The sequence below is a fragment of the Microbispora sp. H11081 genome (assembly GCF_012999535.1).
In the GTDB taxonomy this organism is placed as follows: domain Bacteria; phylum Actinomycetota; class Actinomycetes; order Streptosporangiales; family Streptosporangiaceae; genus Microbispora.
Genome location: NZ_JABBWV010000015.1, coordinates 112,142 through 168,695, shown reverse-complemented (window position 1 = coordinate 168,695; position 56,554 = coordinate 112,142). Strand labels below are relative to the sequence as shown.

Annotated in this window: 56 protein-coding genes (2 of these 56 cut by a window edge); 16 read left to right on the top strand and 40 right to left on the bottom strand. The window is 70.8% G+C overall.

Annotated features, from left to right (window positions below; all coding sequences use genetic code 11):
- A protein-coding gene (locus HHX31_RS28730) for a MarR family transcriptional regulator (RefSeq protein ID WP_311932283.1) crosses the window boundary here: on the top strand, positions 1-322 show its 3' portion. It extends 143 nt beyond the left edge of the window; only the last 322 of its 465 coding nucleotides appear in the window; its start codon lies beyond the left edge, outside the window; the stop codon is at positions 320-322.
- Positions 323-356: 34 nt separating this feature from the next.
- Here the strand turns inward: HHX31_RS28730 and HHX31_RS35840 are convergent, their stop codons facing one another.
- The 11 genes from HHX31_RS35840 to HHX31_RS28675 all read right to left on the bottom strand — a co-directional run bounded on the left by HHX31_RS35840 (position 357) and on the right by HHX31_RS28675 (position 12,263).
- On the bottom strand, positions 357-1,175 hold the full coding sequence (locus HHX31_RS35840) for a VOC family protein (RefSeq protein WP_169952027.1): 819 nt from the start codon (positions 1,173-1,175) through the stop codon (positions 357-359).
- A 24-nt stretch (positions 1,176-1,199) separates the two neighbouring features.
- Positions 1,200-2,486 (bottom strand): thymidine phosphorylase, encoded by a 1,287-nt coding sequence (locus tag HHX31_RS28720; RefSeq protein WP_169952025.1) that lies wholly within the window; start codon positions 2,484-2,486, stop codon positions 1,200-1,202.
- Between the two features lie 10 nt (positions 2,487-2,496).
- A complete protein-coding gene (locus tag HHX31_RS28715; RefSeq protein ID WP_169952023.1) occupies positions 2,497-2,886 on the bottom strand; it encodes a cytidine deaminase in 390 nt (129 codons plus the stop codon).
- Entirely contained in the window at positions 2,883-4,154 is a 1,272-nt protein-coding gene (locus tag HHX31_RS28710) for an ABC transporter permease (RefSeq protein WP_169952021.1), read from the bottom strand. Before HHX31_RS28710 ends, HHX31_RS28715 begins: the two co-directional genes overlap by 4 nt.
- Before the next feature lie 28 nt (positions 4,155-4,182).
- Positions 4,183-5,313 (bottom strand): ABC transporter permease, encoded by a 1,131-nt coding sequence (locus HHX31_RS28705; protein WP_169952019.1) that lies wholly within the window; start codon positions 5,311-5,313, stop codon positions 4,183-4,185.
- Positions 5,310-6,845 carry an ABC transporter ATP-binding protein gene (locus HHX31_RS28700; RefSeq protein ID WP_169952056.1) on the bottom strand — a complete coding sequence of 512 codons (1,536 nt, stop codon included), beginning with the start codon at positions 6,843-6,845 and terminating at the stop codon, positions 5,310-5,312. Before HHX31_RS28700 ends, HHX31_RS28705 begins: the two co-directional genes overlap by 4 nt.
- Before the next feature lie 102 nt (positions 6,846-6,947).
- Entirely contained in the window at positions 6,948-7,979 is a 1,032-nt protein-coding gene (locus HHX31_RS28695; RefSeq protein ID WP_169952017.1) for a BMP family protein, read from the bottom strand.
- A 207-nt stretch (positions 7,980-8,186) separates the two neighbouring features.
- Positions 8,187-9,215 (bottom strand): BMP family protein, encoded by a 1,029-nt coding sequence (locus tag HHX31_RS28690; protein WP_169952015.1) that lies wholly within the window; start codon positions 9,213-9,215, stop codon positions 8,187-8,189.
- 133 nt (positions 9,216-9,348) lie between these two features.
- A complete protein-coding gene (locus HHX31_RS28685; RefSeq protein ID WP_169952013.1) occupies positions 9,349-10,590 on the bottom strand; it encodes an amidohydrolase in 1,242 nt (413 codons plus the stop codon).
- A 234-nt stretch (positions 10,591-10,824) separates the two neighbouring features.
- Complete coding sequence (locus HHX31_RS28680) at positions 10,825-11,997, bottom strand: glutamate--cysteine ligase (RefSeq protein WP_169952011.1); 1,173 nt, start codon at positions 11,995-11,997, stop codon at positions 10,825-10,827.
- 65 nt (positions 11,998-12,062) lie between these two features.
- Positions 12,063-12,263, bottom strand: coding sequence for an SCO4848 family membrane protein (locus tag HHX31_RS28675; protein ID WP_211590447.1), 201 nt, complete (start codon positions 12,261-12,263; stop codon positions 12,063-12,065).
- A gap of 127 nt (positions 12,264-12,390) precedes the next feature.
- On the opposite strand from HHX31_RS28675, the gene HHX31_RS28670 reads away from it, so the two are divergent.
- Positions 12,391-13,629, top strand: a complete 1,239-nt coding sequence (locus tag HHX31_RS28670) for a D-alanyl-D-alanine carboxypeptidase (RefSeq protein WP_311932282.1) — start codon at positions 12,391-12,393, stop codon at positions 13,627-13,629.
- Here the strand turns inward: HHX31_RS28670 and HHX31_RS28665 are convergent.
- Entirely contained in the window at positions 13,626-14,486 is an 861-nt protein-coding gene (locus tag HHX31_RS28665) for an SDR family oxidoreductase (RefSeq protein WP_169952005.1), read from the bottom strand. The two genes, HHX31_RS28670 and HHX31_RS28665, sit on opposite strands and share 4 nt — an antisense overlap.
- A 121-nt stretch (positions 14,487-14,607) precedes the next feature.
- Between HHX31_RS28665 and HHX31_RS28660 the strand changes: the two genes are divergently transcribed.
- The gene (locus HHX31_RS28660) at positions 14,608-15,213 is read left to right on the top strand and encodes a TetR/AcrR family transcriptional regulator (RefSeq protein ID WP_169952003.1); all 606 of its coding nucleotides are present in this window, start codon (positions 14,608-14,610) and stop codon (positions 15,211-15,213) included.
- A 15-nt stretch (positions 15,214-15,228) separates the two neighbouring features.
- On the opposite strand, the gene HHX31_RS28655 is transcribed toward HHX31_RS28660, so the two are convergent.
- The 3 genes from HHX31_RS28655 to HHX31_RS28645 form a co-directional block, all read right to left on the bottom strand.
- Positions 15,229-16,191 (bottom strand): YihY/virulence factor BrkB family protein, encoded by a 963-nt coding sequence (locus HHX31_RS28655; RefSeq protein WP_249346846.1) that lies wholly within the window; start codon positions 16,189-16,191, stop codon positions 15,229-15,231.
- A 72-nt stretch (positions 16,192-16,263) separates the two neighbouring features.
- Positions 16,264-17,277 (bottom strand): tryptophan--tRNA ligase, encoded by a 1,014-nt coding sequence (gene trpS / locus HHX31_RS28650; RefSeq protein ID WP_169952001.1) that lies wholly within the window; start codon positions 17,275-17,277, stop codon positions 16,264-16,266.
- 58 nt (positions 17,278-17,335) lie between these two features.
- Positions 17,336-18,646 carry a hemolysin family protein gene (locus HHX31_RS28645; protein ID WP_169951999.1) on the bottom strand — a complete coding sequence of 437 codons (1,311 nt, stop codon included), beginning with the start codon at positions 18,644-18,646 and terminating at the stop codon, positions 17,336-17,338.
- 162 nt (positions 18,647-18,808) lie between these two features.
- Between HHX31_RS28645 and galE the strand changes: the two genes are divergently transcribed.
- Positions 18,809-19,762 carry a UDP-glucose 4-epimerase GalE gene (galE, locus tag HHX31_RS28640; protein ID WP_169951997.1) on the top strand — a complete coding sequence of 318 codons (954 nt, stop codon included), beginning with the start codon at positions 18,809-18,811 and terminating at the stop codon, positions 19,760-19,762.
- Positions 19,763-19,814: 52 nt separating this feature from the next.
- On the opposite strand, the gene HHX31_RS28635 is transcribed toward galE, so the two are convergent.
- Both HHX31_RS28635 and HHX31_RS28630 read right to left on the bottom strand, forming a co-directional pair.
- On the bottom strand, positions 19,815-20,630 hold the full coding sequence (locus HHX31_RS28635; protein WP_169951995.1) for a CARDB domain-containing protein: 816 nt from the start codon (positions 20,628-20,630) through the stop codon (positions 19,815-19,817).
- A 142-nt stretch (positions 20,631-20,772) separates the two neighbouring features.
- Entirely contained in the window at positions 20,773-22,212 is a 1,440-nt protein-coding gene (locus HHX31_RS28630; protein WP_169951993.1) for an MDR family MFS transporter, read from the bottom strand.
- Positions 22,213-22,267: 55 nt separating this feature from the next.
- Here HHX31_RS28630 and HHX31_RS28625 point away from each other — a divergent pair, with 55 nt between their 5' ends.
- On the top strand, positions 22,268-22,807 hold the full coding sequence (locus HHX31_RS28625; protein ID WP_169951991.1) for a PadR family transcriptional regulator: 540 nt from the start codon (positions 22,268-22,270) through the stop codon (positions 22,805-22,807).
- Positions 22,808-22,831: 24 nt separating this feature from the next.
- On the opposite strand, the gene HHX31_RS28620 is transcribed toward HHX31_RS28625, so the two are convergent.
- From HHX31_RS28620 to HHX31_RS28605, 4 genes are all read right to left on the bottom strand, one after another.
- Positions 22,832-24,931 (bottom strand): serine/threonine-protein kinase, encoded by a 2,100-nt coding sequence (locus tag HHX31_RS28620; protein ID WP_169951989.1) that lies wholly within the window; start codon positions 24,929-24,931, stop codon positions 22,832-22,834.
- 188 nt (positions 24,932-25,119) lie between these two features.
- Positions 25,120-26,337 (bottom strand): NADP-dependent isocitrate dehydrogenase, encoded by a 1,218-nt coding sequence (locus tag HHX31_RS28615; protein WP_169951987.1) that lies wholly within the window; start codon positions 26,335-26,337, stop codon positions 25,120-25,122.
- Between the two features lie 107 nt (positions 26,338-26,444).
- A complete protein-coding gene (locus HHX31_RS28610; RefSeq protein WP_169951986.1) occupies positions 26,445-26,729 on the bottom strand; it encodes a DUF3017 domain-containing protein in 285 nt (94 codons plus the stop codon).
- Positions 26,730-26,798: 69 nt separating this feature from the next.
- Positions 26,799-27,920, bottom strand: coding sequence for a citrate/2-methylcitrate synthase (locus HHX31_RS28605; protein WP_169951984.1), 1,122 nt, complete (start codon positions 27,918-27,920; stop codon positions 26,799-26,801).
- Between the two features lie 181 nt (positions 27,921-28,101).
- Between HHX31_RS28605 and HHX31_RS28600 the strand changes: the two genes are divergently transcribed.
- Entirely contained in the window at positions 28,102-28,764 is a 663-nt protein-coding gene (locus HHX31_RS28600; protein ID WP_169951982.1) for an FHA domain-containing protein, read from the top strand.
- A 168-nt stretch (positions 28,765-28,932) separates the two neighbouring features.
- On the opposite strand, the gene HHX31_RS28595 is transcribed toward HHX31_RS28600, so the two are convergent.
- From HHX31_RS28595 to HHX31_RS28580, 4 genes are read right to left on the bottom strand one after another with little or no spacing between them, the layout of a single operon-like run.
- Positions 28,933-29,394, bottom strand: a complete 462-nt coding sequence (locus HHX31_RS28595; RefSeq protein WP_169951980.1) for a hypothetical protein — start codon at positions 29,392-29,394, stop codon at positions 28,933-28,935.
- Positions 29,387-29,968: a hypothetical protein gene (locus HHX31_RS28590; RefSeq protein ID WP_169951978.1), complete on the bottom strand. Its 582-nt coding sequence runs from the start codon at positions 29,966-29,968 to the stop codon at positions 29,387-29,389. The genes HHX31_RS28595 and HHX31_RS28590 overlap by 8 nt, the downstream gene beginning before the upstream one ends.
- Positions 29,965-30,795: a hypothetical protein gene (locus HHX31_RS28585; protein WP_169951976.1), complete on the bottom strand. Its 831-nt coding sequence runs from the start codon at positions 30,793-30,795 to the stop codon at positions 29,965-29,967. Before HHX31_RS28585 ends, HHX31_RS28590 begins: the two co-directional genes overlap by 4 nt.
- Before the next feature lie 17 nt (positions 30,796-30,812).
- Positions 30,813-32,150, bottom strand: a complete 1,338-nt coding sequence (locus tag HHX31_RS28580; protein WP_169951974.1) for a PE-PGRS family protein — start codon at positions 32,148-32,150, stop codon at positions 30,813-30,815.
- 57 nt (positions 32,151-32,207) lie between these two features.
- On the opposite strand from HHX31_RS28580, the gene HHX31_RS28575 reads away from it, so the two are divergent.
- Positions 32,208-32,462: a hypothetical protein gene (locus HHX31_RS28575; RefSeq protein WP_169951972.1), complete on the top strand. Its 255-nt coding sequence runs from the start codon at positions 32,208-32,210 to the stop codon at positions 32,460-32,462.
- Positions 32,463-32,547: 85 nt separating this feature from the next.
- Positions 32,548-33,264, top strand: coding sequence for a hypothetical protein (locus tag HHX31_RS28570; protein ID WP_169951970.1), 717 nt, complete (start codon positions 32,548-32,550; stop codon positions 33,262-33,264).
- 29 nt (positions 33,265-33,293) lie between these two features.
- On the opposite strand, the gene HHX31_RS28565 is transcribed toward HHX31_RS28570, so the two are convergent.
- The 5 genes from HHX31_RS28565 to purN form a co-directional block, all read right to left on the bottom strand.
- Complete coding sequence (locus tag HHX31_RS28565; protein ID WP_311932281.1) at positions 33,294-35,135, bottom strand: phosphatidylglycerol lysyltransferase domain-containing protein; 1,842 nt, start codon at positions 35,133-35,135, stop codon at positions 33,294-33,296.
- Between the two features lie 221 nt (positions 35,136-35,356).
- Positions 35,357-36,202 carry a bifunctional methylenetetrahydrofolate dehydrogenase/methenyltetrahydrofolate cyclohydrolase gene (locus HHX31_RS28560; protein ID WP_169951966.1) on the bottom strand — a complete coding sequence of 282 codons (846 nt, stop codon included), beginning with the start codon at positions 36,200-36,202 and terminating at the stop codon, positions 35,357-35,359.
- A gap of 25 nt (positions 36,203-36,227) precedes the next feature.
- Entirely contained in the window at positions 36,228-36,395 is a 168-nt protein-coding gene (locus tag HHX31_RS28555; RefSeq protein WP_169951964.1) for a hypothetical protein, read from the bottom strand.
- A gap of 127 nt (positions 36,396-36,522) precedes the next feature.
- The gene (gene purH, locus HHX31_RS28550) at positions 36,523-38,064 is read right to left on the bottom strand and encodes a bifunctional phosphoribosylaminoimidazolecarboxamide formyltransferase/IMP cyclohydrolase (protein WP_169951962.1); all 1,542 of its coding nucleotides are present in this window, start codon (positions 38,062-38,064) and stop codon (positions 36,523-36,525) included.
- Positions 38,061-38,717: a phosphoribosylglycinamide formyltransferase gene (purN, locus tag HHX31_RS28545; RefSeq protein ID WP_169952052.1), complete on the bottom strand. Its 657-nt coding sequence runs from the start codon at positions 38,715-38,717 to the stop codon at positions 38,061-38,063. The genes purH and purN overlap by 4 nt, the downstream gene beginning before the upstream one ends.
- A 166-nt stretch (positions 38,718-38,883) precedes the next feature.
- Between purN and HHX31_RS28540 the strand changes: the two genes are divergently transcribed.
- The 3 genes from HHX31_RS28540 (at position 38,884) to HHX31_RS28530 (ending at position 40,878) form a co-directional block, all read left to right on the top strand.
- A complete protein-coding gene (locus tag HHX31_RS28540) occupies positions 38,884-39,288 on the top strand; it encodes a hypothetical protein (protein ID WP_169951959.1) in 405 nt (134 codons plus the stop codon).
- Between the two features lie 133 nt (positions 39,289-39,421).
- Entirely contained in the window at positions 39,422-40,438 is a 1,017-nt protein-coding gene (locus HHX31_RS28535; RefSeq protein ID WP_169951957.1) for an NADP-dependent oxidoreductase, read from the top strand.
- A 35-nt stretch (positions 40,439-40,473) separates the two neighbouring features.
- Positions 40,474-40,878 (top strand): MerR family transcriptional regulator, encoded by a 405-nt coding sequence (locus tag HHX31_RS28530; RefSeq protein WP_169951956.1) that lies wholly within the window; start codon positions 40,474-40,476, stop codon positions 40,876-40,878.
- A 55-nt stretch (positions 40,879-40,933) separates the two neighbouring features.
- On the opposite strand, the gene HHX31_RS28525 is transcribed toward HHX31_RS28530, so the two are convergent.
- The 5 genes from HHX31_RS28525 to HHX31_RS28505 all read right to left on the bottom strand — a co-directional run bounded on the left by HHX31_RS28525 (position 40,934) and on the right by HHX31_RS28505 (position 45,997).
- Positions 40,934-42,550 carry a DUF6350 family protein gene (locus HHX31_RS28525; protein WP_169951954.1) on the bottom strand — a complete coding sequence of 539 codons (1,617 nt, stop codon included), beginning with the start codon at positions 42,548-42,550 and terminating at the stop codon, positions 40,934-40,936.
- Positions 42,551-42,863: 313 nt separating this feature from the next.
- Positions 42,864-43,736 (bottom strand): succinate--CoA ligase subunit alpha, encoded by an 873-nt coding sequence (gene sucD / locus HHX31_RS28520; protein ID WP_169951952.1) that lies wholly within the window; start codon positions 43,734-43,736, stop codon positions 42,864-42,866.
- Positions 43,736-44,917: an ADP-forming succinate--CoA ligase subunit beta gene (sucC, locus tag HHX31_RS28515; RefSeq protein ID WP_169951950.1), complete on the bottom strand. Its 1,182-nt coding sequence runs from the start codon at positions 44,915-44,917 to the stop codon at positions 43,736-43,738. The genes sucD and sucC overlap by 1 nt, the downstream gene beginning before the upstream one ends.
- A gap of 158 nt (positions 44,918-45,075) precedes the next feature.
- Entirely contained in the window at positions 45,076-45,477 is a 402-nt protein-coding gene (locus HHX31_RS28510; RefSeq protein WP_169951948.1) for a cobalamin B12-binding domain-containing protein, read from the bottom strand.
- Between the two features lie 76 nt (positions 45,478-45,553).
- On the bottom strand, positions 45,554-45,997 hold the full coding sequence (locus HHX31_RS28505) for a MarR family winged helix-turn-helix transcriptional regulator (RefSeq protein ID WP_169951946.1): 444 nt from the start codon (positions 45,995-45,997) through the stop codon (positions 45,554-45,556).
- Between the two features lie 173 nt (positions 45,998-46,170).
- On the opposite strand from HHX31_RS28505, the gene HHX31_RS28500 reads away from it, so the two are divergent.
- The gene (locus HHX31_RS28500; RefSeq protein WP_169951943.1) at positions 46,171-47,088 is read left to right on the top strand and encodes a hypothetical protein; all 918 of its coding nucleotides are present in this window, start codon (positions 46,171-46,173) and stop codon (positions 47,086-47,088) included.
- 197 nt (positions 47,089-47,285) lie between these two features.
- On the opposite strand, the gene pcrA is transcribed toward HHX31_RS28500, so the two are convergent.
- On the bottom strand, positions 47,286-49,559 hold the full coding sequence (pcrA, locus tag HHX31_RS28495; RefSeq protein WP_169951941.1) for a DNA helicase PcrA: 2,274 nt from the start codon (positions 49,557-49,559) through the stop codon (positions 47,286-47,288).
- Between the two features lie 49 nt (positions 49,560-49,608).
- Between pcrA and HHX31_RS28490 the strand changes: the two genes are divergently transcribed.
- From HHX31_RS28490 to HHX31_RS28475, 4 genes are all read left to right on the top strand, one after another.
- Positions 49,609-50,343, top strand: a complete 735-nt coding sequence (locus tag HHX31_RS28490; protein ID WP_169951939.1) for a PIG-L deacetylase family protein — start codon at positions 49,609-49,611, stop codon at positions 50,341-50,343.
- Positions 50,344-50,565: 222 nt separating this feature from the next.
- A complete protein-coding gene (locus tag HHX31_RS28485) occupies positions 50,566-51,054 on the top strand; it encodes a hypothetical protein (protein ID WP_169951937.1) in 489 nt (162 codons plus the stop codon).
- A 9-nt stretch (positions 51,055-51,063) separates the two neighbouring features.
- Entirely contained in the window at positions 51,064-52,221 is a 1,158-nt protein-coding gene (locus HHX31_RS28480; protein WP_169951936.1) for a sensor histidine kinase, read from the top strand.
- A complete protein-coding gene (locus HHX31_RS28475) occupies positions 52,218-52,976 on the top strand; it encodes a response regulator transcription factor (protein WP_169951934.1) in 759 nt (252 codons plus the stop codon). Before HHX31_RS28480 ends, HHX31_RS28475 begins: the two co-directional genes overlap by 4 nt.
- On the opposite strand, the gene HHX31_RS28470 is transcribed toward HHX31_RS28475, so the two are convergent.
- The 4 genes from HHX31_RS28470 to HHX31_RS28455 all read right to left on the bottom strand — a co-directional run.
- The gene (locus HHX31_RS28470) at positions 52,940-53,761 is read right to left on the bottom strand and encodes a type II CAAX prenyl endopeptidase Rce1 family protein (protein ID WP_169951932.1); all 822 of its coding nucleotides are present in this window, start codon (positions 53,759-53,761) and stop codon (positions 52,940-52,942) included. The two genes, HHX31_RS28475 and HHX31_RS28470, sit on opposite strands and share 37 nt — an antisense overlap.
- Before the next feature lie 86 nt (positions 53,762-53,847).
- The gene (locus HHX31_RS28465; protein ID WP_169951930.1) at positions 53,848-54,537 is read right to left on the bottom strand and encodes a neutral zinc metallopeptidase; all 690 of its coding nucleotides are present in this window, start codon (positions 54,535-54,537) and stop codon (positions 53,848-53,850) included.
- Between the two features lie 51 nt (positions 54,538-54,588).
- Positions 54,589-56,049, bottom strand: a complete 1,461-nt coding sequence (locus HHX31_RS28460; RefSeq protein WP_169951929.1) for a glutamate-cysteine ligase family protein — start codon at positions 56,047-56,049, stop codon at positions 54,589-54,591.
- A gap of 43 nt (positions 56,050-56,092) precedes the next feature.
- Positions 56,093-56,554: the 3' portion of a response regulator transcription factor gene (locus HHX31_RS28455; RefSeq protein ID WP_169951928.1), read on the bottom strand. It continues 177 nt past the right edge of the window; 462 of the gene's 639 nt are visible here — the last part of the coding sequence; its start codon lies off the right edge, out of view; it ends in the stop codon at positions 56,093-56,095.

Sequence of the window (56,554 nt, the reverse complement as noted above, 5' to 3'; positions counted from 1 at the left end):
GCGCCTGACGGACGCACAGCCGGCCTGCGCGGAGCCGGAGGCGGCCCAGTTCCGCGTTCAGGAACTCGCCGGCCAGGTCCACCTCAGCCAGAGCGCGCTGTCGCGCCTCATCGCACGGCTGGAGCGCGAGGGGCTTGTCACCCGTGAGATGTGCAAGGCGGACAGGCGCGGCGTGTTCGTCCACGTCACCGAGGAAGGCCGGCGGAGGCACGCGGAGGCGATCGCCACCCACCGGGCCGTCCTGTCCGCGCACCTGTCCCCGCACCTCGTGAACGCCGGCCGCGTGCCTCCCGGCCCGGACGACGCCCCGCGCCCTCGCTGACCCAAAAGACAGACACCGGCGCGTCCCCGCGTGGTCAGAAGGGGCGGAGAGGGACGCCGTCGGGATCGACGAGCAGGCCGTCCGCCTCGACCCGCGCCCCGGCGGCCACCAGCCGCGCGGCCTCCTCCTGCGGGTCCTCCACGGCTACCGCGACGTGCCGGAAGCCGTGCCGGCACGGATCGGGGGTCCACGGGCTCGCGGTCGTCGGAGCGGTGAAGGTGAACACCTCCAGGACCGCCTCCCCGGCCAGCAGATAGGTGATCAGGAAGCCGCGCGGGTCCTGGTCCTGCGTTATCTGGCCGATCACCTCGTAGCCCAGCGTGTCCCGGTAGAAGGCCAGCGCGGCGCCGAGATCGGCGGACGTGACCGCCACGTGGTCGAAGACCGGCGGCGCCGTACGCGGCCTGGCCAGCGCGGCCAGCCGTTCCCGCTCGGCCGGCCCCGGCGAGGCGACCCGGTGATACCGCAGATAGCCGGAGGTGATCTCCAGGTGGGCGCCGTCAGGGTCCTGGAAGAACGCGATGCGCACGCCGCCGACCGCGTCGAGCGGCGGCAGTGTGAAGGGCGCCCCGGCGTCGCGCACGCGCTCCGCCCGCAGGTCGACGTCTCCCACCTTGAAGCCGATGTGCCGGATGCCGCGCTGGAGGTCGTCGTTCACCCAGCCGCCGAGGTCGCCGTCGCCCGTCTCGACCAGTTTGAGCAGCGCGGGCCCCGCGGCCAGCCAGGCGACGCCCTGCCCCCGGGACGGGCCGTCCACGGGGGTGAGATCCAGCACGTCGCGGTAGAAGTCGAGCGAGCGCGCCAGGTCGGCGACGCCGATCTCGACCTGCCGGATGCCTCGGTGCTCGGGCACGGTTCTCCCTGCGGGACGGGTGTCTCAGGCCGTCAGGCGGTCGATGACCAGCGGCAGCAGGTCCACGCCGCCGTCCGCGCCGATCTCGTACGCCCCGTCGAGTGCCTGGAGCGCCCGGTCGAACCGGCCGGCCGCGTCGGCGTAGAGGGTCAGCAGCGGCGCGCCCTCGCGTACGGCGTCGCCCGGCTTGGCGTGCAGGACGACGCCCGCGCCCGCCGAGACCGGGTCCTCCTTGCGGGCCCGCCCCGCGCCGAGCCGCCATGCCGCCAGGCCGACCTTGAGCGCGTCGAGCGTGCGCAGCGTGCCGGAGGCGGGAGCGGTGACCACGGCGGACTCGGCGGCCTTCGGCAGCGGCGCGTCCGGGTCGCCGCCCTGCGCGATGATCATGCGCCGCCAGGCGTCCATCGCCGAGCCGTCCTTGAGCGCCTCCTCGGGGTCCCTGGCGTCCTGCACCCCGGCGGCCTCCAGCATCTCCCGCGCCAGCCGTACGGTGAGCTCGACCACGTCGGCGGGGCCGCCTCCGGCTAGCACTTCAACGGCCTCCTCCACCTCCAGCGCGTTGCCCACCTTGAGGCCCAGCGGCCGGTCCATGGCGGTCAGCAGGGCCACCGTGCGCACCCCGGCGTCGGTGCCGAGCTCGACCATCGCCTGAGCCAGCTCGCGCGCGTCGTCCACGTTCTTCATGAACGCGCCCGAGCCCGCCTTCACGTCGAGCACGAGCGACCCCGTGCCCTCGGCGATCTTCTTCGACATGATCGAGGAGGCGATCAGCGGGATCGACTCGACAGTGCCGGTGACGTCGCGCAGCGCGTAGAGCTTCTTGTCGGCAGGGGCGAGGCCCGCGCCCGCCGCGCACACGACGGCCCCGGCCGAGCGGATCACGCCGAGCATCTCGTCGTTCGACAGCGACGCCCGCCAGCCGGGGATCGACTCCAGCTTGTCCAGCGTGCCGCCGGTGTGCCCGAGGCCCCGCCCGGACAGCTGCGGCACGTACGCCCCGCAGGCGGCGACGAGCGGGGCGAGCGGCAGGGTGATCTTGTCGCCGACCCCTCCGGTGGAGTGCTTGTCGGCGGTGGGCCGGTCGAGGGCGGACCAGTCCATCCGCTCCCCCGACCTGATCATGGCCTGGGTCCAGTCCGCGATCTCCCTGCGGTTCATGCCGTTGAGCAGGATCGCCATCAGCAGCGCCGACATCTGCTCGTCGGCCACCTCGCCCCGCGTGTACGCGTCGATCACCCAGTCGATCTGGGCGGTCGGCAGCTCACCGCGGTCACGCTTGGCGATGATGACCTCGATCGCGTCGAACCCCACACTTCCCCCTCTATCGCGACAGGTCGTCGGGCCCGAAGGCGAATGGCAGGAAGTCCGCCATCCGCATCGGCCCCTCGGGCGTCTCCACCAGCAACTCGGCGCCGCCGTGCTCGAACAGCAACTGGCGGCAGCGCCCGCACGGCATCAGCAGTTCGCCGTGGCCGTCCACACACGTGAAGGCGACCAGCCGGCCGCCGCCGCCCGCGTGCAGCGCGGAGACGAGCCCGCACTCGGCGCACAGCCCGACGCCGTACGACGCGTTCTCCACGTTGCAGCCGGTCACGATCCTGCCGTCGTCGACGAGCGCCGCCGCCCCCACGGGAAACTTGGAGTACGGCGCGTACGCGTGGGCCATGGCCTCGCGGGCCGCGACCCGCAGCGCCTCCCAGTCGATGCTCATTTCGCCTGCCCCCTTCGGTACGGGACGCCGTCCGCCGCCGGCATGCGCAGCCGCTGTGAGGCCAGTGACAGCACCAGCAGCGTGGTCAGGTGGGGGGTGAACGAGGTGAACTGCTCAGGAACGGTGTCCGTCAGGGCGAACACCACGAACACCGCGACCGCCACGATCCCGGTGATCAGGGCCGCGACCCCGCGCCGCTGCCGTACGAGTTGGTAGACCGCCACGGCGGCGAGCAGCAGCGCGACGACGAGCAGCAGCGCGTGCACCGAGATTCCGCCCTGGCGGAGCTGGAGGGCGTCGGTGTAGCCGAACAGCGCCGCGCCTCCGGCGAGCCCGCCGGGACGCCAGTTGCCGAAGATCATGGCGGCCAGGCCGATGTAGCCGCGGCCGCCCGTCTGCCCGTCCCGGTAGATTCCCGCCGCCACGATCGACAGGAACGCGCCGCCGAGGCCGGCGAGCACGCCGGAGACGATCACGGCGGCCCACTTGTACAGGTAGACGTTGACGCCCAGCGACTCCGCCGCGACCGGACGCTCGCCGCACGCCCGCAGCCGCAGGCCGAACGGCGTGCGCCACAGGATGTAGACCGACAGCGGGACCAGCAGGATCGCCAGGATCGTGAACAACGACACACCCTGGGTGATGCCCCGCAGCACACCCACGAAGTCCGACAGCACGAACCAGTGCTTGGCCTCGACCGTACGCAGCGGGTCGTCGAGGAAGCCCAGGCTCACCGTGCCCATCTTGGGCAGCGGCGGCGAGTTCTTCGTCCCGCCGCCCGGCATGCCGTCGAAGACGAGCTGGGACAGATATTGGGTGAAGCCCAGGCCGACGATGTTGATCGCCACACCGGAGATGATGTGGTCGACGCCGAAGGTCACGGTGGCGACGGCGTGGATCGCCGCGCCCAGCGCCCCGCCGATGGCGCCGGCGAGCACGCCCGCCCAGGGGTTGTGGAACTGGATGGCGCCCCAGGCGCCGAACCAGGTGCCGAGCACCATCATGCCTTCGAGGCCGATGTTGACGACGCCGGCCCGCTCCGACCACAGGCCGCCGAGACCGGCGAGCCCGATCGGCACGGCGAGGCCGAGCGCGGCGCTGACCGTGCCCGCCGAGGTGATGTCGTTCGCGCCGGTCACCAGCCGCGCGATCGACAGCAGCACCAGCAGCCCGGCCATGCCGAGCAGGAGGACCGGCGCCGACAGCCGGAAGCGCCGCGCCGGGGGCGTTTCGACCGGGCGGTCGACCGGGAGGTCCGTCGCCGTCATGCCGTCTCCTCGATTCCGTCCGGGCGCCTCATACCGCCGCCTCCGCCTTCGGCGGCTCCGCAGGGGCGGCCAGCTCCCTGCTGACCCGGCGCTGCTCGGCCACGATCCGGTAGCGGTGGACCAGCTCGTACGCGATGATCACCGAGAGCACGATGACCCCCTGCATGATCTGGACGATCTCCTTGGAGATGTCGAGCAGCTGGAGCTGGTTGGACGAGTTCTCCAGGAAGCTCCACAGCAGCGCGCCGACCGCCATGCCGACCGGGTTGTTGCGGCCGAGCAGGGCGATCGCGATGCCGGTGAAGCCGAGGCCGGCCGGGAAGTTGTTGCTGTACTTGTAGGAGGCGCCGAGCAGTTCCGGCATGCCGATCAGACCGGCGACGGCTCCCGACATGACCATCGTGACGACGATCATCTTCTTGACGCTGACGCCGCTCGCCACCGCCGCGGTCTCGGACTTGCCGGTCGCCCGCAGTTCGAAGCCGAACCGGGTGCGGTTGAGCACCAGCCAGTACGCGATCCCGAGCAGGACCGCGACCACGATGAACCCGTTGACCAGCACCGGCGTGCCGGCGATGAGCGGGATGCCCGGCATGTGCGCGTCGTCGGGGATCGGCCGGGTGCCGAGGTCGTTGCCGGTCAGCACGCCGAAGTGCTCGCTGACCAGCCACGCCCCGAGGCCCGTCGCGATGGCGTTCAGCATGATGGTCGAGATGACCTCGCTCACGCCCCGGTAGACCCGGAGCAGGCCCGCGATCGCGGCCCACAGCGCGCCGACGACCACCGCGGAGACCACCACGAGGACGATGTTGAGCACGCCGGGGACCACGGCGGCGCCGCCGACGGCGGCGGCGACCACGGCTGCGAGGCGATACTGGCCGTCCACGCCGATGTTGAAGAGGTTCATCCGGAAGCCGACGGCGACCGCGAGCGCGGAGATGTAGTACATGACCCCGGTGTTGAGGATCATGGCCATCGACCGCGGCTGGGTGCCGTAGTCCGCGAGGGTGGTGAACGCCTCGATCGGATCCTTGCCCGCGACGAGCAGGACCCCCGAGGTGATGAGCACCGCGAAGACGACCGCGATGACCGGCGCGGCGACGCCGAGCCAGCCGCCGAGGCGCACCCGGCCGAGCAGCCGGTCGACGAACCCGTTCATACGCCCTCCCCGGCGCCGGTCATCGCCGAGCCCAGTTGCTCGGGGGTCGCGTTCGCGGGATCGACGTCGGCGACGATCCTGCCGCGCAGGATGACCTTGAGCGTGTCGGACAGCCCGATCAGCTCGTCCAGGTCCGCCGAGATCAGCAGCACGGCCAGCCCGGCGGCGCGCGCGGTGCGCAGGTGGTCCCAGATCGCCGCCTGCGCGCCGATGTCCACGCCGCGGGTGGGGTGGCTGGCGATGAGCAGCACGGGATCGCCGCTCATCTCCCGCCCGACGATGAGCTTCTGCTGGTTGCCGCCGGACAGCGTGGCCGCGTCCACGTCGATGCCGGGGGTGCGCACGTCGTACTCCTCGACGATGCGCCGGGTGTCGGCCCGCGCGCCTGAGCGGTCGATCCATGGGCCCTTGACGTTGGGCCTGCGGGTCTGGTGGCCGAGGATGCGGTTCTCCCAGAGCGGTGACTCCAGCAGCAGGCCGTGCCTGTGCCGGTCCTCGGGGATGTAGCCGATGCCGCCCGCGCGCCGTTTCAGGGTCGACCAGTGGGAGATGTCGGCGCCGCCGAGGGTGAGCGCGCCCACCTCGCAGGGGCGCATGCCCATGATCGCCTCGACCAGTTCGGCCTGGCCGTTGCCCTCGACGCCCGCGATGCCGAGCACCTCGCCCTTGTGGATGTCGAAGCTCACGTTCTCGACCACCGGCCGCCCGTCGCCGGTGCGCACGGTCAGGTCCCGTACGGACAGGGCGACGACGTCGGTGACGGTCGACTCGCGGGTCTCGGGGCTGGGCAGTTCGCTGCCGACCATGAGTTCGGCGAGCTTGCGGGAGGTCACGTCCTTGGGGCCCACGGTCGCCACGGTGGTGCCGCGCCGGATGACGGTGATCTCGTCGGCGACCCGCAGCACCTCGTCCAGCTTGTGGGAGATGAACAGGATGGTCAGCCCCTCGCGGACCAGGCCGCGCAGGTTGTCGAACAGTTCCTCGACCTCGTGGGGCACGAGCACGGCGGTCGGCTCGTCCAGGATCAGGATGCGGGCGCCCCGGTAGAGCACCTTCAGGATCTCCACCCGCTGGCGGTCGCCGACCCCGAGGTCCTCGACCGGCACGTCGGGCCGCACGCCCAGGCCGTACGCGTCGGAGATCTCCTTGATCTTCTTCCGCGCGGCGGCGAAGTCGAGGGCGAGGCCGCCGCGGCGCGGCTCGCTGCCGAGGACCACGTTCTCCAGCACCGTCAGGTTGTCGGCCAGCATGAAGTGCTGGTGGACCATGCCGATGCCGGCGGCGATGGCGTCGGCCGGGGTGCGGAAGCCCACAGGCGTCCCCTCGACGCGGATCTCACCCTCGTCTGGACGCTGCATCCCGTACAGGATCTTCATCAGGGTGGACTTCCCCGCGCCGTTCTCACCGACGATGGCGTGGATGTGCCCTCGGGAGACGCGGAGGTGGATGTCGCTGTTGGCGACGACGCCCGGGAATCTCTTGGTGATTCCCGTGAGCTCTACTGCGGGTTCCGTAACGGTCGCGGCGGTAATGTCGGCCTCCTCCTCGCGGAGTGCCCGGTATCGGTCGAGTGGTAGTGAGAGTAGAGCAAAGGGCCCGGGGCGGGTGCCCCCGGGCCCCTCGATTTACCCAGGTCAGGACGTCGGGACCGTGATCTCGCCGTTGATGATCTTCTGCTTGTACTCGTCGATCTTCGACTTGATGTCGTCGACCTTGCCGCCGGTCGTGGAGTAGTCCACACCGCCCGCCTTGAGGTCGTAGATCGCCGGACCGGCCTTCACCGCGCCGGTGGAGTAGCTCTGCAGGAAGTCGAAGACCGCCACGTCGACCTTCTTGATCATCGAGGTGATGATCACGTCCTTGAAGTCGGCGTACGCCGGGAGCGCCGCCTGGTCGGAGTCGACGCCGATGGCCGTCGCCTTCGCGGCCTTGGCGGCCTCGAAGACGCCCGCGCCGGAACCGCCGGCCGCCTGGTAGACCACGTCCGCGCCTGCGTCGTACATGCCCTGCGCGGCCGTCTTGCCCTTGGCCGGGTCACCGAAGCCGCTGAAGTCCGGCGGCTGGGTGAGGTACTTGCTCTGGAGCTTGATGTCCGGCTTGACGGCCTTGGCACCGGCCTCGAAGCCCGCCTCGAACTTGTGGATCAGCGGCACGTCGACGCCGCCCACGAAGCCGACGTTGCCCTTCTCCGACTTGAGCGCCGCCGCGACGCCCACCAGGAACGAGCCCTGCTCCTCGGCGAACATCAGGTTGGTGATGTTGTCGCCCTTCGCGGCGTCGTCGTCCACGATGGCGAACTTGACGTCGGGAAACTCCGCGGCGACCTTCGCCACCGGAGCGGAGTAGGCGAAGCCCACCGCGATGACCGGGTTGTAGCCGCCGGAGGCGAGCAGGCGCAGCCGCTCCTCCTTCTGGGCGTCGGTCTCGCCCGCGGTCGCCTCGAGTTCCTTCTTCTCGACCTTGAGCTCCGACACGGCCTTGTCCAGGCCGGCCGCGGCCGCGTCGTTGAAGGATCCGTCGCCACGGCCGCCGATGTCGTACGCCAGGCCCACCTTGGCCTGAGCGGCGGCGGGCGCGGAGGACGCGCCGGCCGAGGCCTCGGTCGTGGTGGAGGCGTCGTCGCCACCGCCGCACGCGGCGGCGGCCATGAGCAAGGCGCCTCCCATGGTGGCGGCGGCCAGTCTGCTAATTCGATTGTGGAGCAAGGTCGTGACTCCCCTTCCGTTCCCCGCCCGTCAGACTCTCGTCGCACGCACGCAGGAACGCACGGCAACCCTGCACGGAAGATAGTTGTTTGACCTGCATAGACCAAACCCGCACCGCAGTCCGCAACATGTCCGTTATTGAGACCACGCCACACCGTGACCGGCGCGTCAGCCTGGGGAAACTTTGAACCGGCCGTGGATGATCTCCTGCTTGAGCTGCTCCAGGCGGGGCTGGATGCCCTTGATGTGACCGCCGGTGAGGCTGTAGTCGACGCCTCCGAGCTTCAGGTCGTACGTCACCGGGCCGCTGGTGACGGTGCCGTCCTCGACGTCGGCGAGGTAGTCGTAGACCGCGACGTCGAGGCGTTTGACCATCGAGGTCAAGATCGCGCCGCGCACCGCCGGGTCGGCGCTCAAGGCGTGGTCGTGACCGGAGCCGATCGCCCACACCCCGGCCTCCTTGGCCGCGCGGAACACGCCCGCCCCCGAGGCCGCGTCCACCTGGTAGATCACGTCGGAGCCCGCGCGGCACATGCGCCGTGCGGCCCCGTGCGCCCTCTCCGGGTTCTCGGCTCCGCCGAGATCGTGATGGCCGCCGACATAGGCGATCCTGATCCGCGCCCGCCGGTTCACATGCTTCACGCCCTGGACGTAGCCGGCCTCCAGCCTCCTGGCCGGGGCGGAGCGCTCGCCCCCGACGAAGCCGACGTCGCCGGTGCGCGATGTCATCGCCGCCGCCGCGCCCATCAGGAACGAGCCCTGCTCCTCGGCGAACAGCAGGTTCGTGACGTTGGGGCCCGACACGGCAGGATCGTCCAGGATGGCGAAACGCGTATGGGGGAAGCGCGGGGCGACGAGCCTCAGCGCCGGAGCGTACGACTCGCCGACGGCGATGACGGGGTCGTAGCCCGCCTTGGCGAGCGCCCGCACCCGTTCCACCTTCCGGCCGGCGGGCTCGCCCCGCTCGGCCGGCACCTCCTTGACCCGCATGCCCCTCATGTTGCGCAGGGCCTCGTCGATCCCGGCCGCCGCGGCGTCGTTGAAGGACCTGTCGCCCCGTCCGCCGACGTCGAAGGCCAGCCCGACCATCAGCGGCCGGGTGTGTGGCTGCGCGGTGTCCGCCCCGCCGCCGCACCCGGCGGCGACGGCGACGGTCGCGGCGACTGCGCCCGCCGTCACCGCACGGAACGCCCGCAATCGGACCTCCTCAGCAGGGTGACCGTGACCCCACTGTCCGCGATACCCGCCGCGCCTCGGCGGAGAAACGCGCCGCAGCGAACCTCTGACGGATTCCATCCGGAAAGGAGCAGGTCAGCGCGTACGGCGCGCGTCAGCGGGCGCCGCCCCACAGCGCGGTCAGCGCCGTGGCGGCGAGGACCTTCACGCCGATCCCGATCGCCCGCTCGTCGACGTCGAACTGCGGCCGGTGGATGTCGACCTCGTCGACGGCCCCCACCGGCCGGGTGCCCAGCCGGGCGAGCGCGCCGGGCACCGACTCGAGGTACCAGGAGAAGTCCTCGCCGCCGAGGCTCTGCGCCGTGGGCACGGCCGCCCCGTCGCCCACGATCTGGGTGACCGCGTCGTGCAGCATCTGGATGCTGGTGGCCTCGTTCACCGTGGGGGGAGTGCCGCGCCGGTAGTCGATCTCCGCGTCGACGCCGTACGCGCCCGCGACCGAGTCGAGCAGGGCCTTGACCAGGTCGGGGGCCTGGTGCCAGGCATCCTCGTCGAGCGACCTGACGGTGCCCTGGGCGACCCCGACGTCCGGGATCGCGTTGGCGACCGAGCCCGCGGAGATCTGGCCCCACACGAGGCTGAGGCTGGAGCGGGGGTCCACCCGGCGGGACAGCGCGGCCGGCAGCTCCGTGACGATCTTGCTGAGCGCGTAGACGAGGTCCACGGTCAGGTGCGGCCGGGCCGTGTGCCCGCCGGGGCCGGCCACGCGGATGCGCAGGCTGTCGCAGGACCCGGTGATCGGGCCGGTGCGCAGGCCGACCCTGCCGACGTCGAGACGCGGGTCGCAGTGCACCGCGAAGATGCGGTCGACCTCGTTCAGGCCGCCGTCGCGCATGACCTCCAGCGCGCCGCCCGCGACCTCCTCGGCGGGCTGGAAGATCAGCCGCACCCGTCCGGGGAGCGCGCCCGCGTCGGCCTGCGACGCGAGGAACAGCCCCGCGCCGATGACGATCGCCGTGTGCACGTCGTGACCGCAGGCGTGGCACGCGTTGGAGTTCGTGGAGCGGTAGGGGACGTCCTTCTCGTCCTCCATGGGCAGCGCGTCGATGTCGGCGCGCAGGGCGACCGTGGTCCCCTCGTCCCGGCCGAAGTCCACCCAAAGGCCGGTGCCGCGCGACAGCGGGTGCGGGGTGAGCCCGGCGTCCGTCAGCCGCTCAGCGATCTTCTCGGTGGTGCGATGCTCGCTGAAGGCGATCTCCGGGTGCGCGTGCACGTCGCGCCGGAACTCGATCAGCTCATCGTTGTGCTCGCGAAGGAACTCCGCCAGTTGCCCGGCCAGGTCGTTACTTCCCGGCACGGCCGCGTCCGGCGCTGCGAGCTTCGATGAGGTGGTCACGGAACTTCCCTCCTCCGGCGAGCCGTCCCGCCACGGGTCGCCGGCCCATATGATCACGAAAAGTCACAGAAAAGCCCAAAAGGGCCGAGCGGGCGTCTCGCCTCCACCGACCCTTCATTCACAATCCTTTCACGCCTCGGGCCTCTGAGACGGCGGATTGCCCAGTATTTACACCGGACTCCATACGTTGTGAGACCTCAGGCACCCATGCTCGACATATCAGGCCCTACCCAGTCAGGTGCCCGATTGTCCGCTTTCGCGGTTGGGGTTCGAGGTCACGAACCTGTCCTCCGCGAGTTCGATGAGCGTGGCGTCGACCACGTCCTGGAGGGTCCCTCCGTCGGCGAGGATCGCCCGCTGGCGCTCGGACGAGCTGCCCTGCTCCAGCACCTCGGTCACGACCGCCAGTTCGTCGGCGCAGCCGAGCCGCTCGGCGACCGGTTCGAGTTCACGCTGAAGTTCATACAATACGTCGCGGACCGGCGCCGTGGAGCCACGGTCGTCGGTGATGACGTCCGCGTCGAGGCCGTACCTCGTGACCCGCCACTTGTTGTCGCGCACGACCCACGGCGCGGGATGCGGCAGCGTGTAGCCCCGGTCGATCTGCTGGTCGAACTGCTGCACCAGGCTCTGGCACAGCGCGGTCACCATGCCCACCTCGCGCGGCGTCGGGATCCCGTCGAACATCCTGATCTCGATCGTGCCGAAGTCGGGATGCGGCCGGATGTCCCACCACACCTCCTTGATGCTGCGGATCGTGCCCGCCCGCAGCAGCGTGTCCATGTACTCCTCGAACTCGGCCCAGTCCGCGAGCAGGTGCGGCGGCCCGGCCGTGGGCAGCGAGCCGAAGACGATGGCCCGGCTCGACGCCAGCCCGGTGTCCTGCCCGCCCCAGTAGGGGCTGGAGGAGGTGAGCGCGAGGAAGTGCGGCAGGTACGCCGCGAGCGCGTTGACGATCGGGATGACCTTGTCCCGCTCCTTGACCCCCACGTGGACGTGCACGCCGAACGTCTGGATCCGCCAGGCGAGCCACTGCAGGTCCTCGACCAGTTCCACGTAGCGCTGGTTGGGCGCGTAGACGGCGTCGCGCCAGTCGCTGATCGCGTGGGTCCCCGTGCAGGCGAGCCCGATGCCGCGCGGCTCGACGGCCTCGGCCAGCCGCCCGAGGCTCTTCCTCAGGTCCTGCACCGCCTCCGCCACCGTGTGGCAGACGTCCGTGACGATCTCGATCTGCGACTGCATCAGCTCGTGCATCGCCTTGGGCCGCTGCCCCTCGCTGAGGTCGGGCACCGCGGCGAGCACCTCTTTGGCGTCCTGGCGGAGATGACGCGTGTGCCTGTCGACGAGCTGAAGCTCCCACTCCACGCCGAGCGTCGCGCCACGCGAGGGATTGAAGTCGATCGCCAAAGCCTGCCTCCGTCACGTTCGGTCCCTGTGGCCACTCAGGTCACACCGGACAAGGTCGTTCTAGCTCACGCCCTACCCCTCTTCCATCCCCGCACGCCGACGGCGCCGAGCGCCAGAGCCAGGAGGATGTTCACCGCGACGAGCACGCCGTGGACGACGTAGAAAGACGTCTCATGCCCGTCGGCGAGGTTGAAGCCCAGATTGATCCATTCGAAGATCATGAACGCGGCGACCGCCACGAGAAATACCGATACCCGTCTAGTCATGCTCACAGTATCGGCGGCCCCCCGGCGTGGCTGCGTGGCATATGGGGCATATGTCGCCTCATGCGAAGGCAGTCGAGGCTAGGCTGAGCCACCTATGCGGACGAACCATCGTGTCCTTGCCGCTGCCGTGACCACGGCGGGGGTGTTGACGACGTCGCTGCTCTGCGCCCCTCCCCCCGCGGGCGCGCGGGCCGTGCCCGACCTGGCGCCGCGGGCGACCGGCACGGCCGTGACGGAGAACGGCACGGGGAACGGCACCGTCGGCGGCGACCTGCTCGCCGGCCGCGGGATCATCGCCCCCTCGGGGGTCAAGGCCCCGCCCAAGACCGAGGCCTCGTCGTACGTCATCGCCGACGCGGAAACCGGCCAGGTACTCGCGGCCAAGGACCCGCATGGGCACTACCTGCCCGCGAGCACGCTCAAGACGCTGACGGCCGTCACGCTGATCCCCAAGCTCGACAAGAACCGCAAGGTCAAGCCGAGCGAGGAGGCCTGCAACGTGGAGGGCAGCGCCGTCGGCATCGTCCCCGAGCCGATCTACAAGGTCGACGACCTCATGCGGGCGCTGCTCATGGTCTCCGGCAACGACGCGGCGATCGCGCTCGCCGAGGCCAACGGCGGCCTGAAGAAGACGCTCGCGGACATGAACAAGGAAGCCCGCAGGCTCCAGGCGTACGACACGGTGGCCAAGACGCCGAACGGCCTGGACGCGCCTGGCCAGCGCAGTTCGGCCTACGACCTCGCGCTGATCGCGCGGGCCGGGCTGGCGCTGCCGGACTTCCGCGAGTACGTCAGCACGAAGGTCGCCAAGTTCCCCGCGCCGAAGGACTACCTCAAGAAGGACAAGAAGAAGAAGCGCAGGGACGACTCCGAGGCCAGCGAGTCCCCCCGGCCCACCTACTACGAGATGGCCAACCACAACCGGCTCCTCGGACGCTACAAGGGCATGCTCGGCGTCAAGAACGGCTGGACGTCCAAGGCCCTGGGCAGCTTCGTTGGCGCGGCCAGGCGCGACGGCCACACCGTCATCGTAGCGATCATGCATCACCCCGGCGGCTTCTGGGAGGAGGTCTCCAAGCTGCTCGACTGGGGCTTCGCCGCGAGGGGCAAGGCGACGCCGGTGGGCCGGCTGGTCCCGCCCGTGCCCGACCCCAAGCCCTCGTCCTCCCCCCTGGCCGTACGGCCCGCCTCTCCGACGCCCGGCGCGGCCCCGGCGGCTGCGGGCGCGCGTGGCGAGGATCCCGCCGCGAAGCGCTCCGGCGCGACCACTCCCCTGCTGATCGGCGGCGGCGCCCTCGTCGTCCTCGCCGCCGGCGCGTACGGCCTGCGCCGGCGCCGCGGGACGCCCGGCGAGGCGGCCGACTAGAGCCCGGGAGGGGCGGGGATGGGGTGCTCGGCCGCGCGGCTGACGTCCTCCCAGCGGGCCCACGTCTCCATGCGCCGCCGGGAGACGTCGAAGGCCAGGTCGTAGACCGTGCCGCCCAGCAGCAGCCGCAACGGAGGATCGTCGCTGCCGACGAGCTTCAGCACGGCCTCGGCGGCCAGCCGGGGATCGCTGTCCACCGATCCCTCGGCCCACTGCTTCTCCAGCTCGGCCCGTAGCTCGGCATAGTCGGGCAGTGGCGTGGTCGCGGTCATGCTCGTGTACAGGTCCGTCCAGTAGCCGCCGGGCTCGACGATGGTGACCTTCACCCCGAACCGCGCGGCCTCCATCGCCAGGGCCTCGCTCATGCCCTCCAACGCGAACTTGCTCGCGCTGTACAGCCCCGTGGTGGGGAAGCCCCCCAGCGCTCCGATGCTGGAGATCTGCACGATGTGCCCGGACCTCTGGGCGCGCAGAACGGGCAGGACGGCCTGACTGACCCACAGCGCGCCGAAGAAGTTGGTCTCCATCTGGGCCCGGGCCTCGGCCTCGGTGAACTCCTCGATCATCCCCATGGACATGATCCCGGCGTTGTTCACCACGACGTCGAGCCGGCCGAAGCGCTCGGTCGCCCGGTCGACCGCGGCGTGGACCGCCGCACGGTCGGTGACGTCCAGAGGGAGCACGAGCAGCCTGTCCTCGTGCTCGGCGGCCAGGTCCTCCAGCGGCGCCACGGTCCTGGTCGCGGCGGCCACCCGGTCGCCGTTGTCGAGAGCGGCTCTGGTGAACGCCCGTCCGAGCCCCCGCCCCGCACCGGTGATGAACCAGACCCGTCCCGAAGCGGCGGTCGTCGTACGCATGGACACTCCATTCGCTACCTCAATGAAACGAGACGTATCGTCTCGATTGGCCAATCATGGCGGCGCCCCGAATCCTTGTCAAGACGGATCGTCTCGTCTCGCTTCTGGTAGGTTCTGGCCCATGACGGCACAGAGCGGCGCGGCCTCAGGCGCCAGACGCCGCAGCGAGTCCTCGCGGCGGGCCATCCTCACCGCGGCGTTCGAGCTCGTCGGCGAGGTCGGTTACGCCAAGCTGAGCATCGAGGGCATCGCCGCCCGGGCCGGGGTCGGCAAGCAGACCATCTACCGCTGGTGGCCCTCCAAGGGAGCGGTGCTCTTCGACGCGTTCCTCATGCTCTCCGAGGGAGAGGACGACTCGCCCGCCCTGCCCGACACCGGCGACCTGGAGGCCGACCTCAAGACGGTCCTGCGCGCAACGGTCGCCGAGCTGAACGACCCGCGATACGACGAGCCGATGCGCGCGCTCAACACGGAGATCCTGCACGACCCCGCGCTCGCCGCCGCGTACGCGGAACGGCTCGACCGGCCGATGAAGGAGCTGAAGAAGGAGCGGCTGCGCAGCGCGCAGCGGGCCGGGCAGCTGTCCGGCGACCTCGACCTGGACGTCGCGATCGAGATGCTGTGGGGACCGTTGCTCAACCGATGGCTCCAGCGCGGCGGCCCGCTCACCCCCGAGTACGCCGACACGGTCGTGGAGACCGCGCTCCACGGATTGCGCCCCCGTTAGGGGCGCATCGGCAGGTCAGGCGGGGCCGGTCGTGGGCGTGATCGCGTGCGACGGGAGCGGGGTGGGCTCGGGCGGCGGGCCAAGCGTGGCCGTCGCCGTCCACGCGGCGGCGTAGAGGACGACCCGGGCCGACAGGTTGATCCACAGCAGCAGCCCCACGACCACCGCGAACGTGCCGTACACCGGGTTGCGCAGGGTGCCGGCCAGGATCAGCGCCGCGAGTTGCTTGAGCACGCCGAAACCGGCCGCGCCCAGCAGCGCGCCCTTGAGCACGACGAGGAACGGCTGCGACGGCTTGGCCAGCCAGCCGAGGACGACCAGGAAGAGCAGCAGGTCGGCGACGAGGCTCGCGGCCAGCCCGGCGACCCAGACCCCCGCGCCGGCCAGCGGGGATGAACCAAGGCCGAGCCACCCGGCGACCGTGCTCGTGGCGCCGGTCGCGAACCCGCTCGCGATCACCGAGATCAGCACGGCGACGCCCATGAGCACGAGCGCGACGATGTCGCGGAGCTTGCCGAGGAAGTAGTTGAGCGGCGGCTCGCAGGTCATCCAGATGGTGCGCAGGGCCCCGCGCAGGGCGTCCATGGCGCCCAGCCCGGCGTAGAGCACGCCGAGCAGGCCGATCAGCCCGGCCTGGGCCCTGGCCCCGGCGAGCTGGTCGATGTGGAGCTGGTCGGCGAGCCCGGGAAGCTGGCCGTTGATCGCCTCGGTGAGAGTGGCGAGCGCGTCCGGGCGGATCGTCACGACGTACCCGAACAGGGCGAACGCCAGCGCGATCACGGGGAAGAACGACAGGAACGCGAAGTAGGTGATCGCGCCGGCCAGCCGGTCCCCCGCCTGCACCTGGTAACGCTGCACGGTCCTGATCAGGTGGTCGAACCAGAGAAAGCGGATCCGGTCGCGCTCGATCCGCATCCGGCCCCACGCGCGGACCGCGTCGACGCGCCGCGTGACCTGGTCGACCAACGCCATCCCCATCGGCATTGTCTACCCGGAGAAGGCGTCCCGATGCCAGCACCGGAGGCGGTCCGGCGCCGTCTCAGGCACGGCTCACTCGAAGTGCGGCGTGGGCAGAAGGCCGAGGCGCTCGCGGACCTGCTCCATCGTCTCGCGGGCTACCACGCGGGCGCGGGCGGCGCCCGCGGCCAGCAGGCGGTCGAGCTCGGCCTCGTCGGCGAGCAGCTTCTCCGTGCGCTCCCTGATCGGGGAGAACGTCTCGAGGACGGCCTCCGCGACCTCCTTCTTGAAAGCGCCGTACCCTTGCCCGGCGAACCGCGCCTCCAGCTCGGGAATCGGCGTGCCGGTCAGCGCGGACAGGATCCGCAGCAGGTTGGTGACGCCCGGCTTGTTCTCCTCGTCGGCGACGACCTCGCTGCCGGTGTCTGTCACCGCGCGCATGACCTTCTTGCGCAGGACGTTCGGCTCCTCCAGCACGTCGAGGATGCCCTGCGGGCTCGACGACGACTTGGACATCTTCGCGGTCGGGTCCTGGAGGTCGGTGATCTTCTCGACCTCCTTCAGGATGTACGGGCTCGGCACCTTGAACGTCTGGCCGTAGCGGCTGTTGAAGCGCTGCGCGAGGTCGCGGCTGAGCTCCAGGTGCTGCTTCTGGTCCACCCCGACCGGCACCTGGTCGGCCTGGTAGATCAGGATGTCGGCCGCCTGGAGGATGGGATAGGTGAACAGGCCGACGCTGGCCGCGCTCTCGCCGTACCGCGCGGACTTGTCCTTGAACTGGGTCATCCGCCCGGCCTCGCCCATGCCGGTCTGGCAGATCAGATACCAGGCGAGCTCGCTGTGCTCGCGCACCTGGCTCTGCGCGAAGACCGCGGCGCGCTCCGGGTCGAGCCCGGCGCCGAACAACTGGGCGGCGGCGACCCTGGTGCGCCGGCGCAGCTCCTCGGGCTTGGGGGTGACGGTCAGCGCGTGCAGGTCGGCGATGAAGAAGAAGGCCTCGTGGGTGTCCTGCAGCGCGACGTACTGACGGATGGCGCCGAGATAGTTGCCCAGGTGGAACGAGTCGGCGGTGGGCTGGATGCCGGACAGGACGCGCGCGAGAGCCATACGGCAATTCTGTCAGCAGTCGCGGGCTGCCCGCGACAGACGCCGCGCGGCGCTCCGCTCAGCCGGTCGCCTGCGGCGCCGGGTCCTCCGGGGAGTCGCGGGTGACGCGGACGCGGGAGACGCGGCGGCCGTCCATCTCGGTCACGGTCAGCCTGACGCCCGGCGCCTCGGCGACCTCGCCGCGCTGGGGCAGGTGGCCGAGGGCGGCCATGACGTAACCGCCCAGGGTCTCGTACGGCCCGGTGGGCAGCCGCACGCCCGTCTGCGCGTGGAACTCGTCCAGGTTGACCAGCCCCTCGACCTCGACGTCCCCGGCGATCATCCGTACGGCGTCGGCGCTCTCGTCGTACTCGTCGCGGATGTCGCCCACGAGTTCCTCGACCAGGTCCTCCAGCGTCACGATGCCGTCGGTGCCGCCGTACTCGTCCACGACGATGGCGAGGTGGTGGCCCTCGTCTCGCATCTCCGCGAGCGTGGCGAGGACCCGTTTGCTCGCGGGCACGAGCTTGACCGGGCGAATCGGCACGACCTCGCTGATCGGCTCCAGCCGCCCGGTGCGGACCGGGTCGAGCAGGTCGCGCACATGGACGAACCCGATGACGTCGTCGTAGGTGTCGCGGTAGACGGGGAACCGGGAGTGCGGCATGGCGGCGGCGAGCACGGCCGCCTCGGCGAGCGGGGTGTCCGCCGCCATGAACTCGACCTCGGTGCGGGGCAGCATGACCTCCCTGAGCTGCCGCTTGCCCGCCGCGAACACCTCGGCGATCACGTCGCGCTCGTCCTGGGTGAGGTCCGTGTGGCCCACCACCATGTCGCGCAGTTCCTCGGTGGTCATGGCCGCCCTGTCGGCGGACGGGTTGCCGCCGAGCAGCCGTACGACGCCGTTGGTCGACTTGGACAGCAGCCAGATCACCGGCCTCGACAGCGTCGCGATCCGGTCGAGCAGCGGGGCGCTCATGAGCGACAGGCTCTCCGCCCGCTGCCGGGCGAGCCGCTTGGGCGCCAGTTCGCCGAGCACCAGCGTGACGTACGAGATGGTCATGGTGACAACCACGAACGCGACGGGCGCGGCCACGCTCGCGCGCATGCCCCACGACTCGAGCACCGGGGCGAACCGCGGGCCCAGCGCGTCGGCGCCGAGCGCGGCCGACAGCACGGTCGCCACGGTCACCCCGACCTGGATGGCGGACAGGAAGCGGTTGGGGTCACGGGCGAGCTTCTGCACCCGCGCGCCGCGGCGTCCCTCGCGGCTCAGGCGGCGGATCTGGCTCTCCCGCAGCGAGACCATCGCCATCTCGGCCGCGGCGAAGAATCCGCCGATCAGGATGAACAGCAGGACCAGGGCGATGGTCACCGCGACGTTGCTCACGTCATAAGTCCGTTCGGGTGTCAGGCGTGCCAGGCCGGTCGTCGCGTCCCCCGTGACGCGCAGAGATTGCGGTACTGGTGGCATTTAACCCGCTCCCTATGGGAAGCGCGTAAGCTAGGCCAGGGACGTACATAATCCAACAAGAACAAACAGGAGCAAACGGTGAAGCTGCTGGTTACTGGTGGCGCCGGCTACATCGGCAGCGTCGTGGCGGCGCGACTCCTGGAAGAGGGACACCGGGTGACGGTGCTCGACGACCTGTCGACCGGGCACGCGGACGCGGTGCCGCCGGGCGCCTCGTTCGTGCAGGCGTCGATCACCGAGGCGGCCGGCGTGCTCGCCGACGGGTTCGACGCCGTGCTCCACTTCGCGGCGAAGTCGCTGGTGGGCGAGTCGGTCGAGCGGCCGGGGCTGTACTGGTCGCACAATCTCGGCGGCACGCTGGCGCTGCTCGACGCGATGCGGCAGACCGGGGTGGACCGGATCGTGTTCTCCTCCACCGCGGCCGTCTACGGCGAGCCGGAGCGCACGCCCATCGTCGAGACCGACCCCACCCGCCCCGGCAACCCGTACGGCGCGTCCAAACTCGCCGTGGACACCGCGCTCACCGCCTTCGCCGGGATGTACGGCCTCGGCGCGGTCAGCCTGCGCTACTTCAACGTCGCGGGAGCGTACGGCGAGTTCCGCGAGCGGCACACGGTCGAGACCCATCTGATCCCCAACGTCCTCAAGGTGGCGCTCGGGGAGCGCGAGTCGGTCGGCGTCTTCGGCGCCGACTACCCCACGCCCGACGGCACCTGCGTCCGGGACTACGTCCACGTCGCCGACCTCGCCCAGGCGCACCTGCTCGCCCTGGACGCCTGCGCCCCCGGCGAGCACCGGATCTACAACCTCGGCAGCGGCACGGGCTTCTCCGTCAAGGAGGTCGTGGAGGTCTGCCGCGAGGTGACCGGGCACTCCATCCCGACGACCGTCGGACCCCGCCGTCCCGGTGACCCTGCCATCCTGGTGGCGTCCTCGGAGAAGATCCAGCGGGAGCTGGGCTGGAAGCCGGTCCACCCGACGCTGCGGGACATGGTCGCCGACGCCTGGGCCGCCTGCGCGAAACCCGCCTGAGGCCCGTGCGGATCAGGTCCGCGCGAATCAGGCGCGGGATAAGGCGCGGGAATCAGGCGCGGCGCAGGGCCACGCGGACGCTCGCCTTGTTGTTGGCCGGCCGGCGGTCGCCGTAACGGCGTGAGTAGACGGTCGCCATCGTGGCCACGGCGTGGGAGGCCCGGGACGGCACCCGGAAGACCAGTTCCAGCAGCCCGCGCGACCCCGACCTGATCGGCGGCAGCGAACACCCCACGAACTGGCGGTTCCCCCGGCAGCGCCCGCCCCTCGCCGACTCCAGCCGGGCCTCGCGCGGCTGGAAGAACACGTAGGCGTCCCGTACGACGCGCGGCCCCCGGTTGTGCACCTCCGCCCGTACGGAGAACCAGTGGCCTGGACGGGTGAACCTGGTCGAGGAGCGGAACCGCATCGCCAGATCGGCCCCCTCGTCGACCTTGGTCACGGCCTCGGCCGTGTTGTCGGTCTCGTCCTGGTCGATCACCTCTGAGGTGAGGTCGGCCCGCGCCCGCAGCGGGCCGTGCGCGCCCGGCGCGACGACCCCCGTGATCGTCATGTCGCCCGAGCCGCCGGGCAGGACGTCGTCGGACGAGTGGCAGACGACCCGGTTGCGCGCCCCGCCGGGCTCGCACTCCGCCACGCCGACGTTGACGACCTGGAAGTCCTTGGGCAGCCGCACCCGCAGGGTCGGCAGCACGGCGTCCCCCGGGCCCTTGTTGTGCACGGTGACGCGGTAGGTGAGCGGCTGCCCCGGCTGCGCCACCCGCGGCGAGGCGGTGATGCCGACGTCGAGGTCGGCCGTGCCCCACTGATCCTTCACCGGCGCCGGCCGGGGCGTCTCCCCGGAGAAGGCGAGCACCGGTTGCGGCACACCGGCGACGAAAACACAGACCAACCCCGTGACGACCCTACGACCCACTGCCGCTCCCCCGAACGCTTGAGATCAATTCAACCGTGCCCGACGGGGCCCGCGCACCGTCCGACACGCCGCCGTACCGGAGTCACCGCCCGCCTCACACGGTGCTCAAGCCGCGACTCACGTCCTGTCGCGGCTCGGGCCCGCCGGTCCGCACGCCGCCCCGCGGCAGCAGCGCGAGCGCGAGGAGGGCGACGACCGCCCCCACGACCCCGAGCCAGGGCATGACGGTCGCGGTCGCGGCGGCGTGGGCCGCGGGCAGGCCGTGCGCCGGAGCCTCCCGCGTCACCACCGACGTGTACGCCGTGCCGGCGAGGGCCAGCGCTACCGAGCCGCCGATCTGCCGGAAGAAGGTCAGGTTGGCGCTGGCCGTGCCGATGTACCCGTACGGCACGGACGACTGGACCGCCACGGTGAGCCCGGACAGCATCGGCCCCATCCCGAGCCCGATCAGCGCCATCCACGCGACGAGCATCGGGGTCGGGGTGCCGACCGCGAGGTTCGCGCACAGCGCCGAGCCCGCGACCAGGAAGAACGGCGCTATCACCAGCCACGGCTTGTAGCGGCGCGTCCGCGAGATCAGCGCGCCGGTGACCGCGCTGCCCACGACCATCGCCAGCATCAGGGGGTAGATGTGCAGCCCGGAGGAGGTGGCGCTCAGGCCGTGCGCCTCCTGGAAGTAGCGCGGCAGGAAGACCACGCCGGCGTACATGCAGAACGCGGTGAAGAACGACGCGACGTTGACCAGCGAGTACGTGCGGTTCGCGAACAGGTGGAGCGGCACGATCGGCTCGGCGGCCCGCCGCTCGACGAGGACGAACACCGCGAGCAGCGCAAGAGACGCGCCGATCGGCCCCGCGACCGGCCCGCTCGTCCAGGTGTGGCCGTCGATCCCCTTCTCGGTCAGGCCGACGAGCAGCGCGCTGATCGCGGCGCTGAACACGGCGATGCCCAGGTAGTCGGGCCGTGCCCCGCCGTGTCCCGGCCGGTACGGCAGCCGCCACACGATGATGGCGACGAGGACGGCGCCGATGGGGACGTTCACGTAGAAGGCCCAGCGCCAGCTCGCGTGGTCGGTGAGAAGCCCGCCGAGGAACGGTCCCGCGATGTAGCTCAACGCCATCACGCCGCCGAGCGCGCCCTGCACCCGCCCGCTGCGCTCCGGCGGGAACAGGTCCATCACCAGCGCCAGCGACAGCGGCAGCAGCGCGCCCGCGCCGAGCCCCTGCACGCCGCGGAAGGCGATGAGCTGCTCCATGCTCTGCGCCGCCCCGGACAGGATCGAGCCGAGCAGGAACAGGACCACCCCGATCAGCAGGAGCGGCTTGCGCCCGTACGCGTCGGACAGCCGGCCGTAGAGCGGGACGGTGACGGTCGAGGTGAGGAGATAGGCGGTCACGACCCAGGTGTAGAGGCCGCTGCCGCCCATCTCGGCGGTGATCGCCGGCAGCGCGGTGCCGACGATCGTCTGGTCGAGCATCGCCAGGAACATGCCGCCGAGCACGGCGAACAACAGGAGTCCGTCTCTGGATCGCATATGTCGAAAGTGACATGTAAGTTCTTACATGTCAATCCAGATATAGAGTGGAGGCATGTCCCTGCGCATGGCTCTTCTCGGTCTTCTGACGGCATACGGCCCGGCGAGCGGCTACGACCTGGCCAAGTCGTTCGAAAGATCGGTGGCCCACGTCTGGCAGGCCGGGCACAGCCAGATCTATCCCGAGCTGGCCAAGATGACCGCGGACGGGCTCGTGACGGTCGAGGCGGAGGGCGCCCGGGGACGCAAGATCTACGCGATCACCCCCGAGGGCGGCGCCGAGTTGCGCGCCTGGCTGATCTCGCACGACCCCACGGGTCCGGCGCGCAACGAGGTCGCGCTCCAGGCGTTCCTGCTCCCGCTGCTCGATCCCGGTGAGGCGCTGGCCGTCCTGGAGCGGCTGAGGGCGTACACGGAGCGCAAACTGGCCGAGTTGGAGGCCCTCCACGCGGTCAAGCACGCGTCGCCGGTCCCCGAGGGGGCGACCACCGGCGTCAGGTTCGGCAACCTCGCCCTGGACCTCGGCATCCGGCAGACCCGCACGACCCTCGCGTGGGCGAACGACACGATCGCCGCGATCGGGCGCCGGGCCTGACCTCCTCCGCGCCGGCCGGAGGGCTCAGCCGCAGGCGAGGGCGCGCGGCGCGTCCCGCTCGGTGTCGAAGTCGACGTTGCCGAAGTGCTTGCGCAGCAGGGCCTTCATCGTGCCGTCGTCGTACATGCGGCCGATCGCGTCCGTCACGGCCTCGCAGGTGCGCACGTCCTTCCTCGGCAGGCCGACGGCGTAGCGCTGGTCGGTCAGCCGCAGGCCGAGCACCGACAGCTTCAGGCTCGCCACCCGGTTGGCGAAGCCCGCGATGATCAGGTCGTCGCCGGGGACCGCGTCGACCTCGCCCCTGGTCAGCAGGTTCATGCACTCGGCGTAGTCGCCCACCGGCACCTGCTCGACCTCCACCTTGTCCGCGACGAGCCGGGCGACGCCGCCGCCGCTGGGCGAGCACATCCGGCGTCCGGCCAGGTCCTCGAGCTTCTTGATGCGCGAACCAGAAAGCACGAGCACGTCGGCGTGCGCCGCGTAGTACGGCCCGGCGAACGTGACGGAGTCGCCCCGGTTGTCGTCGTAGGAGTAGGTCGCCACGACCATGTCCACGCTGCCGTCGGCCAGCGCCCGCACCCGGTCGCCGACGCCCAGCCTGCGGAACGTGATCCCCGTCGCGGGCACCTTGAGGCTCTTGGCGATCAACGTGGCGACGTCCACGTCGAAACCGCGGAAACCGTCGCCCTGCTGCAGGGCGACCCCGGGCACGTCTCCCCGCACCCCGATCGTCAGCCGTCTGGTCTTCAGCGCCTTGTCGTACACCGAGGCGTACGTCGTGCTGGGCCGGGGGGATCGCGGCGCGACGGTGGCGTCGCCCGAGCCGCTCTCCGAGGGCGTTTCGCCGAACCCGAGACCTGTCTTGCCGACCAGGAACGTGCCCACGGCGGCCACGACGGCGATCACGGCCGCGATCGCGCCGAAGAGGGGGCCCTTCCGGCGGCGCCGCCCCGGCCCGGACCCGACCGGCATGCCTGGCCCGGCGGGTCTCGGGTCGCTGAGCCTCGGGTCGGTGGGCCTCGGGTCGGTGGGGCCGGACGACGGGGAGAACGCCGGGGACGCCCCGGCCGGCGCGCCGGGCCCCGTGGGCCCCGCGTTCCCGGTGGGCCCTGCGGTCCCCGTCCAAGGTCCGGCGCCGGTCCACGTGGCGTTCCCGGCGGGCGCGCCGCCTCCGGTCCGTCCGCCGCCGGACGTCAGAGGGCCCGTGGCGGTCGCCCCGACGCGTCCCTGCCCCGTGTGTGCGAACCGCGCGGCCTCGGGGTCCGCCGCGTGCGCGGCCCCCTCCGACAGCACGACCGCCGACGCGTCGCCGGACTCCGCGCGGCCCAGCAGGCTGAGCAGGATCCGGTCGGCCGTGGGCCGCTCGTCAGGCGACTTGCGCAGGCACGCCCTGACCACGCCGCCGAGCGGCTCCGGCAGCATGCCGGTGTCGATGTCGTGGTTGAGGATGCGGTTGAGCACGACCGCGATCGAGGTCCCGCCGAACACGACGTCCCCCGTCGCGGCGTACGCGATCGTGGCGGCCCAGGAGAACACGTCGGCAGGCGGCCCGACCAGCCCGCCGGAGATCTGCTCCGGCGCCATGTACGCCGGCGTGCCGATCGCCCGGCTGGTGATCGTGGCGGTCGAGTCGAGGATCCTGGCGATGCCGAAGTCCACCACCCGGGGGCCGTCCACGGCCAGCAGCACGTTGTCCGGCTTGAAGTCGCGGTGGACGATGCCCGCCTGGTGGATCGCGGTGAGCGCGGTGGCGGTGCCGACCGCCAGGCGCTCCAGAGCGCGACCGGTCAGCGGCCCGTCCGCGTCGACGGTCTCGCGCAGCGACCGACCGTCGATGAACTCGCTCGCGATGTACGGCGTGTCGCCCTCCAGGTCGGCCGCGAGCACCCGGGCGGTGCAGAAACTCGCCACGCGCTGGGCGGCGCGCAACTCCCGGGCGAAGCGGGACCTGGCGGTGGCGTCACCGGAGAACTTGACGTGCAGCAGCTTGACCGCCGCCCGCTCGCCTGCCTGGTCCTGGCCGTGGTAGACCACGCCCTGCCCGCCCTCGCCGAGACGGCCCGACAGCACGAAGGGACCGAGCCTGGTCGGATCCCCCGGTTGTAGCGGCGCGATCTGCGGCATCCCCGTTCCCCACGATTCTGCAAAGTACCGGCCACCAAAACTTTACGGCCCCGGCACCGCTGTTCCGCGGCCCGAGACCGCGCCGTGACGTCCGGAGGTCGTGACGGAGCGGCGAGCGGTCCGCCCCGCGGCAACGGGAAAGGGGCCGCCCGGAACCACTCCGGACGGCCCCCGCCGATGAAGGGGTGTTACTGGCCCATCTTCTTCTTGAGGTTCTCGTCGAGCGCCGCGAGGAAGTCCTGCGTGGTCAGCCACTCGGCGTCGCCGCCGACCAGGAGCGCGAGGTCCTTGGTCATCTGGCCGCCCTCGACGGTCTCGACGCAGACCTGCTCCAGCTTCTCGGCGAAGTCGATGACCTCGGGCTGGTTGTCGAGCTTGCCCCGGTGCTGCAGGCCGCGGGTCCACGCGAAGATCGAGGCGATCGGGTTGGTGGAGGTCGGCTTGCCCTGCTGGTGCTGGCGGTAGTGCCGGGTCACCGTGCCGTGCGCCGCCTCGGCCTCGACGGTGCGGCCGTCGGGGGTCATCAGCACGCTGGTCATGAGGCCGAGCGAGCCGAAGCCCTGCGCCACCGTGTCCGACTGGACGTCACCGTCGTAGTTCTTGCACGCCCACACGTACCCGCCCTCCCACTTCAGGGAGGCGGCCACCATGTCGTCGATCAGGCGGTGCTCGTAGGTGATCCCGGCGGCCTCGAAGTCGGCCTTGAACTCGGTCTCGTAGACCTCGGCGAAGATGTCCTTGAACCGGCCGTCGTACGCCTTGAGGATCGTGTTCTTGGTCGACAGGTAGACCGGGTAGCCGCGGTTGAGGCCGTACCGCATCGAGGCGCGGGCGAAGTCGCGGATCGACTCGTCCAGGTTGTACATCGCCAGGGCGACGCCGGAGCCGGGGAAGTCGAAGACGTTGAGCTCGATCGGCTCGCTGCCGTCCTTCGGCGTGAAGGTCAGCGTCAGCGTGCCCTCACCGGGGATCTTCAGGTCGGTCGCGCGGTACTGGTCGCCGAAGGCGTGACGGCCGACGACGATCGGCTTGGTCCAGCCCGGCACGAGCCGCGGGATGTTCGACATGATGATCGGCTCGCGGAAGATGACGCCGCCGAGGATGTTGCGGATGGTCCCGTTGGGGGACTTCCACATCTTCTTCAGGCCGAACTCCTCGACCCTGGCCTCGTCCGGCGTGATGGTCGCGCACTTCACGCCCACGCCGTACTGCTTGATGGCGTTGGCGGCGTCGATCGTCACCTGGTCGTCGGTGGCGTCGCGGTGCTCAATGCCGAGGTCGTAGTACTTCAGGTCGACGTCGAGGTAGGGAAGGATCAGCTGGTCCTTGATGAACTGCCAGATGATCCGGGTCATCTCGTCGCCGTCGAGCTCGACGACTGGGCCCGCTACCTTGATCTTGGGCATGCGTGGGGTTCCCCTTCTGAATTAACTGGCCAGCACGTCCTTTTTGAGGCTCACTGGCCGTTGAGGCTATCGGACGGGTGTGGTAAGTCCGCGACGAGGTCGTGTCCCTACGAGTCGTGCAGCCGCAGCAGCATGAGCAGCGAGCCGGTGACGAGCGCCGCGCCGAACACCGCAAGCGTGAGCGCGTCCATCCGCCTGCTGCGCACCGCGAGCGCGCCCGCCCGCCGTGCGGAGACCGTCACCCGGATCAGGGATCCGAAGAGAAAGCCGAACCCCATGATCGCACCACCCGCGGTCACCGGCACACCCAGGCCGATCGCGGCCAGCCCCGCGGCGGCGGGCGCCGCCACCAGCAGGTACGGCCCCCAGGCCGTGCTCTCCCTCGTTCTCACTTCTCTCCCATGCCTGCCGCCGATGTCCTCGGCGCGTTCCTCCCGCCGGTCTCGTCCGTCACCGCGCTGTCACCGCTCGTCGATGGGCGCCCACTTGAGGTCGCGCTCGCCGATGTACTCGCTGTCCGGCCGGATCAGCCGGTTGTCGGCGTGCTGCTCGATCACGTGGGCGGTCCACCCGGCCATCCGGCTGACCGAGAACACAGGCGTGAACAGGTCCGTCGGAATGCCGAGATAGTGGTAGACGGTCGCCGCGTAGAAGTCCACGTTCGGATACAGGCGCTTCTCCGCGAAGACGACCTCCTCCATCTCCCGCGACATGCGGTAATAGGTGTCGTCGCCCGAGGCCTCGGCCAGTTCCTGCGACATCTTCCGCAGGTGCGTCGCCCGGGGGTCCTCGGTCTTGTAGACGCGGTGCCCGAATCCCATGATCTTCTCGCCCGCCGCCAGCCTGTCCCTTACGGCCTGCGCGACGCCGCTCGGGTCCAGCGCTTCCAGCGTACGCATGACCTGCTCGTTCGCGCCCCCGTGGAGGGGGCCTTTGAGCGTGCCGATGGCGGCGACGATCGCCGAGTGCATGTCGGACAGCGTCGCGGCGCACACGCGGGCGGCGAACGTCGAGGCGTTCATCGTGTGGTCGGCGTGCAGCACCAGGCAGGTGTCGAAGATCTCGGCCTCGCGCCGCTCGGGACGGCGGCCGGTGATCTGCAGCAGGAAGTTCGCGGCCGTGCTCAGCTCGGGATCCGGGTCGGGGATGTCCGCTCCCGTCCTGGCCGCGTGGTAGCGGGCGACAAGGACCGGCTGCTGGGCCGTGAGCCTGGCGGCCTTGCGGCGGTTGGCGTCGCCGGCGTTGGAATCCTTGTCAGGGTCGTCGGCGCTGCCCAGCGAGACCAGCGTGCGCAGCGCCTCCATGGGCGCCTGTTTCGCCGCGATTTCGGAGACGTTGCTCTCGGCGAGCGCGCCCAGGGTGCGACCCGCGGCCAGTTCCGCGCCGTAGCCGGCGAGTTGCTCGCGGGTCGGCAGCGTGCCGCACTGGAGCAGGTGGGCCACCTCTTCGAAGGTCGCGCGCCCGGCCAGGTCGTGGATGTCGTATCCCCGGTAGAAGAGACGACCGGCCTTGCCGTCGATGTCGCTGATCGCGGTGGACGCGGCGACGACATCGGCGAGGCCTTTGGTGGGCTTGTCCGCCATGGGTGTTTCCTCCGCTTATCTCCGTGCGAAGTCTACCCGTGAGCAGGTAAAGCACCCCCCAAAGGTCCAGACCAAATTCGCGATTGATTCTGCTCGCGGCAAAGGCGATTCCCCATCGCCACGGGTGGGTAAGCCGCAGCTATAGGGAAAGTAACGGCGGGCTACCTGGGGAGGAACTGCCGTGGAGGGGCCGTTCATACGGATCGAGGACAGCGGCGAGGTGGTGCCGCTGCGCCCCGACGTCACCACGATCGGCCGAGGCCGGGGCGTGGACATCCGGCTGACGGATCCGAGCGTGTCACGGCTGCACGCCGAATTCGTCCGTCGCGGGCCCTACCTGTACGTCGTGGACCTGGGCCTGTCCCGCAACGGCACCCGGGTGAACGGCAGGCCGATCGCCAGGAGGGTGCTGGACGACGGCGACGTCGTCTCCTTCGGGGCCGCCCGGGCCCGGGTCGGCGGGATCCCGCGGGAGGACCTCGCCCCCGAGGTCGAGCTGCGCCGCGCCGCCGCGCCGGAGCTGACCCGCCGGGAGGTCGACGTGCTCACGTCGCTCTGCCGCCCCGCGCTGTCCGACGAGGCGTTCGTCGCGCCCGCGACGGCCCGGGAGATCGCCGACGACCTCGTGGTGACCGAGGCCGCGGTCAAGCAGCACCTGCTGCGGCTGTACCAGAAGTTCCGCATCCCGGAGGGCACCAACCGGCGCACCCGGCTCGCCAACGAGGTCGTCGCCCTCGGCCTGGTGCGGCCCACGCCGGTCGTGCCACCGCAGCGGACCGGCGGGCCGGCCGAGCCGGAACCGCAGCCACAGCCACGGACCCCCGCGGGCCGCCGGGCGTCCTGAGGCCTCGCCCCACCGGCCGCCAAGGATTGGAAGCCGTCCTTCCCGCGCGGCCGATGGAGCGTTCCGGACGCCCCGCGGCCGACGTACGGCCTCGAGTCCCCGCGTATGCGGTCCGGACTGGCCGTGCCGGGCAGGCCCACGCCATGAGCGCTGCCCTGCCGCTCGTCGTCATGCCCCAGCGCTCACTCGGGTCAGCGCGGCGAGAAATGCCTGGGGGTTCACCACCGCCACCCGGTAGTGCTCACCGCCCCGCCCGCCGAACTCGACGTAATGCATGCCCACCGGAACGTCGTACCCGCCGCCCAGCAGACGGGGCATGCGGCCGGTGGTAGGCGGGTGGAGCGTGATGTCGGAGACGGGCAAGGTGTGACGGCCCACGCGCAGCGTCCGGGACGTCAGGGTGATCGCGTTGTAACGGCGCTTGCTCAGCGAGACCAGCCCGGGGATGGAGGCGATGCCGAAGAACAGCGGAGTCAGGACGACCAGGGCATCGAGCGGGATCTCATGATGCTCCGTCCAGTAGTTCCAAAAGGACCAGATCATGAGCGCGGCGCACAGCGCCCAGGGCACGCCGAACCACAGCTTCGGCTTCCCGGGCCGCTCCTTGTAGACGATCTCGACGTCAGACATCGCCGTGCCCCGGGTACAGGTACGACAGAACGCCGAAGACTGCCGTCTGCGTGATGGTCAGCCCTGTCCTGTCGGCGCCTTGTAGAACAAGGGCCAGTGCGAGGTCGATGGAATCGGCAGCCGACAGTACGGTCATTCCGACCGTAGATCTGCCGAAGCGATTGCGCTGACGTACGAGCGGCCCGCGTTCGGCGTCACGCAGTTCCTCCTCTCCCGTGCCGATCCGAAGGTATGCGTAGTCACGGTCTCCCAGCCCTATGCGGATGCCACGGCCCTTCTTCCCGATAGAGCGCCGATTCCACGTGAGGGTCGCCTGGAGCCCGCCCACGCTAAGCCGTGTCCGCTCATCGATGAGGATGAGACCCTGCTTCAGATCGTCGGGATGAGAGACCGACGCCTCAGGCAACCCTGGTGCGGCGAGCGTGGCCTGCCGGGGAACCGTCCCCACTGTGACGGTCACTTCTCCATATTGCCCGGCCGTACCGGTCAGGGAGAGGTACGTGCTCTGCCGCTCGAAGGAGCGGGAGGGCATGCGCCGTACGAGGTCGAAATCGAACCCGTGCACGTCGTTCACCGTTTCGTCGGAGCGGGCAATTGATCGAGGCTGGGGAGGAGCTCGGTGATCAGCTCCCAGACGCGCGGCGTCTCCGTGAACACCAGCCGGAGCTCGCTGTCGGGCGTCACCGCCCCCGGCATGATCGGCTCGGCGGGACGCTCGCGCAGCCAGTATCCGAGGGGGCCGCAATCGAGCACGGTGATACCGCGGATGTCTGTTCCCCGGCCCTCGCGGTTGTTCCACGCCACGGTCATCCGCCAGTTGCCGTTGAGCTGCAACAGAAGATGGGTGAAAACCGTCAGTTCAGGATCAGCGAGCCCGCCCTTGGCGGCCAACGCCGCGCGCAACCGCTCGGCGACTCCCTCCACATCGTCGGTGTCCGCTTCAGAGAGCGCTACGAATCCGGCGTCCATGACACCGACCGTCGTGGTGATGATCGTCGCCGCCGGTGGCTTGGCGTCGCTTTCACGCAGGCCGACCGCTCGGGCGAGTGACCACACGAGGGTGCTGAGGTCGGTGCGGACATACTCCGACTCCGGTTCACCCGGCCACCCTTCGTACACGTAACAGGCGTCGTTGCCGATGACCGCACCGTGGTTCGTGGTGCCCTGACCACCGGTGCTTTCGATGTGGACAAGCAAGATCGGCTCAGCAAGGGCGTTCGTCAGGCCGGCGAGCTCGGGGACGACGGCGTCGTCGTCATTGATCAAGCCGGCGGCCCGCAGCTCGTTCCGGGCAGTCACCAGGTCGGCCGTGACCGCCCTCCCCTCATAGAAACAGCCCAGGACCCCCAGATGGGCGGGGCCGAGCCGGAATCGGTCACGTGCACTGTCGAAGGACGGCATCGGTCGGTCTCCCTGCGCTAGTCGAAGGGGTTGATGCTGCTGAATACCTTTTCGGCCCCGTCGCCGATCGCTTTGCACGCCTTCTTCGCACCCGCCTCGATGTCGTCCCAATTTTCGACGACTTTGGCACCGACGTATACGGCGCCCGTGACGACGGTAGCTCCGAGGGTGAGGGGATTGGGGCAGATCATCGCGGCGGTGAGGGAGGCGTTGAAGCCTACCTCGGCGATATCCGCGACATATCCGGCGCCGTTGCGCTTGAACGCGGCGATCGGATCGCCCTGCGAGATGACGTTTGCCGCGCTGTAGCCGGTGGAGACGACCCCACCCACGATGCCCAGCGACCGGACGGCGCCGGCGGTTCGGGCCACCGTTCCCAGCCGGGTAAGAGCGGTGGGCTCGACCTTTAGGACCGCGGCAGCAGCCTCCATCTTCTTCGGGTCCGCGGTGGCCGACCAGACCTTGAGCAGGTTGGCCTGGCTGGAGGCAGTCACAGTTTCGCGCGAGTGGGTGGTACCGCCCAGCACAGCGGCGAGCTCATTGTTGCCGAAGGCAACGTTGAGGAGGTTGTTCACCCTGGCACCAGCAAGCGTCCGCCCCGCGTTCACTGCCCGATTGACCTGATCCATTTCTGCGTACTCGGGAAGCATGGACACGTAGTCGCGGTAAAGACTGCTTTTCATGAATAGCCGGCGGGTCAGGCTCGCGGCTCCGGGGCCCGGCGCGGTGGCGGACCTCGTCGGCAACGTCCACGCGCCCCCTGTCAGTTTCCCGATGAGCGGCCGCGAGACATGGTTGTTCAGCAGCAGGCGACTGAGGGACACGGCCTGGGTGGTGACGATCGGGGCGGTGGCGGCGACCCCTTTGACATCGCCGACGATCTTGAGGATGTTGGCGACCGTCGCCTCGTGCGGCGTGAGGGCCGGGATCGCCTTGCTGATCGCGGCAGCCTCGAGTCGCTTCAGGTAATCGTCCAGCGACTCTCCGGGCTTGCGCTGGAAATCCGAATTTCCCGTTGCATTCGCCCAGTCCGCGACCGAGTTGACGGAGATGAGAGTCGCTGGGTCGATCTTGTTGCCATTCGCGACGATTTCCAGCGGTGGAAAGCCGGCCCACACGAGCCCGGCGAACGGGTCACCTGTCTGCAGTCGCCCAATAGCCGCCCGCTGCCTCAGGTCCTTGGCGGTTTCGCTCCCCCAGCGCGGCATTTCCCCCAGCGGTGTGACGAATTGGGACACCTGTAGGGGCCAGGCACGCTTAAGAACCTCATCCGCCGACCTGTTCAGGTCGTCCATAAGACCGGCCAGACGTTCAAGCTCTTCTGGCCTGAAACTCCGCGTCACGCCTTCCCCCATGCGGCGGGAGCCTACCTGTAACTTATCCTCTGTTAAAGCGTTTCGAGAGGAGAAAAGGTGTCGTCTCCGCCCGAGGTGCAGGAACTCGAGAACAGGGCCGCCAAACTTCGGGAATTAGCCGGCGACGTGGAAAAACTGGTCGATAACGTGAACGGTATGGCGGCCACCATGGAGTGGTCGGGTCCGTTGACCGACCGGATACGCGGCGAGATCGGAACCTGGAGAACGCGCTGCGGCACGGTGGCGGCTCGTCTCCTCGACGAGGCCGATCGGCTGCAACGCGAGGCCCGCGACCTGGCGAACAGGCGCTGACGGCGACATGCCAGACGGCGTGCAGAACAAAATCCGCGAAGGCACCGTCGAACCGGACGTCGATCGATCGCCAAGGGAGCATGCGATGCGCAGGGTTCTGACGTCCGTGGTGGCGGCCGCCGCGGTCACGGTGACGGCTACGGTGACGAGCGCGAGTCAGGCGGGCGCGAGTCAGGCGGGCGCGAGTCAGGCGGGCGCGAGTCAGGCGGGCGCGGCGCCGGTGGCGCACGTAGCGGCCACGGTGGCGGACGCGAGCCATATGTCTGCTCCGGCCGTGCTGCCCAAGGGGTTCCTGCTGAACGAGGCCAAGGTGAACGGCCCGCGCAGGCCGTGGGAGCACCTGAAGCTCACCGACAGCCTGAAGAAGCCCCTTGAGGTGAACCCCTGCGGACGCAGGGCCGCCCGCGACGGCCGCAGCGCGAGCCGTACGTTCACCTACCTGGCGGAGACCGTCTACCGCAGCGAGCAGGTCGTGCTCTACCCGTCTGAGCGGGCCGCGAAGGCGGCGATGCGATCCGTACGCGCCGACCTGGCCGAATGCGGCTCGGGAGGCCGTGGCCACGACCGCTACTCGTACCGCTGGAAGAGCACCGGCATCGGCGACGAGGCCATCCGGATCGGCGGCTTCTTCTTCGAGAACCGCTCCCGCACCGTCATCGTCCGCAGGGGAAGCGCGGTGGCGGTCTACGTCAGGACCGGCCTCGTGACCAAGAGCCTTCCGGTCTCCCAGTTCCGTCCGCTGATCAAGGACGCCCGCACGATGGCCGCCAAGCTCTGCGGCCTGCCCGGCGTCTGCGGGTAGACCCCGGTGCCCGCGCCGGGCGGGTGTGGTCATGCCGTTCTGCGGGTCTCCGGCCGGTCGTCCGGGCCGCCGCTCCCGCCCACGACCGCGTGGGAGAGGAAGCGGGGAACGGCAGCCTGCCCGTGGCGCCGCCGTAGCGGCAGGCCACCCGCCCACCCCCGGCCCGGCGGCGGGAGGAACGCCTCCGCCCGGAGCGCGGCGACGCCGATGCGCGGCAGATTGCGGGCGGCGGGATACACGAGGAACCTCGGCTCCCACACAGGCCCGAACTTGGCGTTGAAGCGATACAACGACTCGATCTGGAACCAGCGGGACAGGAAGATCAGGACGCCGTGCCAGGCGCGCAGCACCGGTCCCGCCCCCAGCCGCTCCCCCCGGGCCAGCGCGGAGCGGAACATCGCGAAGTTCAGCGACACCCTGGTCACGCCGAACTCCGGCGCGGCCTGCAGGGCCCGTACGATCAGCAGTTCGTTGAGCCCGGGGTCGGCATCGCGGTCGCGCCGCATGAGGTCGAGGGAGATGCCGTCTGCCCCCCAGGGCACGAAGTGCAGGACGGCTCTGACGTCCCCGCCAGGGGTCTGCTCGTCCTGCGGCCCGGCCGCCCGATGGGCCGTGACCACCAGGCAGCCGGAGTCGGCGGGGTCGCCGAACCGGCCGAGGGCCATCGAGAAGCCCCGCTCGGTCTCGGTGCCGCGCCACAGGTCGGCCGCGCGGCCGATGCGCTCGCGCTCCGCCTCGCTCAGGTCCCCCGACCGCCGTACGCGGCAGGTGTAGCCGAGGCGCTCGACCCGCTTCACCATCTGCCGCACGTTGCGCATGGCCCGGCCTTCCAGGGTGAAGCCGGCCACATCCACGACGGCCTCGTCCCCGATCTCCAGCGCGTCGAGGTCGCCCTCCCTGGTCCACGCCTCGCCGCCCGCCTCGCCGCAGCCGATGACGGCGGGAACCCACGCGTGCCGCCTGGCCTCCTCCAGGAACCGCCTGATCGCGCCCGGCCATGCCTCCCGGTCGCCGATCGGGTCGCCCCCGGCCAGCATCACCCCGGCGACGACCCGGTAGGCGACGGCCGCCTTGCCGCTGGGCGAGAAGATCACGCTCTTGTCCCTGCGGAGCGCGAAGTATCCGAGCGAGTCCTGCCTGCCGTACCGGTCCAGCAGGGCGCGCAGGCGCCGTTCGTCGTCCTCGCTGAGCGCCGCTACCGGCCGTTCCGGCCGCAGCGCCAGATAGATGGTGGTGACGGCGGTGAGCGCGCCGAGCCCCGCGAGCGAGAAGTACACGAGATCGCCGGCGCGCTCGGAGGTGAACGCGACCGGCCCTCCGATGCCGAGCAGACCGAGCACGACGTGCTGGATCTGGTCGCCGAAGCTCGGCCGGCCGGCGAAGGAACGGTGGTGTGAGGCGACGAGGACCCACCCGAGCACCACATCGGCCGCGCCGAGCGCCAGCAGGTTCCACAGCGCCCGCCAGCGTGAGCGCGGGTCGGACAGCGCGTAGAACTCCCCACGGGCGGCGATGAGCACCGCGAACAGGAGCAGCGACACCGAGGCGGCGACCGGGTGCCGCCAGCGCAGCCCTTCGAGCGCGGCGTCGACCGGCAGCAGCACCACGACCGCGCGCCAGGCCCGCACCTTGCGCCGTCTGAGAGCGTGGGAGAGCATGATCAGCAGGATGCCTACCAGCAGCGACGCCGCCTCGGCGAGCGTCGTGGCGGTGCCCGGCAGCACGCTCGCGATCTCGCCGATCCTCGTGCCGCGCAGGCTCGGCACCAGGGCTCTGACGATGTCCAGAACGCCGATCAGCAGCGCGGCCCAGGCCGCCAGCCCTGGGGCCCGGGACCGCACGCCATGCGCGAATCGCGTCCGATAACTCACAGACAGTGACGATATGTCATCGCATGCCGCGTCAGCAGCCGGGATTTCGATCCTTGGTTCGTGCTTGACGCGCGCCGACGGCGTCCGCATCCACGGACACCTCGGGAGACGGCGGCGCCGGCCCCGGCCCGGCGGTCGCCTCCGGGGAGGGACCCGCCGGGCACGGTGGATGGAGCACGCGTCCGCGGGACAGAGATCCCGCGGTCAACGCGCCGCGTTGATCAACGCTTCTCCGCGGCCTCGACGACGTTGGCCAGCAGCATGGCCCGCGTCATCGGCCCCACCCCGCCGGGGTTGGGGGCGACGAAGCCCGCGACCTCGCGTACGTCGGGGGCGACGTCGCCGGTGAGCTTCCCCTCGACCCTGGAGACGCCCACGTCGAGCACGGCCGCGCCGGGCTTGACCATGTCGGCGGTCACGAGGTGGGGCACTCCGGCCGCCGCGACGACGACGTCCGCACGGCGCACGTGGGACGCCAGGTCCTGGGTGCCGGTGTGGCAGAGCGTCACGGTGGCGTTCTCCGTACGACGGGTGAGGAGCAGGCCGAGCGGCCGGCCCACCGTGATGCCCCGGCCGACCACGACGACCTCGGCGCCCTTCAACGGCACGCCGTACTCCTGGAGGAGGACCACGATGCCGCGTGGCGTGCACGGCAGCGGCGCGTCGACCATGTGCACGAGCCTGCCGAGGTTGACGGGGTGGAGACCGTCGGCGTCCTTGGCCGGGTCCATGCGCTCGATGAGCGCCTGGGTGTCCAGGTGACGCGGCAGCGGCAACTGCACGATGTAGCCCGTGCAGGCAGGGTCGGCGTTCAGTTCGTCGACCGCGGCCTCCACCTCCGCCTGGGTGGCGCTCTCCGGCAGGTCCTTGCGGATGGAGGTGATGCCGACCTCCGCGCAGTCGCGGTGCTTGCCCCCGACGTAGATTTGGCTGCCGGGGTCGTCACCGACCAGGATCGTGCCCAGACCGGGGGTGATCCCCCGGGCCGCCAGGGCCTTCACCCGCTCCGCCAACTCACTCTTGATCTTGGCAGCGGTCGCCTTGCCGTCCAGTACCTGCGCGGTCATGGCACTTCCCGTCCTTCCAGGTGCTTTACTTTCCCCCCTCCCGGCGCTCGATGATCCGCCGGGTGAAGGGGATGAACTCCACGATCCGCCAGCCGAAATAGGCGGCAAGCGCGACGATGGGCAGCAGCGCGATGGGGCTGTTCCACATGCCGTTCATCGTCGCGAAGGAGCTCATGATCATATCAAGGGGCATGGAGGGGCTCCGTGAAGAGGATGGGGTGAGCGATTCAGGCTAACCGCACCTCAGGGGTGATCGTGCCGTTTTCGCCCCATCCGTCCCAGCCGCCGCCCCTCCCTTACGGCACGGCTGGGCTTCCCGATCAGTGGAAGAAGTGCCTGGTCCCGGTGAAGTAGAGCGTGATGCCCGCCTCCCGGGCCGCCTCGACGACCTCGTCGTCGCGGATCGACCCGCCCGGTTCGACGATCGCCTTCACCCCCGCGTCGGCCAGAACCTGCAGGCCGTCAGGGAAGGGGAAGTACGCGTCGGACGCGCCGACCGACCCCGCCGCGCGCTCACCCGCCCGCGACACCGCCAGCCGGGCCGAGTCGACCCGGTTGACCTGGCCCATGCCGACGCCGACGGTCGCCCCGCCCGAGGCGAGCAGGATCGCGTTGGACTTCACGGAGCGGCACGCCCGCCAGGCGAAGGCCAGGTCGGCGAGCAACTCCGGCGATGCCGCCTCACCGGTCTTCAGCTCCCACGTGGAGGGGTCGTCACCGGGCGCGTCCAGCCGGTCGACCGTCTGCACCAGCAGGCCGCCGTCGATGCGGCGGAACTCGGCGGCGTCAGACGGCCCCTGCGGGCAGGCGAGCAGACGGATGTTCTTCTTCTCCCTGAGCACCTCGATCGCGTCCGCCGCGAACGACGGCGCGACCACCACCTCGGTGAAGATCGGCGCGATCTGCTCGGCCAGCGCGCGGGTCACCTCACGGTTGACCGCGATCACCCCGCCGTACGCGGAGACGGGGTCGCACTCGTGCGCCTTCCTGTGCGCCTCGGCCACGTCGGCGCCGACCGCGATGCCGCAGGGGTTGGCGTGCTTGATGATGGCCACGCACGGCTCGTCGAAGTCCCACGCGGCCCGCCAGGCGGCGTCGGCGTCCACGTAGTTGTTGTAGGACATCTCCTTGCCGTGCAACTGCTCGGCGTTCGCCAGGCCGTCCTTGCCGCTGGTGTAGAGGGCCGCCCCCTGGTGCGGGTTCTCGCCGTACCGCAGGGCGGTCTCGCGCTTCCACGTCGCGCCCATGAAGGACGGCCAGTCGCCCTCCGGCGCGTACACGTTCGCGAACCAGGACGCGACCGCGACGTCGTAGGCGGCGGTGTGCGCGTACGCCGCGGCGGCCAGCCTCCTGCGCTCGGTCAGCGTGAAGCCGCCCTCGGCGACCGCGGCCAGCACCTCGCCGTACGCGCCGGGATCCACGACCACGGCCACCGTGCCGTGGTTCTTGGCGGCGGCGCGGATCATCGCGGGACCGCCGATGTCGATCTGCTCGACGCACTCGGCGTCGGAGGCCCCGGAGGCGACCGTGGCGGCGAAGGGATACAGGTTCACCACGGCGAGCTGGAACGCCTCGATCTCCAGCTCCTCCAGCTGCTTGACGTGGGAGGGGTTGGCGCCGTCGGCGAGCAGCCCGGCGTGGACCCTCGGGTGGAGGGTCTTGACCCGCCCGTCCAGGCACTCGGGGAATCCGGTGAGCGACTCGACCTTGGTGACCGGCACGCCGTAGGAGGCGATCGCGGCGGCGGTGCCGCCGGTCGACACGATCTCCACGCCCGCGGCCTCCAGCCCCCGCGCCAGGTCTTCGAGACCCGTCTTGTCGTAAACGGTGATCAGCGCACGGCGGATGGCGATGCGGGTCACTTCGTGGTCCTTCCTGGTGTCGGGCCTTGTGCGGCCTCTCCTGCGGCTCGTCCCGGCCCGAGCCGTACGGCCCGCCCGGTCACGGTCCAGCCCTCGCGGGCCATGCGGCCCACCGTCTCGACGAGGAGACCGCGCTCGACGCCCTTGATGCGCTCGTGCAGCGACTCCTCGTCGTCCCCCTCCCGTACGGCCACCGTCTCCTGGGCGATCACCGGCCCGGTGTCCACGCCCGCGTCGACGAGGTGGACCGTGCAGCCGGTGACGCGGACGCCGTACGCGAGGGCGTCGCGCACCGCGTGCGCGCCCGGGAAAGCGGGCAGCAGCGCCGGATGGGTGTTGACCACAGGGAAAGCGCCGAGCACGCGAGCACCGAGGATCTTCATGAACCCGGCGGAGACCACCAGGTCGGGCTTGTGCTCGGCGATCCGCTCGGCCAGGCTCTCGTCCCAGCTCTCCCGGTCGGGGTGGTCGTCCACCCTCTCGACGAACGTGGGGACGCCGGCGCGCTCGGCACGGGCCAGGCCCTCGATGCCGGCACGGTCGGCCCCGACGGCCACGACGGTCGCGCCGAACGCGTCGTCCGCCGCCGCGTCGAGCAGCGCTTGCAGGTTGGTCCCCGAACCCGAGACGAGGACGACGAGCCGGAACGACAGGGCGGAACTCCTTCGTGAGCTGCCTTCGTTTTGCAGGTGATTGCCGGGAGATGGTTCCTTAGACAGTGGTCGAGCGTGGAGGGCCGTCCCTCGACGCAGCTAAAGCGTATCGGGCGCCGGCCATCACGACTTACGACGGGTTATGCGAACGCGAGGCGAAGAGACCGTGACTACACCCCTACAGACGCAGGCCCCCGCGACCGGAGGACGCAGAGCTCTGGTCCTCGCCCTCATGGCGCTGGTCTTCACGCTGTTGCTGCCGGCCGCCGGGCTCGCACTGTCGATATTCGCGATCTTCATCGGGATCCGCGACATGCGCCTGCTCAGCAGGGAACGACGCGGGGTCGGGATGGCGACCGGCGCCATCGTGCTCTCGTCACTCGCGTTCATCCTGGGAGTGGTGACGACGGGATTCCAGCTCTACTTCTCGAACGAGCTCAACGCCTACACCGAGTGCCGCAAGGGCGCGGGGACGGTCATGGCCCAGCAGGAGTGCTCCGACCAGCTCATGCGGGCCTTCGAGCGCAAGCTCGGGGTGACCTGGCCCGCCGGGGTCCCCGCCCCCGCCTGAGAAGGCTGCCGCCGTACGCGAGAACGCCATGCGGAGGCCTTGCCTTTGACGCGCGGGTCAGGGGTTAGCGTCGCGGGGCCGTGCGGCAGCGCCGCACGAGCGGTCCCCTGCCGACACCACCGTGGGAGTTCCCATGCCAGAAACCCTGCCAGGCACCGCACGGGAGATCCGGCTCGCCGAGGTTTCATCCGGTCTCCCCGGCCCCGAGCACCTGATCGTCGCCGAGGTGCCGCTGCCCGTTCCTGGCGCCGGTGAGGTCCTGGTGCGCAACCGCTGGTTCCAGGTCTTCCCCTCGTTGCGCACATTGATCGCCGGAGGCGTGCCCGGCACGCCCTTCCCGCCGCTTCGTCCCGGGGACACGCTGTTCGGCCCAGCCGTCGGCGAGGTCGTCACGGCCCCTCACAACGACGATCCGCGTCCGGGCGACCTGGTCGCGCACTTCCAGGGCTGGCGTGAGTACGCCGTGGTCCCCGCGTCGGCTCCGCTGGGTGACTCTCTGCCCGACCCGGCCGCGCACCTGGCGCCTGGCGCCACCGCGTACGCCGCCCTGACCCGGATCGCCGGCCTGCGCGCGGGCGAGACGGTGCTCGTCACCGGGGGCGCCGGAGGCCTCGGGTCGCTCGCCGGCCAGATCGCCCGGCTGCTGGGTGCGGCACGCGTGATCGGCACTACCGGCTCGTCGGCGAAGGCCGAGCGCATGATCGCCGAGCTCGGCTACGACGCGGTGGTGCTCCGCGACGGGAGCCCGATCGGCGGGCGACTGGCCGAGACGGCGCCCGAGGGTGTCGACGTGGTCGTCGACACCGTCGGCGGCGAGCAACTCCAGGCCGCGGTGGCCGTGGCGCGGCCCGGCGCCCGCCTCGTCGTGGTCGGCACCCTGGCCACGCAACTGTCGGCCGCGTCAGGCGGCACGACGGCCCCGGTGGAGCTGGACGCCTTCCAGCTCATCGCCAAGAACGTCACCCTCCGCGGCCTTGTCGGCGTCGACGACGAGACTCGGGCGGAGTGGACGGAGCGCTTCGGCTCCTGGCTGCGCTCGGGCGCCGCCACCTTCCCGCACACCCGGATCTCGGGCATCGACAACGCGCCGCGGGCGTTGCGTGAGTTGTTCGAGGGGCGGCACGTGGGAACGGTCGTCGTGGAGCTGTAAAGATCGACAGCCGTGAGCACGGCATAGGAGGGCTCATGCGGATCGGAGACGCCGCGGCGGCGGCGGGCACCACGCCACGTGCGTTGCGCCTGTACGAGCAGCGCGGACTGCTCCTGCCACCCCCGCGCACGCCGTCGGGCCAGCGGGAGTACGGCCCGCGGGAGATCGCCCGCATCCGCCTGGTGCGTCAGTTGCTCGCCCTCGGCCTGACCATCGAGGACGTCGCCCGCTGCGCCGACCGCCTCGACCTGCTGGAGGGCGACACGCTGCCGCCGTACGACAGCCCCGGCTGCTCCGGCGGCAGCGGCGTCGGAAGCGGCGTCGCGCGACGCCGGATCGCCGCCCTGGACGCCGAGATCGCCCGCCTGACAGAACTTCGGAACCGCCTCGCCTCGGCCGTCGCCGAGCCGCCCGCCGGTCCGTACAGCGGGACACCGTGAGGAACGCGGCGGCGTCGCGCGGCCGCGCGCTGGGAACGGCCCCCGTCCGGGAGGATCAGTCGCGGTCCCAGGCGTAGGGATCGACGTAGATGACGTGGCCCCCGCGGTCGTCGGTCTCGTCCACGATGTCCTTGCGCTTCGGCGGCGGGTTCGGGGCGGGCTTCCGGGGGGTGGCTGTGCCACGCCGCGCGCTCATGTCGTCGAACGTCTCGGCGGCCGCCGCGGCGTGCTCGTCGGCCCAGTCGTCCCTGATCACGGGAATCGGCTGCGTCTCCGCCTCCGTGGCGTCCAGCCAGTGGCCCGGCAGATGGGCGCCACGGGCGGGCCGCACCCGGCCGGCGGCCTTGGCGATCACTGCGCCTGCTCGCCGTACCGGCTCGGGCGCGGTGGCGGGCCTCCGGGAGATCAGCCACCAGTTGGCGATGCCGGCCGAGATGCCGGCGGCCACGCCGACCTCCAGTGTCACCGACAGCGTCACCTCCCACGGAGACGGCCCCACCGCGGCGAGTCCCGCCCCGCCGAGCGGGCCGCCCGACAGCGCCGCGAGCGTCCCGGCGACGAGACCGGTGGTGATGCCGCAGACGAACCCCCACAGGGGCGCGGCCTCGATCGACGGGGTCGGCGCGACGCGGGCCGTCACCACGCCGGCCACCGCCCCCGCCGCGAACGGCACCGCGATCACGCCCATGACCCAGGGAGGCGCCGTGCCGGACGGCGGCAGCGCGCCCAGCAACGGCAGCATGGGCACCGCGCTCAGCTTGACCCCGGTGGGCGCGACCAGCGTCCCCGCGCCCACCGCGAAACCCGGCCCCGAGATGTACGCCAGGCCCCAGATCACGGCGTTGAAGAAGTAGAGGACCTCCAGGAGCAGGAGCAGCACGCCGCCGACCAACCCGGGGCTGAGCACCTCGGACAGCTGCTGGATCCGGGCGAAGTTGACCACAACAGCCCCGAGGACAAGCAGTGTCCCCGCCAGGAGCATCAGCGAGATCGCGACAGCCGTACCGGCGACGAGCGACCGCGGCCGCTCGGGCAGCAGGCGCAGCATCGACCGCCAGGGCCCGATCGTGCGGGCGGTGGCCACCGACCCGGTGATGAAGGCCAGCAGCAGATGGCTGACCAGCGCCTCCCCCAGGAACGGCTGCATGATCTCGTTGCCGGAGACGAGGGCGATAACCCCGGCGAGCAGCGCGTACGGCGCGGCCAGCGAGATGCCGGCCTGGGCGATGAGCACGAGCTGGGCACGGCGCCGGGCGTTCTCGACGTCGCGGGGCGTGCCCTTGGGCAGCCGGGCCGGCATCCGCAGCCGCAGGTCGGCGTCGCGCGCCATCCACAGACCGGCCCGGTAGAGCAGCGCCCCCGGCAGGATCATCAGCCCGATGGGCAGCAGGCCCACCCGGCCGCCGGGGATCGCGAAACCGGCGTGGTGGGCGGCGAGCCAGAGCTGGCATGCCGTGCGGAAGACACCGGGCAGTCCCTCGCCGAACGGCCCGCGGGGCGCGGCCATCCAGCCGATGAGGGTGAGCGTGGTGAGGACGGCGAGGCCGACGCCGAGCGTCCCGACCGCGGCCAGCATGCCGGACACGGGGAGTGGACGGCGGGTCTCCTCGTCGTCGCCCCGGCCGAGCACGGCGCGGGGAACGGTCCTGAATTGATTGAGAAGGCCCGTCACGCTACCGCATCATCCCAGCCGTTCCGCGTTCCTCCACGCCGCCACGCCGCCCCCTCCCCCCAAAATCGCCGTGATCTTGTAGTTTGTCGCAGAGCGGCCGCCTGACCTGGGAAGGAAGCTTTCGTGATCTTGCAGAAAATCGCTAGCACCCCCCGTGAGCTGGCCCTATACGCATCGTGACCTTGCACTTCACCGGGAAGTGCAAGGTCACGAATGACGAAACCGCTGGCAGGAGCGCCGGGCGCCTGTTGACTGCATGATCACCAAGGGTGACGGCGCAGGTCAACAGCACCCTCTGCGACAAACTACAAGATCACGCGGACATGAGGTCGCGCATGAGGCGGGCGGTCTCGCTGGGGGTACGGCCAACGCGGACGCCGACCTTCTCCAGCGCCTCCTTCTTGGCCTGGGCCGTACCGGCGGAGCCGGACACGATCGCGCCCGCGTGGCCCATCGTCTTGCCCTCGGGCGCGGTGAACCCGGCCACGTAGGCGACGACCGGCTTGGTCACGTGCTCGTCGATGTAGGCCGCGGCGCGCTCCTCGGCGTCGCCGCCGATCTCGCCGATCATCACGATCGCGTCGGTCTCCGGGTCCTCCTGGAACGCCTGGAGCGCGTCGATGTGCGTGGTGCCGATGACGGGGTCGCCGCCGATGCCCACACAGGTCGAGAAGCCGATGTCGCGCAGCTCGTACATGAGCTGGTAGGTCAGCGTGCCCGACTTCGACACCAGGCCGACACGGCCCTTCGTGGTGATGTCGGCCGGGATGATGCCCGCGTTGGACGCGCCGGGCGACGCGATGCCGGGGCAGTTCGGGCCGATGATGCGCGTCTTGTTGCCCTTGGACACGGCGTACGCCCAGAACTCGGTCGTGTCGTGGACCGGCACGCCCTCGGTGATGACCACGCACAGCGGGATCTCCGCGTCGATGGCCTCGCGTACGGCGGCCTTGGTGGCGGCCGGGGGCACGAAGACGACGGACACGTCGGCGCCGGTCTGCTCCATGGCCTCCTGGACCGTGCCGAAGACCGGCAGGCCCTCGTGCGTGATGCCGGCCTTGCGGGCGTTCACGCCGCCCACGACCTTGACGCCGGCGGCGAGCATGCGGCGGGTGTGCTTGGTGCCCTCGCCGCCGGTCATGCCCTGGACGATGATCTTGCTGTTCTCGGTGAGCCAGATAGCCATTACGCACCTACCGCTGCGAGCTCTGCGGCGCGCTTGGCCGCTTCGTCCATGGTGTCGACCAGCTCGACCCGCGGCAACGCGGCATCGGCCAGGATCTGCCGCCCGAGGGCGGCGTTGTTGCCGTCCAGGCGGACGACCAGCGGGTGGGTCACTTCCTCGCCACGGCTCCGCAGGAGATCGAAGGCCGAGACGATGCCGTTCGCGACGGCGTCGCAGGCCGTGATGCCGCCGAAGACGTTCACGAAGACCGACTTCACCGACGGGTCGGACAGGATGATCTCCAGGCCGTTCGCCATGACCTCGGCCGACGCGCCGCCGCCGATGTCGAGGAAGTTGGCCGGCTTGGGCTGGCCGGGGAACTCCTCGCCCGCGTACGCCACGACGTCGAGCGTGGACATGACCAGCCCCGCGCCGTTGCCGATGATGCCGACGTTGCCGTCCAGCTTGACGTAGTTGAGGTGCTTCTCCTTGGCCCGGGCCTCCAGCGGGTCCTCCGCCGCCTTGTCGACGTACGCGGTGTGCTCCGCCTGGCGGAAGTTCGCGTTGTCGTCGAGGGTGACCTTGCCGTCGAGCGCCTTCACCTGGCCGTCTGCCGACAGGATCATCGGGTTGACCTCGACGAGCGTGGCGTCTTCGTCTACGAACACGGCCCAGAGCTTCTCGATCAGCTCGGCGGCGCCGTCCAGCGCCTGCTGCGGCAGGCCGCCGGCCACCGCGATCTCGCGGGCCGTGGCGCGGTCGATGCCCGTCAGCGAGCTGACCGGCACCTTGGCCACCTTCTCCGGCGCCGTGTGCGCGACCTCCTCGATGTCCATGCCGCCCGAAGCCGAGCAGATGGCGAGGAACGAGCGGTTGGCGCGGTCGAGGAGGAAGGAGAAGTAGTACTCCTCCGCGATCTGGCTGGCCTCCTCGATCAGGACCTTGTGGACCGTGTGGCCCTTGATGTCCATGCCGAGGATCTGCGTCGCCTTCGCGTACGCGTCGGCGGCGTCGTCGGCCACCTTCACACCGCCGGCCTTGCCGCGCCCACCGGTCTTGACCTGGGCCTTGACGACAACGCGTCCGGTCAGCTGCTCGGCAGCCGCCCGCGCTTCCTCCGGTGTCTCCGCGACGATACCGCGCGGCACCGGGATGCCGTACTCCGCGAAGAGCTCCTTCGCCTGATGTTCGAACAGGTCCACGAGGGTCCGTCCCTTTTGATGTCCGAGGCCGGGCGCCGTCGTTCCCGCCCGACGTTTCCGCGCATGAAGCCTAGTCCCCGTGCCGGCGTGACCACGTCATCGGGTCCCACCCGAGCCTTGCCAACAACCCTCAAGTACGGCAAGGTTGGGCAAATGGCCTAAACGGTGGCTGGAACCGCCGAACGGACCCATTCCACGATCTCCTGCGTCGTGGCCCCCGGCGTGAAGATTCTGGCCACCCCCATCTTGTGCAATTCGGGAATGTCAGAATCGGGAATGATTCCACCGCCGAATACCACGATGTCATCGGCGCCCTCCTCACGCAGCACCTCGAAGAGCCGGGCGAACAGCGTCATGTGGGCGCCGGACAGGATGGACAGCCCGATGGCCGCCGCGTCCTCCTGGACCGCCGTACGAACGATCTGCTCCGGCGTCTGGTGCAGCCCCGTATAGATGACTTCCATGCCCGCGTCGCGCAGCGCCCTCGCCACCACCTTGACCCCGCGGTCGTGCCCGTCGAGCCCCGGCTTTGCGATGACGACCCGAATCCTGCCTGCCATGACGACCTCCCGCAGATGGTGCTCGCTGCCCGAAGCGTAACCGCCGCGCCCCGCATCCCCGGGGAACGGCCCCTCGTCAGCCGATCGCGGGCCGCTCCCTGAGCAGCGCGCGCAGGCCGTCCACCAGCCCCTGCCTCTCCTGCGGGGTCATCATGCGCACGGCCGTCGCGAGCGGGTCGTCGTCGGGCGCGTCGACGTCGCCGTCCGCGCCCGCGGCGGCACGCCCCCGCTCGGTGATCCGTACGTAGACGCGCCGCCGGTCACGCTCGTCGCGCGTCCGTTCGGCGAGCCCCCGGATCTCGACGCGGTCGAGCAATTCGGTGGTCGCCGCGCGCGACAGCCGCAGACGCGCGGCCAGGTCGCCCACGGTGAGCGGCCCGCACGACATCAGGTAACACAGGACCGACGCCATGCGGGCGGTCAGGTCACGGCCAGGCAGCAGGCGGCTGGACGTACGCAGACGCCGGTGGACCGTGGGATAGAGCCGGGATATCTCCTCGACCGCCGTTTTCTCCTCCATGACGCCCTTTCGCTACGAACATTTCGCGGCGAAATGATAATCAGGCCGCATACCCCGCAATGACCTGGAAACTCACAAAAAATGTGGAATTTCGTGACATTGCTGTGACCAGACATCGCGAAGATTTCCGAGCTGCCCTCTCGATCATGAGGGCAACTACGGGAGGATTCACCTTGAAGCGAGCAATCATGGCGCTGGCGTGCGCCGCAACGGCCGCGCTCGTGGCGCCCGCCGTCGCCGCCCCCGCGCAGGCTCAAACCCCCGCGCGGGCGCAGACCCCCGCGCAGGCCCAGGCCGCCGCCGACCCGGTCGCGGCGCTGCGCAAGCACTACGTCGCCGGCCACGGCGTGCGGTACGTCTCCACGGGCACGATGCGCTTCGCCGGCATCACCGCGATCAAATTCACCGCGAACGGCGGCCTCGCCTTCGGCCGCTCCGGCGTCGTCGCCTCCGACAGCACGCAGAAGCTCAAGTACAACGAGCTGCTGAAGGAGGAGAACGAGGACCTGAAGGAGGCGGAGAAGCCCCTCCGCGTCATCGTCATCGGCAGCACGGGCTACCTCTCCGGCGGGTTCTACTCCAGCCTGCTGCCCGAGGGCAAGACCTGGCTGCGCGTCCCCGGCCAGCGGCCGGGCTCCTCGGTGAGCCTGGGCGAGTTCGTCAACCCCGCCGACTGGCGCAGCCTGAAGACGGTCCTCGCGACCACCAAGGCCAAGGGGCCTGGCGGCAGCGTCAACGGCGCCAATACCACCCTCTACCGCGGCACCATCACGCTGTCGCAGCTCATGAAGACCAACCCGGGCATCAAGGACAGCTTCGCCGGCCTGGGCGCCAACCCGGGCAAGACCATGGTGTCCTGGAAGCTGTGGATCGGCGCCGACCAGCTCGTCCGCCGCGCCTCGGCCAGCGCCGAGCTGACGATGAAGCTCGAGGACGACTCCGTCGCCTTCAGCCTGTCCGACGTCATCACGTTCGCCGGCTGGGGCAAGAAGGTCACGGTCAAGGCGCCGCCGAAGAGCAAGGTCGCCGGGCTGAACGACATCGACGGCGACGTGCCGGACACGCAGGGCACCGTCATCCTGCCCAACTGAGCCGCACGACCGGATGTGAGTGAACGCCGCGCGACCGAACCCCTCGCGCGGCACAGGCCATCGACGGCCGGTCCCGGGTGGGTCTCCCCCCGGGGCCGGCCGTTTCGCTTACGCCCACCGGCCGCGGTCTTACGGACGCCGCCGCCCGCGACACAGCCACCGGCCGCGGCCCCCTGGACGCGATCAGAGCTTGTCGATCAGAGCTTGTCGATCGGCGCGTAGGCGAGCAGCAGCGTCTTCTCGCCCTCGCTCCCGAAGTCGATCTTCACACGGGTCTTCTCCGCCTGACCGTCCACCGCCACCACGGTGCCGAGCCCGAAGGTGTCGTGGGTGACCCGGTCGCCCGGCGACAGGTTCGGAACCTGCCGGCCTCCGGCCCTCTGCGCGGGAGCCGTACGGGCGGCCGGGCGGGAGGTCGCGGCGGACCAGGCGGTCTTGCCCGGGTCGCCGCGCCACTCGACCAGGTCGCCGGGCACCTCGGACAGGAAGCGCGAGGCCGGGTTGAACGACGGCGCGCCCCACGCCGAGCGGACCGCCGACCTCGACAGGTAGAGCCGCTCCCTGGCCCGGGTGATGCCGACGTACGCCAGCCTGCGCTCCTCCTCCAGTTCCTTGGGGTCGCTCAGCGAGCGCATGTGCGGGAAGACGCCGTCCTCCATGCCCGTGAGGAACACCACGGGGAACTCCAGGCCCTTGGCGGTGTGCAGGGTCATCAGCGTGACCACGCCGCCGTGGTCGTCGCCGTCCGGGATCTGGTCGGCGTCGGCGACCAGCGAGACCTGCTCCAGGAAGTCGACGAGCGTGCCCTCGGGGTTGGCCTCCTCGAACTCGGCGGCCACCGAGATCAGCTCGTTGAGGTTCTCCAGCCGGCTCTCGTCCTGCGGGTCGCCCGAGGTTTCCAGCTCCGTGCGGTAGCCGGTGGCGCTCAGCACCTCCTCCGCCAGGTCCGACAGCGGAAGCTCCTTGGCGCGCAGTTCGTCGAGCATCGTGACGAAGTCGCGGATCGCGTTGAGCGAGCGGGTGGCCACCCCCGGCGCCTCGTCTGCACGGCGTAACGCCTCCCAGAAGCCGATGCGCTCCCGGTTGGCGAAAGCCTCGACCATCGCCTCGGCGCGGTCGCCGATGCCGCGCTTGGGCACGTTGAGGATGCGCCGCAGCGACACCGTGTCGTTCGGGTTGGCCAGGACCCGCAGGTAGGCGAGCAGGTCCTTGACCTCCTTGCGCTCGTAGAAGCGCACCCCGCCCACGACCTTGTACGGCAGGCCGGTGCGGATGAAGATCTCCTCGAACACCCGGGAGGCGGCGTTCGTGCGGTAGAAGACCGCCACGTCGCCGGGGACGACCCCGTGGTCGTCGCCGAGCCGGTCGACCTCCTGCGCGACGAACATGGCCTCGTCGTGCTCGTTGTCGGCGGCGTATCCGATGATCTTCGGTCCCGCGCCCTGGTCGGACCACAGGTTCTTCGGCTTGCGGCCCTCGTTGCGGGAGATGACCGCGTTGGCGGCGTTCAGGATCGTCTGCGTGGAGCGGTAGTTCTGCTCCAGCAGGATCGTCCGCGCGTCGGGGTAGTCGCGCTCGAACTCCAGGATGTTGCGGATAGTCGCGCCGCGGAACGCGTAGATCGACTGGTCGGCGTCGCCGACGACCACCAGTTCCGAGGGCTCCACACCCTCCCGCACCACGTCGCCGTCGGCGGTGCGCACCTCGGGCCGCCCGACCATCTCGCGGATCAGCATGTACTGCGCGTGGTTGGTGTCCTGGTACTCGTCGACCATCACGTGCCGGAACCGCCGCCGGTAGTGCTCCGCCACGTCGGGGAAGAGCTGGAACAGCGTGACCGTCAGCATGATCAGGTCGTCGAAGTCCATCGCGCCGGCCTCGGTGAGCCGCCGCTGGTAGGTGCGGTACGCCTCCGCGAGCGTGCGCTCCAGGTGGGTCGAGGCCCGGTCGGCCGCCGTCTCGTAGTCGATCAGCTCGTTCTTGAAGTTGCTGACCTGCGCGGAGAAGGACCGCGGCGGGTAGCGCTTGGGGTCGAGGTCGAGCTCGCGGCACACCATCGCCATGAGCCGCTGGGAGTCGGCCTGGTCGTAGATCGAGAAGCTGGAGGTGAAGCCCAGCCGCTTCGCCTCGCGCCGCAGGATCCGTACGCAGGCGCTGTGGAACGTCATGACCCACATGGCCCTGGACCGCGGCCCGACGAGCTTGTCGACCCGCTCCTTCATCTCGCGGGCGGCCTTGTTGGTGAAGGTGATCGCGAGGATCTCCCCCGGCTGGACACCGCGCTCCGCCAGCAGGTACGCGACACGGTGCGTCAGCACCCTGGTCTTTCCGGAGCCGGCCCCGGCGACGATCAGCAGCGGGCTGCCCTGGTGGATGACGGCGTCCCGCTGCTGCGGGTTGAGGCCGTCGAGCAATGGATGAGTGGCGGCTCGGGTGGACACCCTCCTTAGGTTATGGCCGCGCACCGACATCCGGGGCCCACTCGCCCGGCAAGTCACGTTTAAGGTGATGTGCCACACAATGAGGAGGTCGCACGTGCTGGACGAGGCGGAAATCAAGAAGGTGCTGGTGGTCGTCGCACACCCCGACGACATCGACTTCGGCGGCGCGGGAACGGTCGCGAGGCTGACCGACTCCGGCGCGGAGGTCGTGTACTGCCTGGTCACCAATGGCGACGCGGGCGGGTTCGACCGGGCGGTGGACAACGGCGGCATGGCGGCGCTGCGCCGCGCCGAGCAGACCGCCGCGGCCAAGTGCGTGGGCGTCGGCGACCTGCGCTTCCTGGGCTACCAGGACGGCATGGTCGAGCAGACGCTCGGCCTGCGGCGGGACATCGCACGCGTGATCCGCCAGGTGCGCCCCGACCTGGTCGTCACGTCGAGCCCCGACCGTAACTACGAGCGGCTCGGCCCCAGCCACCCCGACCACCGCGCCGTCGGCGGCGCCACCCTCGACGCGGTCTACCCCGACGCGCGCAACCCGTACGCCTTCCCCGAACTGCTGACCGACGAAGGGCTCGAAGCCTGGACCGTCCGCGAGGTGTGGCTCACGGGCGGCATGACCGTCAACCACTACGTCGACGTCACCGCCACCGTGGACCGCAAGATCGCGGCGCTGCGGGCGCACGAGAGCCAGACCGCGCACATCCCCGACCTCGACGGCATGGTCAAGGGCTGGCTCTCCGGCCACGCCGCCGCCGCGGGCCTCCCCGAGGGCTCGTACGCGGAGGCGTTCCAGCGGATCAACACCGCCTGAGCCCCGGCATCCAAGCGGGGCGCGCCGCCGCCCCAAAGCCGCGACACCCCAGGGACTACCGACGCCCCCGACACGCAACCCCTCGTCGATCCCCCACCCAGCCCGCCTCGCCGCTCTCCCATGGGCCTCGTCCACCCGGGGGTGGAGATCGCCTGATCTCCACCCCTGTTCTCCACCCTCGCGCCGATCCGGTGCGCGCCCGATATTCCTACCGTCGAGCGCATGGAAACCACACAGATCGTCGCCCTCACCCTCGTCGTCGTCGCCGTCGTGATCTATCGGCAGATGAGGCCGAGGCCCGTCGCCAGGCCCGTGGGGGCGATCATCGCCGCCGTGATGATCCTGGCCGGCCTCAGCGGCGGCGGGCTCGTCGACGCCGGTCACGCGTCCCTGAGCATCGCGGTGCTCGTCGCGGAACTCCTCGTGGCCGCCGGTCTTGGCGTGCTGCGGGCCATGACGACGCGCGTGTGGCGTGACCAGCGCGGCGTGGCGTGGGCGCAGGGCGGCGTCCCGACCCTCATCGCCTGGGTGGGCTCCATCGCCGTCCGGGTCGCGATGATGGCCCTCACCTCCTTCCTCGGCCTCGCCTCGTCGCAGAACTCCGTGCTCCTGTTCGTCGGGGTGACTCTCGGCGTGCAGTTCCTCGTCGTCGCCCGGCGGGCGAACGCCCTGCCCACCGGCCCCGCATCGGGCATCCAGACGGCCCGCTAACGTCGGGACGTGCCCAGTCGTGACGGCTATGTCCAGGCCGGCCGAGAGTCCAGCCGCAGGAACGCGATCGCCGGCGTGTTCCTGCGGCTGGCTGTGATCGCCCTGCTGGTCGGCGGGCAGGCGACCGGCCATCCGGGGTTCGGCCTGAACGGCGACCGGCTCGCCATCAGCGCGCTGACCGCCGCGATCGCCGTGACGCTGTCCCTCATGGTCGTCATCCGGCTGCGGCCGATCCTGCCGGGACGCTGGAACGGCGGGCCGGCGGAGGCCGTCCTCGTCGGGCTCACCATCGTGGCGGCCATCGCCCTCGACATGGTCTCGGACAGCAGCCCGGCCGTCGCCGTGCTCATGTTCGCCGTCGGGGCCGCCGCCGTACGGCATCCGCTGAGATGGTCGCTGCCGCTCCTGCTGCTGGCCCTGACGGGCCTGGGATCGAGCGCCATCGGACTGCTGCCGCCGGTCTCCCCCGAGGCGCGGCAGCGCGACCTCGGCCTGTGCGTCTCGATCTGCGTGGTCTTCGCGGTCGCCTACGCCGTCAAACAGCGCAGGGCCGCCGCCGCCGCCCAGGAGGGCGAGGCCGTGCTTGCCGAGCGCGCCCGGATCGCCAGGGAGATCCACGACATCCTCGCGCACTCCCTGTCGGCGCAGATCGTGCATCTGGAGGGCGCCCGGCTGCTGCTGCGCGCCGACCGGTCCACGGAGGCGCTCGACCGGGTCGAACGCGCCCGCGAACTGGCCAAGAACGGCCTGGAGGAGGCCCGCAGGGCCGTCGCCGCGCTGCGGGACGACACGCCGCCGCTCCCCTCCGCCCTGGACGCGCTCGCCGAGGAGTTCCGCCAGGCCACCGGCACGGAGTGCACGCTCGACATCCTGGGCCCGCGACGCCGCCTGCCCCCGGAGATCGAGCTCGCGGTGATCCGTACCGCGCAGGAGGCCGTCACCAACGTGCGGCGGCACGCGCCCGGCTCCCCCGTCGCCCTGCGGCTGGACTTCCGCGACGGAGCGTGCGAACTGGAGGTCGTTAACCCCCCGAGCGACCAGCCGGGAACGCCGGGTGGAGGATACGGTCTCGTGGGCATGCGCGAACGGGCCGAGCTTCTCGGCGGCGCCCTGGAGGCCGGCGAGACGGAGGACGGCTTCCGGGTCAGACTGCGGATGCCGGCGTGACCGCCCGCGTGCTCGTGGTCGACGACCAGTCGGTCGTACGCGAAGGGCTCGTGCTGCTGCTCGGCCTGCTGCCGGAGATCGAGGTCGTGGGGTCGGCGGGCGACGGCGAGGCCGCGCTCCGACTGGTCGCGGACCACCGGCCCGACGTGGTGCTCATGGACCTGCGCATGCCCAGGATGGACGGTGTGGAGGCCACCCGCGCGATCCGCGCCCGCTTCCCCGGCACCCAGGTCGTGGTGCTCACGACGTACACCGACGACGAGTCGGTCTTCGCCGCCCTGCGGGCGGGGGCGCGCGGCTTCCTCACCAAGAGCGCGGACGCGGAGGAGATCGCCCGCGCCGTGACCACGGTGATGAACGGCGACGCCCAGTTCGACCCCGGCGTGCAGCGCCGCCTGCTGAACGCCGTCACAGAGCCGCCCGCGCGGGCCCCCGGCCCCGTCCCCGCACCGGCTCCCCGCTCGCACGGCACCGGGAGGCCGGCAGGCACTGGGAGGCCGACGGACACCGGGACGGCAGCGGGCACAGGGAGGACCGGGACACCGCCGGACGGGCTGACGCCACGCGAGGCGGAGGTCCTGCGGCTCATCGCGCACGGCCTGTCGAACGGCGAGATCGCGCAGGCCCTGTTCGTCAGCGAGGCCACGGTCAAGACGCACATCAACAACCTCTTCGCGAAGGCCCGCCTCCGGGACCGGGCCCAAGCGGTCGCGTACGCCTACCGGACCGGCCTGGCCGACCCCCGCGAGGGCTGATCCAGGCGGCTGGCCACCCGGGCGGCGGCGTAGCCGAGGGAGTTGGTCGCCAGGTGGAGCAGCGCGGGGGCGAGCAGCCCGGCTCGGTGCCGCAGGGCGTGGAACCCGAGCCCGGCGACCGCGGTGGACACCACCGTCCCCGCCACCAGCCGTCCCGCCTCCGCCGGCCGTCCTGCCTCGGGCCCTCCTGTCCGCAGGCCGTGTCCTGCCCGCCCGCGTCCCGCCCGTACGGGCCGCTCCGGATCGACCGGGCCGGCGGCCTCGGCCGGGGTCTCCCCCGCGGTCAGCCGGCCGAGGGCGGGGTTGGCCCTGGCCATGTCGAGCGCGGGCAGCACGTGCCACAGCCCGAACAGCGCGGCCGAGCCGGCGACCGCCGCACGCGCGGGCATGACGCGGCCGAGCAGGGCGGGCAGCACACCGCGGAAGCCCACCTCCTCCAGCAGCACGGTCCCGAAGGGCACCTGGACCAGCGCCTCCTCCAGCACGCGGCGGCGAGACAGCGCCAGCGCCCGCTGGTCCTTGAACAACGGCCGGGTGCGGGGCAGCGCCACCCCGGCGGCGTACCCGGCGGCGACGGCGGCGGCGAGCGCGCCCCCGGTCACCGCACCGGCGCGGGCGTCGCGGAAGCCCAGCTCGTGCCAGGTCAGCCCCGCACGCCTGGCGACCACCAGCAGCGTCCCCGTCGCGACCGCCGAGGTCACCGGCGCCCACCGCCTGGCGATCCGGTTGTTGAGCACGTTCGCCGCGGCGAGCACCCCGACGCATCCCGCGACCGCAGGCTTCACCCGTCCTCCGTCCTCTCGCCCCGGAAACCCCGAGGGCTCCGGAGCCCTTTCACGGCCTCCCGGACGTCAGCATGCCGTACGCCGCCTCAGCAGGCTCCCACGCCGTCGTTGTAGCCGCGGGCGAAGTACTGCTGGCGCAGTTCTGGCGATCCGTGGGCGTCCGGGGTCCACCAGACGTCGGTGGGATCGCCCGCCGCCTCGAGGTTGGCGAGCAGTTCCTCCTCGTCGCCCTGCTCCGCGCCCAGCACCCCGACGCGGATCAGGCCGCTGAGCGCGGCGCCCGCGTAGCAGTCGGCCTGCAACTCCCGCTCCACGTTGAAACGGAAGTCGTCCACGAGCTGGGCCTGCACGGCGTGCCCCAGCTCGTGCGGGATCACGACGTAGACCGCGCCGTCGCCCATCTGGTCGTACATCGCCTCCAGCCAGGCCGCGTCGTAGGCGATGAAGTGGCCGTACGGGCAGTAGAAGGCGTTCTCCGGCACGGCCGGCTGCCCGCCGCAGTCGGGGCCGCCGTTCCCCTCGTAGGCGACGAAGCGGGTGATCGGACGGTAGGCGCCCCCGCTCTGCTCGAAGCGGCGCGCCCAGAACCACTCGGTCAGGCACCGGGCGAGCGCGACGTCGCCCGGGAAGTCGTCACCGGCGCCCTCGCAGGGCGTCCGGCCCCCGGACTCGGCGTCTCCCGGCTGGGCCCGGTCGGGCGGAGACTCGGTGAGCGTGCCGCACGAGGCGACCAGGAACACCACGAACAGGAACGCGGCGAGTACACGGCGGGTCATCTATGGGTGAATACCCATTCAGACGGCAAAAACTGCCTTTGGTACGAGACTTCACATGCCCCAGGTGTGGACCGGCTCGTTCGTGTGCATGTGCTGCAGATAGCGCAGAGTCATGCGGCGCAGTGCCTCGTAGTCGCCGCCGAACGCCCGGGCCGTCCTGACCTGCCAGTCCGCCCCCGTACGGCCGGTCACGCAGCGCCGCTCGATGATGCCGAGCAGCCGGTCGCGCTCGGCCGGGTCGACCTCCCACAGGTCGAGCCCGTGGTAGGCCATCGGCAGCAGCCTGCGCAGGATCAGCTCGGCGGCGGGCACCTCGCCCAGGCCGGGCCAGTAGAGGCGGGCGTCGAGACCGTACCTCGCGGCGTTGCGGAGGTTGTCCTCGGCGGCGGCGAAGGACATCCGGGACCACACGGGCCGTTCGGCCATGGGAAGCACGCGCATGAGCCCGTAGTAGAACGCGGCGTTGGCCGCGATGTCGGCCACCGTGGGACCGGCGGGGAGCACGCGGTTCTCCACCCGCAGATGGGGGACGCCGTCCGAGACGTCGTAGATGGGGCGGTTCCAGCGGTAGACGGTGCCGTTGTGCAGCCGCAGCTCGTGCAACTCCGGCACCCCGCCCTCCTCCAGCACCCGCTTCGGATCCTCCTCGTCGCACAGAGGCAGCAGCGCGGGGAAATAGCGGACGTTCTCCTCGAACAGGTCGAAGACCGAGGTGATCCATCGTTCCCCGAACCAGACGCGCGGCCGCACGCCCTGGGCCTTCAGCTCCTCCGGCCGGGTGTCGGTGGCCTGCTCGAACAGGCTGATCCTGGTCTCCCGCCACAGCTCCCTGCCGAACAGGAACGGCGAGTTGGCCGCGATCGCGACCTGCGGCCCGGCGATGACCTGGGCCGCGTTCCAGTGCTCCGCGAACGTCTCCGGGCTGACCTGCAGGTGGAGCTGCACGCTCGTGCACGCCGCCTCGGGGGTGATGCTGTCGGCGTAGGTGTCGAGCCGGTCCACTCCCTCGATCATGAGGTGCAGGTCCTCGCCCCTGGCCGCGAAGATCTGCTCGTTGAGCAGCTTGTAGCGCGGGTTGGCCGACAGCGTCCCCTCGCTGACGTCGCTCTCGCGAAGCGTCGGGAGGATGCCGACCAGCATGAGCTGCCCGCCGACGCGCGCCGCCCGCTCCTGCCCCCGGTTGAGGCGCAGCCGTACGGACTCCTCAAGCAGGCGGGTGCCCTCGCCGGACAGCACCTGCGGCGGGACGTTGATCTCGACGTTGAACTGCCCCAGCTCCGTCGCCCAGTCGGGCTCCGCGATGGCGGCCAGGACCTCGGCGTTCTTCATCGCCGGCTCGCCCCGGGAGTCGACCAGGTTCAGCTCGATCTCCATGCCCATCTGCGGCCGGTCGAACGAGAACCGCGACGCCCGCAGCATGTCGGCCAGGACGTCCAGCGACAGCTTCACCTTGTCCCGGTAGCGTCGGCGGTCCTCCCGGGTGAAGGAGACGGAAGGTACGTCACGGCCCATTCACCGAGCGTCGCACGCCGGAGGGCGATCGCACCAGACGGGATCAGACCAGGCGTCGTGCGGTGGCCCAGCGCGACAGCTCGTGCCGGTTGGACAGCTGCAGCTTGCGCAGCACGCTCGACACGTGCGTCTCGACGGTCTTCACCGAGATGAACAGCTCCTTGGCGATCTCCTTGTAGGCGTAGCCCCGCGCGATCAGCCGCAGCACCTCACGCTCGCGCTGGGTCAGCGAGTCGAGCTCCGGGTCGATGGGCGGGGCCTCCGTCGAGGCGAACGCGTCGAGCACGAAGCCGGCCAGCCGCGGTGAGAACACCGCGTCGCCCTCCGACACGCGGACGATCGCGTCGGTCAGCTCCGCGCCGCTGATCGTCTTGGTCACGTAGCCCCGGGCGCCGCCCCGGATGACCCCGATCACGTCCTCGGCCGCGTCCGACACCGACAACGCGAGGAAACGCACCTGGGAGCCCGAGCCGAGCACGCGCCGCAGCACCTCCTGGCCGCCGCC

What these genes read in the sequence shown, in the direction of transcription:
- HHX31_RS28715 (WP_169952023.1), bottom strand. Translation starts at nt 2,886, where the DNA reads ATGAGCATCGACTGGGAGGCGCTGCGGGTCGCGGCCCGCGAGGCCATG.
- HHX31_RS28710 (WP_169952021.1), bottom strand. Translation starts at nt 4,154, where the DNA reads ATGACGGCGACGGACCTCCCGGTCGACCGCCCGGTCGAAACGCCCCCG.
- HHX31_RS28705 (WP_169952019.1), bottom strand. Translation starts at nt 5,313, where the DNA reads ATGAACGGGTTCGTCGACCGGCTGCTCGGCCGGGTGCGCCTCGGCGGC.
- HHX31_RS28695 (WP_169952017.1), bottom strand. Translation starts at nt 7,979, where the DNA reads ATGGGAGGCGCCTTGCTCATGGCCGCCGCCGCGTGCGGCGGTGGCGAC.
- HHX31_RS28675 (WP_211590447.1), bottom strand. Translation starts at nt 12,263, where the DNA reads ATGACTAGACGGGTATCGGTATTTCTCGTGGCGGTCGCCGCGTTCATG.
- HHX31_RS28665 (WP_169952005.1), bottom strand. Translation starts at nt 14,486, where the DNA reads ATGCGTACGACGACCGCCGCTTCGGGACGGGTCTGGTTCATCACCGGT.
- HHX31_RS28660 (WP_169952003.1), top strand. Translation starts at nt 14,608, where the DNA reads ATGACGGCACAGAGCGGCGCGGCCTCAGGCGCCAGACGCCGCAGCGAG.
- HHX31_RS28655 (WP_249346846.1), bottom strand. Translation starts at nt 16,191, where the DNA reads ATGGGGATGGCGTTGGTCGACCAGGTCACGCGGCGCGTCGACGCGGTC.
- trpS (WP_169952001.1), bottom strand. Translation starts at nt 17,277, where the DNA reads ATGGCTCTCGCGCGCGTCCTGTCCGGCATCCAGCCCACCGCCGACTCG.
- HHX31_RS28630 (WP_169951993.1), bottom strand. Translation starts at nt 22,212, where the DNA reads ATGCGATCCAGAGACGGACTCCTGTTGTTCGCCGTGCTCGGCGGCATG.
- HHX31_RS28625 (WP_169951991.1), top strand. Translation starts at nt 22,268, where the DNA reads ATGTCCCTGCGCATGGCTCTTCTCGGTCTTCTGACGGCATACGGCCCG.
- HHX31_RS28620 (WP_169951989.1), bottom strand. Translation starts at nt 24,931, where the DNA reads ATGCCGCAGATCGCGCCGCTACAACCGGGGGATCCGACCAGGCTCGGT.
- HHX31_RS28615 (WP_169951987.1), bottom strand. Translation starts at nt 26,337, where the DNA reads ATGCCCAAGATCAAGGTAGCGGGCCCAGTCGTCGAGCTCGACGGCGAC.
- HHX31_RS28605 (WP_169951984.1), bottom strand. Translation starts at nt 27,920, where the DNA reads ATGGCGGACAAGCCCACCAAAGGCCTCGCCGATGTCGTCGCCGCGTCC.
- HHX31_RS28595 (WP_169951980.1), bottom strand. Translation starts at nt 29,394, where the DNA reads ATGTCTGACGTCGAGATCGTCTACAAGGAGCGGCCCGGGAAGCCGAAG.
- HHX31_RS28585 (WP_169951976.1), bottom strand. Translation starts at nt 30,795, where the DNA reads ATGCCGTCCTTCGACAGTGCACGTGACCGATTCCGGCTCGGCCCCGCC.
- HHX31_RS28580 (WP_169951974.1), bottom strand. Translation starts at nt 32,150, where the DNA reads ATGGGGGAAGGCGTGACGCGGAGTTTCAGGCCAGAAGAGCTTGAACGT.
- HHX31_RS28570 (WP_169951970.1), top strand. Translation starts at nt 32,548, where the DNA reads ATGCGCAGGGTTCTGACGTCCGTGGTGGCGGCCGCCGCGGTCACGGTG.
- HHX31_RS28560 (WP_169951966.1), bottom strand. Translation starts at nt 36,202, where the DNA reads ATGACCGCGCAGGTACTGGACGGCAAGGCGACCGCTGCCAAGATCAAG.
- HHX31_RS28555 (WP_169951964.1), bottom strand. Translation starts at nt 36,395, where the DNA reads ATGCCCCTTGATATGATCATGAGCTCCTTCGCGACGATGAACGGCATG.
- HHX31_RS28535 (WP_169951957.1), top strand. Translation starts at nt 39,422, where the DNA reads ATGCCAGAAACCCTGCCAGGCACCGCACGGGAGATCCGGCTCGCCGAG.
- HHX31_RS28530 (WP_169951956.1), top strand. Translation starts at nt 40,474, where the DNA reads ATGCGGATCGGAGACGCCGCGGCGGCGGCGGGCACCACGCCACGTGCG.
- sucD (WP_169951952.1), bottom strand. Translation starts at nt 43,736, where the DNA reads ATGGCTATCTGGCTCACCGAGAACAGCAAGATCATCGTCCAGGGCATG.
- HHX31_RS28510 (WP_169951948.1), bottom strand. Translation starts at nt 45,477, where the DNA reads ATGGCAGGCAGGATTCGGGTCGTCATCGCAAAGCCGGGGCTCGACGGG.
- HHX31_RS28505 (WP_169951946.1), bottom strand. Translation starts at nt 45,997, where the DNA reads ATGGAGGAGAAAACGGCGGTCGAGGAGATATCCCGGCTCTATCCCACG.
- pcrA (WP_169951941.1), bottom strand. Translation starts at nt 49,559, where the DNA reads ATGTCGGTGCGCGGCCATAACCTAAGGAGGGTGTCCACCCGAGCCGCC.
- HHX31_RS28490 (WP_169951939.1), top strand. Translation starts at nt 49,609, where the DNA reads ATGAGGAGGTCGCACGTGCTGGACGAGGCGGAAATCAAGAAGGTGCTG.
- HHX31_RS28485 (WP_169951937.1), top strand. Translation starts at nt 50,566, where the DNA reads ATGGAAACCACACAGATCGTCGCCCTCACCCTCGTCGTCGTCGCCGTC.
- HHX31_RS28465 (WP_169951930.1), bottom strand. Translation starts at nt 54,537, where the DNA reads ATGACCCGCCGTGTACTCGCCGCGTTCCTGTTCGTGGTGTTCCTGGTC.
- HHX31_RS28460 (WP_169951929.1), bottom strand. Translation starts at nt 56,049, where the DNA reads ATGGGCCGTGACGTACCTTCCGTCTCCTTCACCCGGGAGGACCGCCGA.